This window comes from Paenibacillus sp. DMB5 (genome assembly GCF_001517085.1).
In the GTDB taxonomy this organism is placed as follows: Bacteria; Bacillota; Bacilli; order Paenibacillales; family Paenibacillaceae; genus Paenibacillus_AQ.
This window is the reverse complement of record NZ_LRAC01000163.1, coordinates 115344-173014: the sequence shown is the minus strand read 5'-3', so window position 1 is coordinate 173014 and position 57671 is coordinate 115344. Positions and strand designations below refer to the sequence as shown.

Annotated in this window: 39 protein-coding genes, 1 tRNA gene and 5 pseudogenes (2 of these 45 cut by a window edge); 36 read left to right on the top strand and 9 right to left on the bottom strand. The window is 54.6% G+C overall.

Annotated features, from left to right (window positions below):
• The 14 genes and pseudogenes from AWJ19_RS30525 to AWJ19_RS30460 form a co-directional block, all read left to right on the top strand.
• Positions 1-708, top strand: partial view of a helix-turn-helix domain-containing protein gene (locus AWJ19_RS30525; protein WP_068729162.1) — the 3' portion only. The gene continues 1665 nt to the left of window position 1, outside the view; only the last 708 of its 2373 coding nucleotides appear in the window; its start codon lies off the left edge, out of view; its stop codon occupies positions 706-708.
• Between the two features lie 91 nt (positions 709-799).
• Positions 800-3499 carry a hypothetical protein gene (locus AWJ19_RS30520; protein ID WP_068729160.1) on the top strand — a complete coding sequence of 900 codons (2700 nt, stop codon included), beginning with the start codon at positions 800-802 and terminating at the stop codon, positions 3497-3499.
• Positions 3496-4191, top strand: a complete 696-nt coding sequence (locus tag AWJ19_RS30515) for a DUF1961 family protein (protein WP_068729158.1) — start codon at positions 3496-3498, stop codon at positions 4189-4191. Before AWJ19_RS30520 ends, AWJ19_RS30515 begins: the two co-directional genes overlap by 4 nt.
• Positions 4192-4382: 191 nt before the next feature.
• Complete coding sequence (locus AWJ19_RS30510; RefSeq protein ID WP_068729156.1) at positions 4383-5183, top strand: polysaccharide deacetylase family protein; 801 nt, start codon at positions 4383-4385, stop codon at positions 5181-5183.
• Positions 5184-5312: 129 nt separating this feature from the next.
• Positions 5313-6508 (top strand): annotated as a pseudogene (locus tag AWJ19_RS30505) (hypothetical protein).
• Between the two features lie 255 nt (positions 6509-6763).
• On the top strand, positions 6764-8131 hold the full coding sequence (locus AWJ19_RS30500) for an MATE family efflux transporter (RefSeq protein ID WP_241781945.1): 1368 nt from the start codon (positions 6764-6766) through the stop codon (positions 8129-8131).
• A 192-nt stretch (positions 8132-8323) separates the two neighbouring features.
• Positions 8324-9940, top strand: a complete 1617-nt coding sequence (locus AWJ19_RS30495) for an ABC transporter substrate-binding protein (RefSeq protein ID WP_068729152.1) — start codon at positions 8324-8326, stop codon at positions 9938-9940.
• The gene (locus AWJ19_RS30490) at positions 9937-10926 is read left to right on the top strand and encodes an ABC transporter permease (RefSeq protein ID WP_241781944.1); all 990 of its coding nucleotides are present in this window, start codon (positions 9937-9939) and stop codon (positions 10924-10926) included. Before AWJ19_RS30495 ends, AWJ19_RS30490 begins: the two co-directional genes overlap by 4 nt.
• On the top strand, positions 10923-11789 hold the full coding sequence (locus AWJ19_RS30485) for an ABC transporter permease (protein WP_082708211.1): 867 nt from the start codon (positions 10923-10925) through the stop codon (positions 11787-11789). Before AWJ19_RS30490 ends, AWJ19_RS30485 begins: the two co-directional genes overlap by 4 nt.
• Positions 11789-12559: an ABC transporter ATP-binding protein gene (locus tag AWJ19_RS30480; RefSeq protein ID WP_068729150.1), complete on the top strand. Its 771-nt coding sequence runs from the start codon at positions 11789-11791 to the stop codon at positions 12557-12559. Before AWJ19_RS30485 ends, AWJ19_RS30480 begins: the two co-directional genes overlap by 1 nt.
• Entirely contained in the window at positions 12550-13335 is a 786-nt protein-coding gene (locus tag AWJ19_RS30475; RefSeq protein WP_068729148.1) for an ATP-binding cassette domain-containing protein, read from the top strand. Before AWJ19_RS30480 ends, AWJ19_RS30475 begins: the two co-directional genes overlap by 10 nt.
• Positions 13319-14386 (top strand): aminotransferase class V-fold PLP-dependent enzyme, encoded by a 1068-nt coding sequence (locus AWJ19_RS30470; RefSeq protein ID WP_068729146.1) that lies wholly within the window; start codon positions 13319-13321, stop codon positions 14384-14386. The genes AWJ19_RS30475 and AWJ19_RS30470 overlap by 17 nt, the downstream gene beginning before the upstream one ends.
• Positions 14379-15614 (top strand): amidohydrolase family protein, encoded by a 1236-nt coding sequence (locus tag AWJ19_RS30465; RefSeq protein ID WP_068729144.1) that lies wholly within the window; start codon positions 14379-14381, stop codon positions 15612-15614. Before AWJ19_RS30470 ends, AWJ19_RS30465 begins: the two co-directional genes overlap by 8 nt.
• 868 nt (positions 15615-16482) lie before the next feature.
• Positions 16483-20487, top strand: a complete 4005-nt coding sequence (locus AWJ19_RS30460) for an endo-1,4-beta-xylanase (RefSeq protein ID WP_068729142.1) — start codon at positions 16483-16485, stop codon at positions 20485-20487.
• 75 nt (positions 20488-20562) lie between these two features.
• On the opposite strand, the gene AWJ19_RS30455 is transcribed toward AWJ19_RS30460, so the two are convergent.
• Positions 20563-20636: transfer RNA gene (locus AWJ19_RS30455), tRNA-Pro, on the bottom strand.
• 535 nt (positions 20637-21171) lie between these two features.
• On the opposite strand from AWJ19_RS30455, the gene alaS reads away from it, so the two are divergent.
• The 12 genes and pseudogenes from alaS (at position 21172) to AWJ19_RS30400 (ending at position 33371) form a co-directional block, all read left to right on the top strand.
• Positions 21172-23805 (top strand): alanine--tRNA ligase, encoded by a 2634-nt coding sequence (gene alaS / locus AWJ19_RS30450; protein WP_068729199.1) that lies wholly within the window; start codon positions 21172-21174, stop codon positions 23803-23805.
• Positions 23806-24133: 328 nt separating this feature from the next.
• The gene (locus AWJ19_RS30445; RefSeq protein WP_068729140.1) at positions 24134-24409 is read left to right on the top strand and encodes an IreB family regulatory phosphoprotein; all 276 of its coding nucleotides are present in this window, start codon (positions 24134-24136) and stop codon (positions 24407-24409) included.
• Positions 24409-24825: a Holliday junction resolvase RuvX gene (gene ruvX / locus AWJ19_RS30440; RefSeq protein ID WP_198536677.1), complete on the top strand. Its 417-nt coding sequence runs from the start codon at positions 24409-24411 to the stop codon at positions 24823-24825. Before AWJ19_RS30445 ends, ruvX begins: the two co-directional genes overlap by 1 nt.
• A 13-nt stretch (positions 24826-24838) precedes the next feature.
• Positions 24839-25146, top strand: a pseudogene (locus AWJ19_RS30435) (DUF1292 domain-containing protein).
• Positions 25139-25447 carry a DUF1292 domain-containing protein gene (locus tag AWJ19_RS30430; RefSeq protein WP_068729137.1) on the top strand — a complete coding sequence of 103 codons (309 nt, stop codon included), beginning with the start codon at positions 25139-25141 and terminating at the stop codon, positions 25445-25447. Before AWJ19_RS30435 ends, AWJ19_RS30430 begins: the two are co-directional and overlap by 8 nt.
• Positions 25448-25626: 179 nt before the next feature.
• Positions 25627-26676, top strand: coding sequence for an endolytic transglycosylase MltG (gene mltG, locus AWJ19_RS30425; protein ID WP_241781943.1), 1050 nt, complete (start codon positions 25627-25629; stop codon positions 26674-26676).
• A 57-nt stretch (positions 26677-26733) separates the two neighbouring features.
• Positions 26734-27666, top strand: coding sequence for a peptidase U32 family protein (locus tag AWJ19_RS30420; RefSeq protein ID WP_068729135.1), 933 nt, complete (start codon positions 26734-26736; stop codon positions 27664-27666).
• A 277-nt stretch (positions 27667-27943) separates the two neighbouring features.
• On the top strand, positions 27944-29272 hold the full coding sequence (locus AWJ19_RS30415; protein WP_068729132.1) for a U32 family peptidase: 1329 nt from the start codon (positions 27944-27946) through the stop codon (positions 29270-29272).
• Positions 29273-29525: 253 nt separating this feature from the next.
• Positions 29526-31580: a methyl-accepting chemotaxis protein gene (locus tag AWJ19_RS30410; RefSeq protein ID WP_068729130.1), complete on the top strand. Its 2055-nt coding sequence runs from the start codon at positions 29526-29528 to the stop codon at positions 31578-31580.
• Complete coding sequence (locus tag AWJ19_RS37045; protein WP_241781942.1) at positions 31568-31735, top strand: hypothetical protein; 168 nt, start codon at positions 31568-31570, stop codon at positions 31733-31735. The genes AWJ19_RS30410 and AWJ19_RS37045 overlap by 13 nt, the downstream gene beginning before the upstream one ends.
• 174 nt (positions 31736-31909) lie before the next feature.
• Positions 31910-32974, top strand: coding sequence for a LacI family DNA-binding transcriptional regulator (locus AWJ19_RS30405; protein ID WP_068729128.1), 1065 nt, complete (start codon positions 31910-31912; stop codon positions 32972-32974).
• Positions 32975-33041: 67 nt separating this feature from the next.
• Entirely contained in the window at positions 33042-33371 is a 330-nt protein-coding gene (locus AWJ19_RS30400) for a hypothetical protein (RefSeq protein WP_068729126.1), read from the top strand.
• 104 nt (positions 33372-33475) lie between these two features.
• Here AWJ19_RS30400 and AWJ19_RS30395 read toward each other — a convergent pair.
• The 4 genes and pseudogenes from AWJ19_RS30395 to AWJ19_RS30380 form a co-directional block, all read right to left on the bottom strand.
• Positions 33476-33898 (bottom strand): annotated as a pseudogene (locus AWJ19_RS30395) (VOC family protein).
• A gap of 179 nt (positions 33899-34077) precedes the next feature.
• Positions 34078-35250, bottom strand: coding sequence for a glycosidase (locus AWJ19_RS30390; protein WP_068729124.1), 1173 nt, complete (start codon positions 35248-35250; stop codon positions 34078-34080).
• Entirely contained in the window at positions 35250-36464 is a 1215-nt protein-coding gene (locus AWJ19_RS30385; protein WP_068729122.1) for an AGE family epimerase/isomerase, read from the bottom strand. The genes AWJ19_RS30390 and AWJ19_RS30385 overlap by 1 nt, the downstream gene beginning before the upstream one ends.
• Positions 36465-36474: 10 nt before the next feature.
• Positions 36475-37431 carry a 1,4-beta-xylanase gene (locus tag AWJ19_RS30380; protein WP_068729121.1) on the bottom strand — a complete coding sequence of 319 codons (957 nt, stop codon included), beginning with the start codon at positions 37429-37431 and terminating at the stop codon, positions 36475-36477.
• A 291-nt stretch (positions 37432-37722) separates the two neighbouring features.
• On the opposite strand from AWJ19_RS30380, the gene AWJ19_RS30375 reads away from it, so the two are divergent.
• A complete protein-coding gene (locus AWJ19_RS30375; RefSeq protein WP_198536674.1) occupies positions 37723-39786 on the top strand; it encodes a methyl-accepting chemotaxis protein in 2064 nt (687 codons plus the stop codon).
• A gap of 150 nt (positions 39787-39936) precedes the next feature.
• The gene (locus AWJ19_RS30370; protein ID WP_068729117.1) at positions 39937-41721 is read left to right on the top strand and encodes a penicillin-binding transpeptidase domain-containing protein; all 1785 of its coding nucleotides are present in this window, start codon (positions 39937-39939) and stop codon (positions 41719-41721) included.
• Here the strand turns inward: AWJ19_RS30370 and AWJ19_RS30365 are convergent.
• Positions 41682-42876, bottom strand: a pseudogene (locus AWJ19_RS30365) (AI-2E family transporter). The gene AWJ19_RS30370 and the pseudogene AWJ19_RS30365 sit on opposite strands and share 40 nt — an antisense overlap.
• A 260-nt stretch (positions 42877-43136) precedes the next feature.
• On the opposite strand from AWJ19_RS30365, the gene AWJ19_RS30360 reads away from it, so the two are divergent.
• Positions 43137-44516, top strand: coding sequence for a polysaccharide deacetylase family protein (locus AWJ19_RS30360; RefSeq protein WP_068729115.1), 1380 nt, complete (start codon positions 43137-43139; stop codon positions 44514-44516).
• A 582-nt stretch (positions 44517-45098) separates the two neighbouring features.
• On the opposite strand, the gene ilvD is transcribed toward AWJ19_RS30360, so the two are convergent.
• Positions 45099-46784: a dihydroxy-acid dehydratase gene (ilvD, locus tag AWJ19_RS30355; RefSeq protein ID WP_068729113.1), complete on the bottom strand. Its 1686-nt coding sequence runs from the start codon at positions 46782-46784 to the stop codon at positions 45099-45101.
• 602 nt (positions 46785-47386) lie between these two features.
• On the opposite strand from ilvD, the pseudogene AWJ19_RS30350 reads away from it, so the two are divergent.
• Together AWJ19_RS30350 and AWJ19_RS30345 are read left to right on the top strand one after the other, a co-directional pair.
• Positions 47387-49170 (top strand): annotated as a pseudogene (locus tag AWJ19_RS30350) (sugar-binding domain-containing protein).
• Positions 49171-49250: 80 nt separating this feature from the next.
• Positions 49251-50186 carry an ArsR family transcriptional regulator gene (locus AWJ19_RS30345; protein ID WP_068729111.1) on the top strand — a complete coding sequence of 312 codons (936 nt, stop codon included), beginning with the start codon at positions 49251-49253 and terminating at the stop codon, positions 50184-50186.
• Between the two features lie 96 nt (positions 50187-50282).
• Here the strand turns inward: AWJ19_RS30345 and AWJ19_RS30340 are convergent, their stop codons facing one another.
• A complete protein-coding gene (locus tag AWJ19_RS30340; protein ID WP_068729109.1) occupies positions 50283-51323 on the bottom strand; it encodes a fucose 4-O-acetylase in 1041 nt (346 codons plus the stop codon).
• 199 nt (positions 51324-51522) lie between these two features.
• On the opposite strand from AWJ19_RS30340, the gene AWJ19_RS30335 reads away from it, so the two are divergent.
• From AWJ19_RS30335 to mgrA, 4 genes are all read left to right on the top strand, one after another.
• Positions 51523-52263: an alpha/beta hydrolase gene (locus AWJ19_RS30335; protein ID WP_068729107.1), complete on the top strand. Its 741-nt coding sequence runs from the start codon at positions 51523-51525 to the stop codon at positions 52261-52263.
• A gap of 30 nt (positions 52264-52293) precedes the next feature.
• Positions 52294-53058 carry an HAD-IA family hydrolase gene (locus tag AWJ19_RS30330; RefSeq protein ID WP_068729106.1) on the top strand — a complete coding sequence of 255 codons (765 nt, stop codon included), beginning with the start codon at positions 52294-52296 and terminating at the stop codon, positions 53056-53058.
• A 34-nt stretch (positions 53059-53092) separates the two neighbouring features.
• The gene (locus AWJ19_RS30325; protein WP_068729195.1) at positions 53093-53830 is read left to right on the top strand and encodes an NAD-dependent protein deacylase; all 738 of its coding nucleotides are present in this window, start codon (positions 53093-53095) and stop codon (positions 53828-53830) included.
• A 94-nt stretch (positions 53831-53924) separates the two neighbouring features.
• Positions 53925-54929: an L-glyceraldehyde 3-phosphate reductase gene (gene mgrA, locus AWJ19_RS30320; protein WP_068729104.1), complete on the top strand. Its 1005-nt coding sequence runs from the start codon at positions 53925-53927 to the stop codon at positions 54927-54929.
• Positions 54930-55439: 510 nt separating this feature from the next.
• Here the strand turns inward: mgrA and AWJ19_RS30315 are convergent.
• A complete protein-coding gene (locus AWJ19_RS30315) occupies positions 55440-56297 on the bottom strand; it encodes an AraC family transcriptional regulator (protein WP_068729102.1) in 858 nt (285 codons plus the stop codon).
• 239 nt (positions 56298-56536) lie between these two features.
• Between AWJ19_RS30315 and AWJ19_RS30310 the strand changes: the two genes are divergently transcribed.
• A protein-coding gene (locus AWJ19_RS30310) for a galactokinase (RefSeq protein ID WP_068729100.1) crosses the window boundary here: on the top strand, positions 56537-57671 show its 5' portion. It continues 44 nt past the right edge of the window; only the first 1135 of its 1179 coding nucleotides appear in the window; it begins with the start codon at positions 56537-56539; its stop codon lies off the right edge, out of view.

The following is a 57671-nucleotide window of genomic DNA, read 5'->3' as shown; positions in this document are numbered from 1 at the left end:
GAGCGGGAAGGAGAGGGCGCCCATATGCCGCAGTATTCGTTTACACTGGAACGCGGACTGATTCAGGCGCTGCGCACCGGCGAGGCGGAGGAGGCGGACCGGCTGCTGGAGGAATTCCTCGCCACGCTGTCCGCTGACGGCGCCAAGGTTATTGATGTGCAGCAGGGCATGCTGCATCTGCTCGGTGCAGTACAGCATGCGGTGCTGGAAGCAGGAATTGCGCCGAACCAGCTGTTCAAAGGCAGGAACCTGTATGCCGGCCTGTCACAGATCCATGAGCCGGGCATGATCCTGCCCTGGTTCCGCGATCATGTGGTTTCGCCTTTCCTGAAGGAGCTGTCTGAGCGTTCCGACGCCGGGATCCGGCGGACGATTGACCAGGCTATGCTGTATATTCAGGAGCACTATATGGACAATATCTCGCTGGACAGCTGTGCGGATTATACGGGCACCAGCCCCTTTCTGCTCAGCAAGTCCTTCAAGCGGGTTACCGGACAGAATTTTATTGATTATTTAACCGGGCTCAGAATTGAAAAAGCGAAGGAGCTGCTGCGCGACACGGACCTCAAAATGAACGATGTTGCGCTGCAGGTCGGCTATCAGCAGAGCTATTTTAACCGGATATTCAAAAAACAGGAGGACATCACACCGACACGCTACCGTGAGCTTAGCCGGCATGAAGGGCAGAAGGATGCGGAAACCCGGTAAAGGTTTACATTGGATGCCGCAATGTGCTGAATGCCCGCTTCCAGCATCCCAACCGCCCGCTATGTGATGCTCCGAAAAGGAGATGACAGCTTTGTCTTCAGCCTTGCCGATCCATTTACACTGGCTGAATCAACCCGCATCGGCTGCGGGAGTTACTTGGGGAGTTCCCTGGACCAAAGGAGAGCTGAGCCGCGAAGGGCTCTCTGCACTATATCTTGGCAGCCAAGGCGGTAACTCCCGCCTGCCGCTGCAAAGCCGTCCGGCCGCTTATTGGCCGGACGGCAGCATTAAATGGTCGTTACATTCTGCGGTCTGCCCGGAGGGCAGCGCGGAAGGGTACATGCTGGAGCGGAATTCGGAGCCGGGAGAGGTCCAGTACGCAGCAAAGGTATCTGTTCAAGATACAGAGGATGCCTTCGTTGTGGACACTGGCGCTATTGTATGTACCGTGGAAAAACGCGGTGCGGAGCTGGTCTCGCGGATCATCCGCCGGGGGCCGGCAGAGGATATCAAGGCAGAGCAGGGAAGGCCGGATGGTAATTCCGGATATTCCGGAGATATAAAGGATTCTAATGCAGAGGCAGAGCATCTGGTATGCAGCGGAAGCGAGCTGGTCTGTGTCCGGGAGCAGCGGGATATGCTTAGCGGTGCGCTTACCCTGCGGCAGGAACGGTTCACCGGCGAGACCCGGCAGGCTGAGCTGGAGGAGGCGGGGCCGCTGCGCGCCGTTATCCGGCTGGAGGGAAGACACCGCAGCCGCAGCGGCGCCGGGGAGTGGATTCCCTACACGCTGCGGCTGTATTTCTATGCCGGGCTCGAGACGGTCCGGCTGGTGCATACCTTCCATTATGACGGTAATCCGCACCAGGATTTCATCAAAGGGCTGGGTATCTCATTCAAGGTACCGCTCAGCGGCCCGCTATACAATCGCCATATCCGGTTCACAGGCAATGAAGGCAGCTTCAGCGAGTCGCCCAAGACACTCCATACCCGCAGAACCAAAGGCAAATATGCGGAGCTGTTCGCGGCCCAGCTGGAGGGCCGCAGACTGCAGTTTGACCCGGAGGAGGATGCTTATTTCACCGGGCTGCTGCGGGATTCGGCAGTTTGGGACAGCTTCCGTCTCGTTCAGGACTCTTCCGAGCATTATACAGTTCATAAGCGTACCGGACCGGACTGTGTCTGGATCAAGGGAGCGGAAGGCCGGCGTGCCGGAGGGCTTGGTTATGTCGGTTCAGAGTGCGGCGGGCTGGCCGCCGGAGTGAAAGACTTCTGGCAGAAGCATCCTTCGGGTCTTGAGGTAAGTTGTGCTTCCGGCGATGAGGCCATGCTGACCGTCTGGTTCTGGTCGCCGGAGGTGCCAGCCATGGACCTTCGCCACTATGATACCAAGACGCATGTGGAGTCCTCGTATGAAGGTGCCGAGGAACTGCGGGCTACCCCGTACGGCATTGCCAACACCAGTGAGCTGACCCTGTGGTGCACTTCGGGAACACCGGATCCGGCCGGTCTGCAGCGGATGCAGCTCGAGGCCGGCCAACCACCCCTGCTCGTCTGTGAACCGGAGTATTATCACCGCAGCCGGGCATTCGGGTTATGGAGCCTGCCGGACAGAAGTACACCTGCCAAGGCTTATCTGGAGGAGCGGCTGGACGGAATAATTTCCTTCTACCAGGCGGAGGTGGAGCAGCGCAAATGGTATGGCCTGTGGGATTACGGCGATTTCATGCACAGCTATGATCCCGTGCGCCATGTCTGGAACTATGACCTCGGCGGCTGCGCCTGGCAGAATGCGGAGCTGGTGCCGAATATGTGGCTGTGGGTGAGCTTTCTGCGGACCGGGCGCGCTGACATTTTCCGTATGGCCGAGGCGATGACCCGGCATACGAGCGAGGTGGATGTGTATCATTTCGGGGAGTATGCAGGCCTCGGCTCGCGGCATAATGTCGTGCACTGGGGCTGCGGCTGCAAGGAAGCGCGGATCGCGATGGCCGGCCTGCACCGCTATTACTATTATCTTACCGGCGACGAGCGGATCGGCGACATCATGGACAGTGTGAAGGATGCCGACTATACGACCGTTACGCTGGACCCGATGCGGGCTTATTTTCCCAAGGATGAATTTCCGACGCATGTGCGGGTTGGCCCGGACTGGGCGGCGTTCAGCTCCAACTGGATGACAAGGTGGGAACGGTACGAGGAGACGGCTTACCGCGACAAAATATTGACGGGGATAGACTGCATTAAAGCAGCCAATCTGCGGCTGATTTCCGGCCCAACCTACGGCTATGATCCGAAGACCGGCATCCTCAGCCCGATGGGCGATGATAACTGGGGCCGTCATCTGGCAATCTGCATGGGCGGGCCGCAGGTGTGGTTTGAGCTGGCCCTGATGCTGGAGGACCCGGAGTGGGAGGATATGCTCGCTGAGTTTGGCGTGTTCTACAATCTGCCTCAGGAAGAAAAGGATGCTTATGCAGGAGGAGCGATTACAGGCAAGCTGCGGTTCGAGCATCCTGTGCTGAGTGTCGCCATTGCTGCTTACGGGGCCTGGTATAAGGATGACCGGGCAACGGCTGACCGCTGCTGGAACATCCTGCTTGAGAATCCGTTCGGAGCCGTCAATCTGCAGGAAGAACAGACGGTGGTCACTTACATGGAACAGCTGAACGAAATCGGCTGGATGAATACCAATGAAGCCTCCCAATGGTCGCTCAATACGATCATTGCGCTGGAGCTAATTGCAGAAGCCTTGCCGGAGCGGGAATCTGTGAAGGGGGCGGAAGAATGACAGTACAGCAGCATGCGGCGCTGATCCCGGAGCAGTGGCGGGAGATCTACCGCAATACTCTGGCGGGCCCGGAGCAAACGGCCGGTTTCCGGATGGAGGGGGACGGTGCTGTAAGCTTTCCCATGGGCCGGTTACGGCTGGAGAGCACAAGGGATGCCTCGGAGGGGCAGAAAGCTAATGTTGTATTCTGGTGCCCCGAGGTTTTTCCGGCGGACCTGGCAGTGTCGTGGACATTCCGGCCGCTGCGCGAGCCGGGACTGGCCATACTGTTCTTCGCTGCCTCCGGTGCCGGGGGCAAGGATCTGTTTGACCCGTCGCTGCCGGCGCGGACAGGGGAATATGACCAGTATCATCACGGGGAGATGAATGCTTTTCACATTTCGTATTTCCGGCGGATGTGGGAGGAAGAGCGGTCGTTTCACACCTGTAATCTGCGCAAAAGCTACGGCTTTCATCTCGTCGCGCAGGGGGCTGATCCGCTGCCGGATGTGGCCGATATGACCTCGGCTTACGAGATGCTGGTAGTGAAGCAGGGCGCTGCAGTAACTTTCGCCATCAACGGACTGCCGCTGCTGCGGTGGACTGATGACGGCTCGTCCTATGGTCCGCTGCTGGCCGGCGGCCGCATCGGCTTCCGGCAGATGGCGCCGCTGATTGCAGAGTACAGTGATCTGATTGTGTATGCGCCCTGAAAGGATCGGAAGCGCCGGACGCGGGCGCATAGTAAGAGGCGGATGCGGCCAAATGGCCGGAATGAGAGGCATAAATGCCCTTGAATTGGGTAAATGCGGCCAAATGGCCGGAATGAAGGGCATAAATGCCCTTGAATTGGGCGAAGCGGCCAATAAGATAAACCATCAATATCCAAGGAGGCGTAACAGCAATGCCCGGAGTGTATTACTGCTATCCGCAAGGCCGGCACAAGGCGCTGACCATGAGCTATGATGACGGCAGACGGGCCGATGAGCGGCTGGTCGGTCTGTTTAACAAATATGGGATTAAAGGAACCTTTCACATAAATTCCGGCCTGCTGGGAGAGGGGGACCGGATTACAGCGGAGGAGCTGCCTCAGCTGTATAAAGGTCATGAAGTCAGCGCCCACACGCGGCGGCACCCGACGATGGCCCGCTGTCCGCAGGAGTATATCGTCGAGGAGATTATGGAGGACCGTAAGGCGCTCGAAGCGCTGCTGCATCAGCCGGTCCGCGGGATGTCATACCCGAACGGGTCGTATACCGCCGAGATCAAAAAGCTGCTGCCGCATCTGGGCATTGAGTATGCCCGTACTGTGCAGAGCACCGGCGGCTTCGGCCTCCCGGAGGACTGGCTTGAATGGCCGGCGACATGTCATCACAACCGGGGACTGCTTGCGCACACGGAGAATTTTCTCGGACTGTTTAAACGGCAGTACCTTTATCTGATGTATGTTTGGGGTCACAGCTATGAATTCGACAATGATGATAACTGGGAGCTGATGGAGCAATTCTGCGCCATGGCCGGCGGACGGGATGATATCTGGTACGCAACTAATCTGGAGTTTGTCTATTATATGAAGGCCTGCCGGAATCTCATCTTTTCGGCAAGCCGGGATTTTGTCTACAATCCGAACGCTTTAGCAGTCTGGCTCGATGTTGACGGAAATATAGTAGAGGTGCCCGGGGGGCAGACGGTGGATTTAGGCTGAGCCCAGGACGGGAGACAAGGAGGAGCTACTGTGAATAATACGAATAAAGCGGGCAGTCTGGCAGAAGGCGACCAAGCCTTGCACCGGCTGGCCGGGATCGATATTTCGGCTGCCGGGCCAAGATGCAAAATGCTGCTGGGGGATCTGGACGGGGACGGCAGGGCTGAGCTGCTGCTGGTTCAGCCGGATAACCGTCAGGATGTAAGATATATTCCCCATCAGGTGCAGTGCCTGACCGCTTTTGATCTGGACGGCCGGCTGCTGTGGCAGACGGGGAAGCCGGATGAGGGCGCTGGCAGCCAGGGCTCGGATTATCCGGCCCAAATCTATGATATTGATAGTGACGGTGCGCTTGAGGTGCTGTGCGTCATGGATGATAAGCTGCATATCCTGGAAGGGGCAACGGGAAAAGTAAAGGAAGTCCATGAGCTTCCATCCGCTGAAGCGCATGACTGCATTATTATTGCTAACCTGAGCGGTAACGCGCACCCTTCGACATTATCCTTAAAGACCGCTATCACCGGCTGTGGGCGCTGAACAAAAACCTTCAGCTTCTATGGACTTATGAAGGCAATGTGGGCCATTATCCGTGGGTGTATGATCTGGACGGTGACGGACGCGATGAGGTCATGGCTGGATACGATCTGCTGGATGCTGACGGAAAGCTGAAATGGAGCTGCCGTGATCTGGACGATCATGCAGATTGCCTCTGGGTCGGGGACGTGAACGGCGACGGCCTTCCCGAGCTGGTGGTCGGAGGAAGTGTTACGGTAATGTATGACCGGGACGGACGGGAGCTGTGGCGGTACGAGGGCTCCATTGAATCCCAGCATCTGGCGCTTGGACGCTTCTGTCCTGAGCTGCCGGGATTGCAGATTGCCGGACTTGACCGTATGGTGCGCGAGGATGATGGTAAGGGCCTTAAGGGAAAAGACGCTATGTTCCTGCTGGATCAGAACGGCAAGGAGCTGTGGAAAGAGGAACGTACCACAGACGGCTGGCTGACGATTGTGGATGCGGTCAGCATGTTCTGGAAGAACGCGCCGGATTACATTCTGGCGTACCGGCGCGGTGAGGGCGTGCTGCCGGCGCTTTACGACGGGAAGATGAATAGGGTTGCACAGTTTGCCGAGCAGGGCTATGCCGTGCATGGGGATCTGCTCGGCAGCGGTACCGAGCAGGTCATCATCTATACGGATGAACTGGCGGCAGTCTATGCCGGCGAGCCGCTTCCTCTTGCGGCGGTCCATCCGGGCCGGCCGCTGCCGCAGCCAAAGCGGCTGTACAGCTCCACCCTGTACCCGGGCGGGGAAGTGGAGCTGTAAGGCCGTACTCAAGTGAAAGCACGGCTGCACGCCATGGATTGAGCCTGCCATACAAAAGTACCCAAGCAATAACCTGCGTGGCATACGCCTCGCAGGTTATTGCTTTTTTTACATTGAAGGTGTCTGTGGTAAATACCGGTTATCACCCGGATAACAGACGAAAGTCAGAATTTGTAGTAAACTGGAAGGAATGTATTTCGCGCACTCTAATCCTACAGAAAAGAATGTGATCTATTTATGCAGCTTCAGGCTCGAATGCCAAACAAAAAATGGCTGGAGAAACACCTTTCCGGGGAGGGGATGGATTACCGGCAGATTATCGCCCTTTTTCTCCCAATCCTCATTGATCAGGCTTTCATCATCGGGCTAAATCTCGTAAACACAGCGATGATCAGCTCGTCCGGGATGGCGGCGGTCAGTGCGGTGAATATGGTGGATTCACTGAATATTTTTCTGATCAACGTATTTGTGGCGATTGCAACCGGCGGTACGGTGGTGGTAGCACAGTATAAAGGCAGCGGAAATGACCGTATGGTGTCACAGGCTGCTGCGGGCTCCGTTACTTCGGTGTCGCTGATCGCTGTGGGCATCGGTCTTCTGCTCATGGGCTTCCACTCGCCGATATTGAATCTTCTGTTCGGGTCTGCCTCCGCCGATGTGCTGGACAATGCCCGGATCTATATGATCGGCAGCAGCATCTCCTATCTGGGGATTGCCGTGGTTCAGGCCGTATGCGGTGCGCTGCGGGGCGTGGGCCGGACGCGGGCTTCCCTGATGCTGTCACTGATCATGAACCTGTTGTATGTACTCTTAAACATTATTTTTATAAATCTGCTGGACATGGGTGTGCTGGGCATGACGCTGGCGGTAAATATTGCGCGGTATGCAGGGATGATCTGTGCCCTTGTCTATCTGTTCAAAATGGATACGGCTCTGCGTGTGCGCGCCCGCGACCTGATTCATATTCCGGTGAGCATGCTGCGCAAAATTATGTTCATCGGTGTGCCGTTTGCTGCGGAGCAGATGTTTTTTAACGGCGGCAAGCTGCTGACCCAGATCTTTATTGTCAGTCTGGGTACGTATGCCATTGCAACCAATGCCATTGCCGGCTCATTAGCCATGGTGTTTCAGATACCGGCCAGTGCGCTGTCGCTAACCATTGTGACGGTTGTCGGCCAAAGTATCGGAAGGGGGAATGTCGCCGATGCCAGAAAGTTCATCAAGTCCTTCCTGTGGATTGGTTCCGGCTCTCTGGCTCTGATCGCCCTGATTCTGATGCCGCTGTTCCACCCGCTGGTGTCAATCTTTTCTCCGCCTCCGGAAATTATTGATGATTTATTTATAGTGCTGCTGGTCAATGCCATAGCTCAGGTTCCGCTGTGGGCGGTCAGCTTTATATTGCCGTCGGCACTGCGGGCAGCAGGGGATTCACGGTTCACCTCCATTACCTCGATGCTGACAATGTGGCTGTTCCGGGTTGTTTTTGGCTATGTTCTGGGAATCGTGCTCGGCTTCGGTGTGCTGGGTGTCTGGATCGCGATGAACAGCGAGTGGGCTGTCCGCGGGGCTGTTTTTCTGTGGCGGTTCAGAGGGGAAAAATGGTTTGCGCATAAGCTGATCTAAAGACTGCAAGGAATCGGCCACGCTGAAAATTTGCCGGTTTACTACAATAAAAACGGATTCATTTCCTGTATTGGATATAATAGTTTTACCCGCCCTGGCATTATGTGAATTTTGTTTGACAGGGGGGATAGTATGGGCCATAATACAATCCATACTAAACATATAAGGTTTATAGGAAGGGGAGATTGAGACATGCAATTCACAGCTTCTATCAAAAAAACATTATGGTCAGGAACACTGGCAGTTCTACTAATGGCGGTGATTGCCGGCTGCTCCGGACAGAACAATACAGCTGCTTCCGGCGAGACGGCTCAGCCCAGCGCCAGCCAGGCGGCGGATGCGGGCAACAGCACCAGCGAGCCGGCGGCGGGAGGGACTTTCGTCTATGGACGGCCTGCTGCAGTGACCTCGTTTGATTTGCATAACCAAATTACCTCGAACAATGCGTTTGCGATTGATAAAGTGTTTGAATCCCTGGTTGCTTTCAACAGTGAAGGGGAGATAGTGGACTGGCTGGCTGCCTCTCATACTATCAGTGAGGATGGATTGACCTATACCTTTGTGCTGCGTGACGGGCTGAAGTTCTCTAACGGCAACGCTGTTACAGCCAAGGATGCTGTATTCTCGCTGGAGCGCCACCTGAAGGTCGGCGGTCCGCTGGCGATTGCAGCCAAGGTGGACAGCGTTACTGCGCAGGATGACAAGACACTGGTGATTAAGCTCCAGGAGCCATACACACCGTTCATCTCCGAGCTGTCCAATTTCTCGAACGGGATTATTCCGGCTGATTTCGGCGGAGTCACCGAGGAAGAATTCTTCAAAAAGCCAATCGGCACCGGCCCGTTCGCCGTTGAAGCCTGGGACCCTGCGGGCGATGTGACGTTCGTCAAGAACACGAACTACTGGCAGGAAGGCAAGCCGGCGATTGATAAGCTCGTCTATAAGCTGATCGAGGACGACAGCCAGGCGATCAATCAGCTGAAAGCCGGAGAAGTGAACGCTGTCGAAGCGCTTGCCCTGCAGAATGCTGAAGAGCTGAAAAATGGCGCGGACACCGCTGTAGTAACCAACGGCAGCTGGGTAACAGAGCAGCTGTTCTTTAATACACTCGATGAGCATTTCAAGGATGTGCATGTCCGCCGTGCACTGGCGCTGGCACTGGACCGTGAAGGCCTGACCAAGGCGCTGACCTTTGGTTATGCCAAGACGGCCAATTCCCTGCTGCCGACAACCATTCCTTACAATGCGAATGATACCATTAAATCGCTGAACTATGATGTAGAAGCTGCCAAAGCAGAGCTGGCTAAATCCGCTTTCCCTGACGGTTTCAGCACCAAGCTGCTGATTGCCTCAGGCAACAGCACAAGAGCCCAGGAAGCGCAGATTATCCAGGCGGCAGGCCAGGCAATCGGCATCAAGATTGAGATTGAATCCATTGAGCTGGCTTCCTTCCGTGAACGGTTCTTCGCCTATGATTTCTCTGCAATGCTGAACAGCGGCCAGGCAGATTCTCCGGAAGCGAACTCGATTCTGGCTTTCCAGACCGATCCGGAAGGCTTCAGCAAATCGTACTGGACGCACTATACCAATGATGAAGTAACCAAGCTGCTGTATCAAGGACAAAAAACAGCAGACGGCGATGCCCGGGCAGAGATTTACACGAAGCTTCTGCAGACGCTGGCTGATGAAGTGCCTTACATTCCGCTCTACTACCCTGACATTCTGATCGGTGCCCGTTCTTCGGTAGAGGGGCTCACTGTATTGCCTAACGGCAGCGTGCGCTTTGAAGATGTGCGGATCGGTCAATGATGATGCCGGGGAAGCTGCAAAGTTCTGCAGCAGGTAATCGTACATCCTACAGATGGCTGACGGCGGCTCTAATTAGAGCCGCTGTCGTTATCCTCTGTGTGATGACAGCTGTCTTTTTTCTGATCCGCATTGTTCCCGGTGATCCTGCAAAAATGATTCTGGGTGAATACAGCACGCCGGAAGCTATCGCAGCTATGCATCATACACTCGGACTCGATCTTCCGCTGTGGGAGCAGTTCATCCGGTTCGTGAAGCTGCTGTTCACCTCCGGCGATACCGGCAATTCCATTGTCTCTGGAACCTCAACAAGAGTACTGATTGCCGAGCGGGCTCCGGTAACTATGCTGCTTATAGGGATGGCGTGTGTTATCGCTATAGTGATTGCCCTCCTGCTTGCTACGGTTGCGGCTACGAATAAGGACAAGCTTGCGGATCATCTGATCCGTATTTTTCCTGCGATTACACTGGGTATGCCAATCTTCTGGGTTGGCATCCTTTTCATTATGCTGCTTAGTGTCCGGCTCCGCTGGTTTCCTGTCGGCGGTGTAGGCGAAGGCTGGTCCGGCATGCTGTACAGCCTCACGCTCCCGGCGGTTACAGTGGCTTTTTCACAGATTCCAACCCTTGTCCGCTCGTTAAGGGCGCAAATGCTAGAGGTGCTGGAGTCCGATTTCGTGGTTACCCTGAGGGCTGCACGCATTCCCGGCCGGGTTATTCTGTTCAAGCATGTGCTGCGCAATTCGGCATTGCCGACGCTGATGCTGCTGGGTGTCAACATTTCTTATCTGATCGGCGGTACGCTGGTCGTTGAGCAGGTGTTCGGCATCAAGGGCATAGGCAGCCTGCTGTTTACTTCCATTTCAAACCGGGATTTTCCGGTCATCCAGGGAATTGCGCTGTACTGTGCGGTTTCGGTGGTGATTATCAGCCTGCTGGTTGAGATTCTGGCCAAATGGCTGGATCCCCGGACGAAAGGAACACGATGAAAACGACAACTATATATCCTAAACTGCAGACGGACGGACCCAAGACTACATTGATCCGCCGGATTTTGAATACTCCGTCCCTGCTGGCAGGAGGCATTATGTTCGCTGTGCTGATCCTGCTGGCTGTTTTCATTCCTTACATCAGCCCCTATGACCCGACGGAGCAGAATTTAAGCGCATTTCTGCAGCCGCCATCCGCCGAGCACTGGCTCGGAACCGACCAGCTGGGGCGGGACCTGCTCACAAGACTGATCTACGCTGCCCGGACGGACCTGACCATTATGGTGCTGGCGGAGATTATCCCGTTTTGTACCGGTATTTTTCTGGGGATGGTGGCCGGCTATTATGGAAAATGGGTCGATAACGTCATTACCCTGATCACCGATACGTTTGTTGCCTTTCCTTTTTACCTGATCGTCATCATTGTGGCCTTTGCGAGCGGCGCGGGCCAGCGCGGAATTTATATCACTTTTATTCTCGTCGGCTGGATTGTGTTCGCCCGGGTGGTCCGCGGTCTAAGCGCATCGTTCCGTGAACAGGAATGGATTGCATCGGCCCGGACGCTGGGCTTGTCCGGCCCCCGCATTATTCTGCGGCATCTGCTGCCGAATGTGCTACCGCAGGCAGTGGTCGTGCTGATGACGGATATGGTCGGGCTGCTGGTGGCGATCGTCACACTCGGCTATTTGGGCATCGGTATCGCCCCGCCGACTCCCGACTGGGGTACGATGATTGCGGACGGCCAGTCCTTTATCTCGACCGCCTGGTGGCTCTCGGCCGTTCCGGGCTTCGCCGTGGTATATACGGGGATTGCCTTGTCGCTGGTAGGCGACGGGCTGGCGGATCTATGGAGGAAAAAATAATGGCTACAACACCTGTTTTGGAAATAGAAGCCTTGACGCTGACTGCCAAATCGCAGGAGGTGCTGGTCAAGGATGTCAGCTTCTCGCTTAACCAGGGAGAGAGCCTGGGGCTGGTCGGTGAATCGGGCTCCGGCAAATCGCTTACGCTGCGCGCAGTGCTCGGCCTGCTTCCGCGCGGCGTCGAGCAGACTGGCGGAGTAATCCGGGGCGCGGCGGATAGCGCCATGGTGTTCCAGGACCCCCGGGGAGCGCTGGACCCGCTATGTCCGGTGGTTAAGCAGGTAGCGGAGGTAGTGTACTACAGGCAGCGGCTCAGCCGCAAAGCTTCGCGCGCTGCGGCGCTGGAGCTGCTGCATATGCTCGGGTTGCCCGATTCGCTGCGCAAGGCGGACCGGTATCCCGGCCAGCTCTCGGGCGGGCAGTGCCAGCGGATCGTCATTGCCACGGCTCTGGCCTGCAAGCCGGGCATTCTGCTCTGTGACGAGCCGACCACAGCGCTTGATGTTACAGTGCAGAAGCAGATTATGGAGACAGTGGGCCGGCTGCAGCAGGAGCTGGGGTTTGCGATGATTTTTGTAACCCATAATCTGGCGGTTGCCGCTGCGATGTGCTCCAGGCTGGCCGTTATGAAAAAAGGTGAAATCGTGGAGCACGGCAGTACGCTAAGTGTTCTGCAGGATCCGCAAAATCCGTATACACAGATGCTGATCAACTCGGTGCTGTCTGTGCCCGAGCTTGCGCCTGAAGGGAGCGGTGCTTCATGGACTTGAGCCTGCAGGTTAACGATGTGACGGTACGGTACGGCGGGTTTACTGCGCTGGACAATATCCGGCTTGAGGTGCAGCAGCATACCACTCTTGGGCTTGTCGGAGAATCCGGCTCAGGCAAATCCACGCTCGCGCGGGTGATTGCCGGGCTGATTATCCCGGATCAGGGGCAGCTGCTGCTGGATGCAGAGCCGCTCACCGGGAAACGGACCCGTGAGCAGCGCAAAAAGATCCAGATGATCTTCCAGAATCCCGACGCCTCACTGAATCCGAAGCATTCCATCCGGCAGATTCTGGCTGAAGCGCTGCTGTTCCACAAGATCGTAGGCCGTGCGGAGGTGGAGAAGAGATCCAGGCAGCTGCTTGAGCGTGTGAGCCTCGAGGGAAAAGCGCTGGATAAATATCCGCATGAATTCTCGGGCGGCCAGCGCCAGCGGATCGCCATTGCCCGTGCTTTAAGCGTTGAGCCCAGCCTGCTGATTGCCGATGAGCCGACAAGTGCCCTGGATGTATCCGTTCAGCTAAGTGTGCTGGAGCTGCTGGGCACTCTCAAGTCAGAGCTAAATCTGACGATGCTGTTTATTTCCCATGATCTGGGTGTTATACATGCAGTAAGCGACAAGGTTGCCGTCATGCGGCAGGGAAAGCTGGTTGAGGTCAGCCCGAAGGACAGGTTCTTTAGCCGTCCGGAAGCAGCTTACAGCCGTGAGCTGCTGTCTGCGGTTCCCCAAATGCCGACTATGAACACATCAGGAGGACTACATGAACCAAGAACATAAAGGATATGTGCCGCTGACACGCGCTGAATTCAGCACGTTGACCAGCCAGTTCGCCCGGCTGCTGTCAACGGAGCATCCCCCGGTTATCATTCCGGGTGAGGCCATTCTGGGGATCGAGGCGGTGGCTGCAGGGATTTCTGCACCGGGACGTACATTTATTAATGTGGTAACCGGACCTTACGGCAGCCTGTTCGGCGGGTGGCTGGAGCGCGGCGGAGCAAGAGTAGTGGAAGTAAAGGTTCCGTTCGATGAGGTAGTGCCGGCGGAGCAGGTTGCTGCGGCCATTGAGCGTGTTAAGCCGGATGCAATTTCCTTTGTGCAGGCTGAGGTCGTTACCGGGGGCTCAAATCCGGCAAAAGAAATTCTGCGCATTGCCCGCACCCATAACCTGATTACGGTAACGGACTCCGTCTCCGCTGTCGGCGGGGAAGAGCTCCTGGTAGATGAATGGGGCGTTGACTTCGCCGCTGTCGGAGCGCAAAAGGCGCTGGGCGGACCTAACGGGGTCAGCGCGGTCAGTATCTCGCCGCGCGGCTGGGAATTCATGGAGTCTAATAAATTTGCGCCGCGCAATTCGATCCTGTCTTTGCTGGATCTGAAGCCGTCCCCGGCTGGTACGGAGCCGGTGCGCGTTCCGCCTAATATTCCGGCGCTTGAGGCCAGAGCGCTGATTGAAGCGCTGGCGGCTGTTGAGCAGGAGGGGCTGGATCAGGTCATCCGGCGCCACGAGACAGCAGCGGCCTCGGCCATTGCCGGCATTAAGGCACTTGGGCTTGAGCCTTGGCAGAAGGACAGCTGGCATTATTCCACGCTGACTACAACCGTCCGCATTGGCGGCGACCAGCGGCTTAGAATTGCGCAGCCGGTTGGTATAGTGGCTCCGGGAGACGGGGAGCTTAACGGCCGTCTGCTGCGGATCAATCATTTTGGTATAAATGCGAGCCTCTTCAGTGTGGAAAAAGCGATTGTAACACTGGCTGAGCTGCTCGAACAAGACGCTGCTTCAGCGCTGCAGGCAGTCCGGGCAGCATGGGGGAATGCCCATGCTTAATAAACATCCGGAGGCGCTTGATTACAAAGCAATCCGTATTGCGGGGATCGAAGGCAAGCGTTACGACATTTCCATCAGAGACGGCAGATTCACGTCGGTGAAGGAAACGGTGCCGGAGGAATCGGCGGGGCAGGCCGGATATTCCGGAGAATGGCTCCTGGAAGGAGAATCCGGACAGCCGGAACCGGTGCAGCCTGCAGGGGCAGCTATCCCGCAGGCTGATCTGTGGATCAGCCCCGGTATTATCGACCTGCATACGCACCTGGCCTGGACGGACTTTGACCATGCAGACCAGCTGAAGCGCAGCAGCGGTGAGGTCGAAGCCATGCAGGGCGCGGCGTTTGGGGCTACCCTGCGGACCGGTGTAACGACCGCACGGGATGCGGGCGGGATTACGCCGCAGACGATCCGCCATTTGGTCCGCAGCTACGGGCACCCGCTCAGGGTCGAGACCAGCAGCGAAATGCTGGGTTCGGCAGATGCGCTGGGAACCAAGTTCCTGGAAGGCCGGCTGGCAGAGATTTATGCCACCGGGGCGGGCTGGGTCAAGATTATGGCGACCGGAGGCCTTGGTGCACCTGCAGAGAAAGTGCTGGACCCTGTGTTCTCGGAAGAAGAGTTCAACTTCATTGTCCGCCATGCCCATGCCCATCAGATTAAGGTGCTGGTCCATACCTGGGGCGGGGTGACCATTGACTGGTCGATCCGGGCAGGCGTCGAATCGATCGAGCACGGAATGTTCCTGACCGCAGATCAGGCCGGCCGGCTGGCTGAATCCCATACAGCCTACGTGTCTACCGCTTCAATCTACCGGATTGCCGCAGATCCTTCCGGCGTGCTGGCGCTCCCGCAGGTCATCTGTGACCGTGCCGCACGGGCTGCCGAAGCGCATTCCCGGGCAATCGGCTATGCCAGAAGCGCGGGCGTGCGCTTTGGGTTCGGCACAGACTATGCCACGCCGGCACTGCACGGCTATAATCTGCAGGAACTGGACACGCTGCTGGATTACGGCCTGACCCGCGCGGAAGCGTGGCACTCCGCCACCTCCGGCGCGGCTGAAATTCTCGGACGCGGCCATGATTTAGGCCGGATTGCGGAAGGCTATCTAGCCGATGCTGTAATCTGGAACGCCGATCCGTTCCAGGCCCGGAGTGCCGATGTGCTGCGTGAGAGCATAGTCTCAGTTATAACCGGGGAGACGGAAGCGGAGCTGACCGGGGGGAGATAAGCCGCTTTTGCGGTTTTAGAGTGTGAGGGCCGTATAACCAAGGTTATACGGCTTTTTGCTGTGGCTGGCTGGCGAGCTAGTGAGCTGGCCCGCTACCTTGAGCTGTTAGCTTGTCCGATGAGAGCGGCGGGATCTATGCTGGAGCTTTTTTTCAGGCTGGAGTTTATGTGCGTAGGCTGGTTAGTGTTCTTTATGCTGCTTTGCAGAGGCTGGTTTTTAAAACGGACAGCCTGTGAAGGTCGAATCTAATATGGGTTATATTAAACTTCCGCCGGGATGAGGGTTCCTGAACAGCTAAGTGGATTTTCGCCATCTAATTCTTCCGATTCTCTTGAGTTTTAAGGATTAGTTGGAAAATCGGCACTTAATTTCGCTCAAACTCCACCATTAGGCGTAAAACCGTAAAATTAAGTAGCGTTTTTCCACTTAGATTTCCGAAAGTGGGATCAAGCGGAGAATTAGATGCCATTTTTTCACTTAGCTCGAACCAGGAATCCCTTGTACGCACTGTAGAACCCCTCTTACAGGTTAGAAAATTAAATATGCTGCGGAAGGCTGGGTTGTCTCTCCTATTTCATCCCCAGTCAGGGGATCCAGCCAAGCATGATTGAACAGCAGCGGGAGGGATCTCCCCAATATTCTCTGGATTCACTTCCAATCCCAAAATAAAAATTCTGGACCTTACGGAGCGGTAACTGCCCGTTATTTCAAATGTTATATAAAAAGTCCGGTATCATCTTTAGTTTGGAGAAAGACAGTGATTTTGCGGGTGTGCTACGATTTTGCTTGAGAAAGGGGGCTGTTCGATTCCTTTTTGTAAGCGCTTAATCCAGTTGAATCCAAATTCATAAAAAGAGGAGTGCAGTGCATGAGTAGAACGTTCAAACGAATCTTCTCCACAGTATTAGCGGCAAGCCTGCTGCTGCCGCTTGGCTGGGTTGCTCCGGCAGCTCAGGCATCCCAGGCTGCAGAAGCAGCCCAAACGGAAGTGACAACCGTTTATCATGAAACCTTTGCGGGTGGGGCAGGTAAAGCCGGCCAATCCGGCGGGGCCAGCCTGGCAGCGGTTACCGGTATACCCTTCGACGGCAACGCCGATGGCGCAGCCCTGTATGTAAGCAACAGAGCGAACAACTGGGATGCTGCAGATTTTAAATTCAGCGACCTCGGACTCGTTAACGGGGAGACTTATACAGTGACTGCGCTTGTTTATGTTGACGCTGCTGTGGTCCTGCCTGACGGTGCAAAAGCTGCGCTGCAGACGGTTAACAGCTACGGTAACTATGCCGAAGCAGCTTATGAGGCGGGCAAGGCTGTTACGCTGATCAAAGAATTCACTGTAGACACATCCAAGGATCAGGCGCTGCGCATTAATTCCAACGAGGCCGGCAAAGCGGTTCCGTTCTATATCGGAGACGTTCTGATTACCGGTAAACCAGCCTCCGGCGGCGGGGAGGAGCCCGTAAGAGACCCGGCGCTGCCGTTCAATACGGTTACCTTTGAGGATCAGACAGCAGGCGGTTTCGCCGGCAGGTCGGGAAATGAGACGCTGACGGTGACGGATGAAGCGAACCATACCGCGGACGGCTCCTATGCCCTGAAGGTGGAAGGACGCACATCAACCTGGCACGGGCCAACGCTGCGTGTAGAGAAATATGTGGACAAAGGCAGCGAATATCTGATCTCCGCCTGGGTCAAGCTGATTGATCCGGCCAGTTCGCAGCTTCAGCTGTCTACACAGGTAGGCAACGGCAGCAGCGCTAATTATGTCGCACTCTCCCCCAAGACCATCAATGCTGCTGACGGGTGGGTCAAATTTGAGGGCAGCTACCGCTATAACAGCGTAGGCGGCGAGTACCTGACGATTTACGTGGAGAGCTCGAATAACGCTACAGCATCCTTTTACATTGACGATATCAGCTTTGAACATACGGGCACCGGTCCAATTGCGATCCAAAAGGATCTGGTTCCGCTGAAGGATGCCTACCGGGATGATTTTCTGATTGGGAACGCCATTACGGCCGAGGATCTGGAAGGGGTACGGCTGGAGCTGCTGGAGATGCATCATAACGCGGCTACGGCAGGCAATGCGATGAAGCCGGATGCGCTGCAGAATGTGAAGGGCGAGTTTACCTTTAGCGCAGCGGATGCGATGGTCGATAAGGTGCTGGCGGAAGGCATGCAGATGCACGGCCATGTTCTGGTCTGGCACCAGCAGTCGCCGGTGTGGATGAATACGTCCAAGGATGCGGAGGGCAATACCGTACCTTTGAGCAGGGAAGAAGCGCTTGTAAATCTGCGGACCCACATCCGTACCGTGATGGAGCATTTCGGGGATAAGGTGATCTCCTGGGATGTCGTGAATGAGGCGATGAATGACAACCCGGGGAATCCGGCCGACTGGGAGTCGTCGCTGCGCCAGGCCCCGTGGAAAACCGCAATCGGAGCAGATTACGTCGAGCAGGCTTTTCTGGCGGCGCGGGAAGTGCTGGATGAGCATCCGGAGTGGAACATCAAGCTCTATTACAATGACTACAATGAAGACAACCAGAATAAAGCCCAGGCCATCTATAACATGGTAAAAGCACTAAACGATAAGTATGCGCTTAATCATCCCGGCAAAAAGCTGATCGACGGTATCGGCATGCAGGCGCACTACAACGTTAACACCAATCCTGAGAATGTCAGACTGTCGCTGGAAAAATTCATCTCTCTTGGTGTTGAAGTAAGCGTCACGGAGCTTGATATTCAGGCGGGAAGCAACTATGAGCTGTCAGAAAAGCTGGCCGATGCCCAGGGTTATCTGTACGCCCAGCTTATGAGCCTCTACAAGGAGCATGCGGCGAATATTGCGCGGGTCACCTTCTGGGGGATGGATGACAATACGAGCTGGAGAGCATCATCCAATCCGCTGCTGTTCGACAAGAGCCTGCAGGCCAAGCCGGCATATTATGGCGTTATCGATCCGGTAAAATATATCGCCGGGCATCAGCCGGATACGACGGACGCTAATGTGTCTAATGCTGTTTATGGAACGCCGGTCATTGACGGTACAATAGATGCTCTCTGGACAGGTGTGCCCGAAATGCAAGTTAACCGTTACCAGCTGGCCTGGCAGGGGGCAAGCGGCATAGCCAAAGCAATGTGGGATGACCAGTATCTGTACGTGCTGGTTCAGGTCAGCGATGCGCAGCTGGATAAGGCGAGCGCGAATGTCTGGGAGCAGGATTCGGTTGAGATTTTCGTGGATCAGAATAACGGGAAAACCTCCTTCTACCAGGACGATGACGGGCAGTTCCGGGTCAATTTTGATAACGAAAGCACATTTAATCCCGACAGGATTGCGGCAGGATTCGCCTCTGCAACCAAAGTATCAGGGACCAACTACACGGTTGAAGTAAAAATACCGCTTACCGGCGTTACACCGGCCAACGCCAGGAAGCTCGGCTTCGACGTGCAGATCAATGACGCCAAGGATGGCGCGCGGCAAAGTGTAGCTGCATGGAATGATACCACCGGCAACGGGTATCAGGATACCTCAGTGTACGGCGTGCTTACGCTCACAGGTAAACCGGATGAGCCGGAAGTGACGCCTACTCCGACACCAACGGCAACACCAACACCGGCAGCAACTCCGGCGCCGGTTGCGATTCCCGGCGGCACCAGTAGCAGCCTTGCTACACCGGAGCCTGTCATCGTCGGGAACAGTGATGGTTCAGTGACACTCAAACCGGAGGTTACCGGTACCGGCGGCGGGGTTAAAGCGACTGTTTCTTCTGATAACCTGAAAAAAGCCCTTGCGCAGGCGAGCCCTGCTGCTGACGGCCGGAAACAGGTCATTATTGATGTGCCTAAGCAAGGGGATGCTGCTGCCTATGAATTACAGCTTCCTGCGCAAAGCCTGAAAGGGCAGGAAAGCTACAGGCTGCTGGTGAAGACGGCGGCAGCTGCGCTAGAGATTCCGGGCAATATACTGTCCGGTGCAGCAGCAGACGCTGACCTCATTTCAATCCATATAAAACAGGCTTCCAAGGATGGTTTGGATGCCAAAGCCCGCACGATTATTGGTGCAGGGCCGGTTATTGACCTGAGCCTGACGGCAGGCGGCAAAGCGTTTGCCTTGGGCAGCCCGGATACTCCGGTAAAAGTGTCCATCCCGTACACTCCTGCTGCGGCGCAGCTCGGCAATACCGCAGCCCTGATCGCCGGACAACTGGGCAGCACAGGCAGCCTGACGGCAATTCCGAACAGCCGCTATGACGCGGTCAGCAGATCGCTTGTGTTCCACATTGCCGGGGCCGGCTCTTATGCGCCAGCCTTTAACCCTGTAAGCTTCACTGATATAGAGAAGCTGGCCTGGGCCGAAGAGGGCGTCACCGCCTTGGCTGCCCGCGGCGTCGTGCAGGGAACGGCTGAAGGCAGCTTCTCTCCTGAAGCATCCGTGAAGCGGGCCGACTTCATCACGATGCTCGTGAGAGCGCTTGAGCTGAAGGGCACCGGCACGGCTGCCCCGGGCTTCGGCGATGTTCCAGCCGGAGCATATTATGGCAGTGATCTGGCCATTGCACAGCAGCTTGGCGTCATCACCGGTTACGCGGACGGTACCGTCCGTCCGGACAGTCCGATCACCCGCCAGGAGATGATGGTGATCGCAGCGCGGGCGCTGGCGGCAGCGGGTGCAGCTGCCACAGGCAGTGGCGGTAGCCTGGCTGCATATCCGGATGCCGCGCAAGTCGCCGGATATGCAGCTGACAGCGTATCGCTGCTGGTTGAAGCCGGCATTGTCGCCGGCAAGAACGGCCTGCTGGCCCCGGAAGATACACTGACCCGTGCGGAAGCGGCGGTCATTGTGTACCGGATTTGGGGGCTGTAGGCGCTTAAGCGAGAATAAAATAACAGAAGCCGCAGGTACTGAACCCTGCGGCTTCTGTTATTAACACAACATAAATCGAGACGACAGGATTTGAACCTGCGGCCTCTTGCTCCCGAAGCAAGCGCTCTACCAAGCTGAGCCACGTCTCGACATGAAGTTGAAATGCGTTGTTATACGTATAAAGTCTCTCAATATCCAGAATTATACTCCTGCGTATAGGCGCTGTAAATGATCTGTTTAAGACAGATTTGCGTCAGTTTTAAGGCGATCCAGCAGTCTGCAGCAGACAGCTCCGCCGTCAAACATTGACACAACCCCCGCCGCTGGCTATACTGGAAATGTTAAAATGCAAATCGGATAAAACATTGATGAAATGAAGTACGCCGGAGCATGGCTCCCCCAGAGAACGGGTTCCGTTACGGAGAATCGTAATGGCTGTGAGAACCCGGAAGACAGACCGGCGGAAAGCTGATTTCGGAGTGCGGGGAAATCCCGCCGGGGGCGCCCGTTAACAGCCGCGACAAGGCGATCGTCTGTAGTTGTCCGAGTGTTAATACACTGGTCAAGGCGATAACCAGGGTGGTACCGCGATAATCATCGTCCCTGAATTTATTCAGGGGCGTTTTTGTGTATTCCGGCGTAATTGCCGGATGCAGATTAATACTAAGACGGGGGCTGTACATGATGAAAGCAAGTGAAATCCGTTCCAAATGGCTGCAGTTTTTTGAGAGCAAAGGCCACAAAATCGAGCCAAGCGCATCGCTCGTTCCGCACAACGATCCTTCCCTTTTGTGGATCAACGCCGGTATGGCCCCGCTGAAGGCATACTTTGACGGACGCGAGATTCCTGAGAATCCGCGCCTGACCAACTCGCAGAAATGTATCCGTACCAATGACATCGAGAATGTCGGCAAAACGCGCCGCCACCATACGTTCTTTGAAATGCTCGGAAACTTTTCCATCGGCGATTATTTCAAGGAAGAAGCCATCACCTGGGCCTGGGAGTTCCTGACCGGCAAGGAGTGGATCGGCTTTGACGGCGACCGCATCTCGGTTACCGTATACGCTGAGGATGAAGAAGCATTCAAGCTGTGGAATGAAAAAGTAGGCCTGCCTGCTGAACGCATCATCAAGCTGGGCGACGAGAACTTCTGGGACATCGGCGAAGGCCCGTGCGGCCCTTGCTCGGAGATTTTCTATGACCGCGGCGAAGCTTACGGCAGTGACATGAGTGATCCGGAAATGTATCCGGGCGGTGAAAATGAACGTTGGCTGGAAGTGTGGAACCTCGTATTCTCCCAGTTCAACCACAACAAAGACGGCAGCTACACACCGCTTCCCAACAAGAACATTGATACCGGTGCGGGCTTGGAGCGTCTGGCTTCCATCCTGCAGGATGTAGACTCCAACTTTGACACCGACCTGTTCCAGCCGGTGATCCAGAAGACTGCCGGACTTGCCGGCGTGAAATACAAGGATAACCTGGAGCAGGATATCGCCCTGAAGGTGATTGCCGACCATATCCGTACTGTGACTTTCGCAGTAGGCGACGGCGTGCTTCCGTCCAATGAAGGCCGCGGATACATCATCCGCCGTCTGCTCCGCCGTGCAGTACGTTACGGAAAGAACCTTGGTCTTGACCGTCCGTTCCTCTTTGAGCTGACAGAAACCGTAGGCGAGGTTATGGGCGTGTACTACCCGTCCGTTGTGGAGAACCGCGAATATATCGCCAAAATCATCCGCACGGAAGAGGAGCGTTTCCACGAAACGCTGTCCGACGGCCTGGCTATTCTGGGTGAAATTTCGGCAAAAGCCAAGGCTGACGGCCTGAGCGTCATTGCCGGCGTCGATGCATTCAAGCTGTATGACACTTACGGCTTCCCGTTTGACCTGACAGAGGATTTTGCTTCCGAGCAAGGACTGACCGTGGACCGTGAAGGTTTCGATGCAGCGATGCAGGAGCAGCGCGACCGGGCAAGAGCAGCCCGCCAGGACAATGCCAGCATGAAAATCCAGGGCGGCGCCCTTGCCGATCTGACGGTTAAAAGTGAATTTATTGGATATAATGACACGGTAGCAGAGTCCAAAATCCTCGCTATTGTTGTAGACGGCGAGCTTGTGGATTCTGTCAGCGAAGGCGCCGAGTGCCAGGTGGTGCTGGAAGCGACTCCGTTCTACGCTGAAAGCGGCGGCCAGGTCAGCGATACCGGTCTTCTGACAGGCGGCTCCGTTACTGCCAAGGTTACAGGCCTGTTCAAGGCTCCGCACGGACAGCATGTACATCTGGTGACCGTGGAAGCCGGAGAACTGAAGACCGGCGAGAGCGTGCGTGCGGAAGTTAACCGTGAAATACGTGAAGACATCGTGAAGAACCATACGGCGACTCACCTGCTGCATAAGGCGCTGAAGGAAGTGCTCGGCGGTCATGTTAACCAGGCAGGGTCTCTGGTAGAAGGCGCACGCCTCCGTTTTGACTTCTCGCATTTCGGTGCCATTACACCGGAAGAGCTGAGCGATATTGAACACCGGGTGAATGCGCAGATCTGGCGCGGCCTGGATGTGGTCATTGAGAACAAGCCGATTGATGAAGCCAAAGCTATGGGCGCAATGGCACTCTTCGGCGAAAAATACGGCAACATCGTCCGTGTCGTACAGGTCGGCGATTACAGCCTTGAGCTGTGCGGCGGTATCCATGTCGGCAACACCTCGCAGATCGGAATCTTCAAGCTGGTCAGCGAGAGCGGCATCGGCTCCGGTGTACGCCGGATTGAGGCCGTGACCGGACGTTATGCTTACCAGTTCACCGAGAGCCAGCTTGATCTCCTGAAGCAGGCTGCCGGCTTGCTGAAATCCTCGCTGAATGACGTGCCTAAGCGGATTGAAGCACTGCATGCCCAGGTGCGCGAAGTATCCCGCGAGAACGAATCGCTGCAGTCGAAGCTGAGCGCCACCTTTGCCGCCGAGCTGACCGGCAGCGTGAAGACCGTAGGCGCCGGCACGCAGCTGCTGGCCGTTGCTGTCCAGGCAGGCAACATGGATGCACTGCGCTCCACGGCTGATGAACTGAAGGTAAAGCTGCCGGATGCCATTCTGGTACTCGGCGCTGCGATGGACGACAAGGTGAACTTTGTAGTCTCCGTGCCTCAGGCATTGGTCAAGCAAGGCTTCCACGCCGGCAAGCTGGTTAAGGAAGTTGCCGCAGTGTGCGGCGGCGGAGGCGGCGGACGTCCGGATATGGCGCAGGCCGGCGGCAAGGATGCTTCCAAGCTGTCCGAGGCACTGGCCAAAGCCGAGGAGCTCGTTGCTGCCCAGGCTTAAAGACTGAAGATGGCTGACTGCACAGACAGTTCCTTCATATGAATATGCCCAGCGTACTGAGTGCTTCATATCAGTACCGCTGCTTTATTGATGAGGCTGTGTGGTGCATTTTAGCGAAAATTCGCCTTAGAGGCCGTTCTGCAATAGCTTGAAAACCAAAATTATCTATATTTTTGTAGATAAAATGCCAAAAAAAGCGTTATCTCGGATAGAGGATTTCCAAGGCGGGGCATGAATATGTTATGATGAAGGCAGCAAGTGAGCTGTACAGCAGCAACTATGCGAAACCGCTCTCTGAGGGTGATTTTGCAGAAGGAAGGTGTCACAAATGGACTCCATGGACAAAACGGTTAAATTCAATGTGAAGGGCGACGAAAAGGAAGCTTCTTCCCAGGAAATTCTGCTCGCCGTATACGACGCGCTGGTGGAGAAAGAGTACCATCCGATTAACCAAATCGTAGGGTACTTACTTTCCGGAGATCCGGCTTACATTCCGCGCCACAACAATGCGAGAAGTTTGGTCCGGAGAAAAGAACGTGATGAGCTGATTGAGGAACTGGTCCGTTTCTACCTGGCCAATCACCGGGTGGATCAGCCGAGATGATGAAGAAGCTGGGACTGGATTACGGCGACCGCAGAATCGGAGTCGCCACAAGTGATATTTTCGGGTGGACCGCCCAGGCTCTGGAGACCATTGAACGCCGCGGAAACGGCAACGAGTTTGAACGTATCCGTGAGCTGGTCAAGGAGCATGAGATTGGAGAGATCGTGGTTGGCCTGCCGAAGAATATGAACGGCTCAGTTGGACCCCGCGGTGAAATCTGTATCGAATTTGCCGGTCAGCTGCGGGAGGAACTCGAAATACCCGTACACCTTTGGGATGAGCGTCTGACGACAGTGTCCGCCGAGCGGATGCTGATTGAAGGGGACGTCAGCCGGAAGAAACGCAAGGGGATTGTGGACAAAATGGCCGCAGCCCTGATTTTGCAAAATTTTTTGGATGCTAACAGTAAAAGGTGAGGGGTGCGCTATTATGACAAACGAACAGATTGGCCACGAAGAAGAACCGGAAATTATCTATATTCCCGATGAGGAAGGTAATGAAGAGGAATTTGAGGTCATCATGAAGTTTGAAGTCGACGGTTCGGATGCAAAGTATATGATGGTGGTACCGCTGGATTCCGAGGATGAGGACAGCGATGAGGTCTACGCATTCCGCTACGAGGAGACGGGGACGACCTGCAGCTCTTTATGATTGAGAATGATGAAGAGTGGGCAATCGTTGAAGAGACCTTCAATACACTTGTAGACGAGCTTGACGGGGGAGCAGAGAATGACTGATTTTTCCGCAGAACAAGCGGTCTGGACATCTAAGCTCAAGGAAGCCTATGGAGAAACAGTAGAACTGGAAGATGAGCAGGGCCGGTCTTCCGTTTACAATATTGTCGCCGAGTTTGAGGTCGGTGACCGCGCGTATGCGGTACTGGCCGGTTCGGGCAGGGAAGCGGAGCAGGAGATTCTGCGGATTGTGGTTTCGCCTGACGGTGTGCCGGAGCTGGAGAGTATCGTTGACGATGAAGAGTGGGAAGATGTTTCCGAGCTGTACGATGAGCTGACTTTTCCTGAAGAAGATACAGAATAAAGGCTGTTCACGATAAGCGATATCTATGCTGGGGCAAGGAAGAGGGCGGATTTATTTCCGCGCTCTTTTTGCTTGATAGGGCTGTAAAAATGGGGTTGCATGAAAATCACACAAAAATATATGTTGAATTTAAGATAATACAATTCTATACTATATAGTCGGAAAGTGAGGAGTTCCATTTGAAAGCAGCAATCCGCGCCGTGCTGATTATAGTCCTTGTGTTGGTCTTGGCAGCTGGGGGAGGCGCATGGTATGTCTGGAATGGAATGCAGCCGGTTAAGCCTGCAGGGCCGGCCGTTACGTTTACGATAGAGAAGGGAATGGGCAGCTCGGAAATTGCAGATCTGCTCGAAGAGAACGGTATTATCCGTAACGCTTTATTTTTCAAAGGTTATCTGAAGTGGGTTAAGGAAGGGTCAGGCTTTATGGCGGGTACATATACCGCAAGCCCCGGAGATACCTACGACAGTCTGATTGCCCGCCTGAATGCGGGAGATGTCGTGAAGGAGGAGACGGTGGTCTTCACCATTCCGGAAGGATATACGGCAAAGCAGGTGGCCGGCAAGCTGGCGGAGGCGTGGGGGCAGAAGCCTGAGGTTTTTCTTGAAATTATAGATTCTGGAGCAGGACTTGCTGCAGTTGACAGGCTGGAGATTCCTGCGGGCGGGGGTGTGCTGCACCGTCTTGAAGGATACTTGTTCCCTGAAACCTATGAGCTGCTCAAGGACAGCACGCCCCAGGAAGTTGTTGAGGCGCTGCTGGAGCAGCTGGAGAAGAAGCTGGACAGCATTCCCGACTGGAAAAATCAGCTGGCCGAGCGGAAAATGTCCCTGCATGAGCTGCTGACTGTGGCATCGCTGGTGGAACGTGAGGTTGTCGTCGACGATGAGCGGCCGCTGGTGGCCGGCGTTATTTATAACCGGCTGAATAAGGGCCAGAACCTGGAGATCGATGCTACGGTCCAGTATCTGCTGGACAAGCAAAAGGAACGGCTGCTGTACAAGGACCTGGAGGTTGAGAGCCCGTATAACACGTACAGAAATGCCGGCCTGCCGCCGGGGCCGATTGCAAGTCCCGGTCTGGCGTCGATTCAGGCGGCGCTTGCGCCTGAGGCATCGGAATATTACTTCTACGTGACCAAAAAAGACGGCACCCAGGGCCATCTTTTCGGTAAAACGTACGAGGAACATTTAGCCAATATCAAAAAAAGTGAACAAACTACGCCGTAACCTATTAAAATAGAGATTACTGCGGTTTGATGTACCGCAAGGGCAGGAGGATGCAACATGATGAACAAACCGGAGCTGCTGGTCACAGCGGCATCCCTGGAGGAAGCCCGTGCGCTGCTGAATGCAGGTGCGGACGCGCTGCTCATCGGAGACGACCGTTTCGGGATGCGGCTGGCCGGCCATTTTACGCTGGAGGATACAGCAGCTGTAATAGAACTGGCCCACGGCATGGGCCGCAAAGTATATGCGGGCCTGGGCGGACTGATGTCCAACCGGCTGCTGGATGAGCTTCCGGCATATGTTAAGGCGATCGGCCAGCTAGGCATCGACGGAATCGAATTCGGAGATCCTGCGGTGCTGTACGCCGTGAAGTCCGAAGCGCCGGAGCTGCGGCTGCACTGGAATGCCGAGATGACCTCGACAAATTACTATACGGCCAACTATTGGGGCCGCAAAGGGGCTTCGCGTGTCGTACTGGCCCGTGAGCTGAATATGGATGAAATTACCGAAATGGTGCCGCTGCTTGAGGTGGAAGCCCAGGTGCAGGTACACGGGATGACCAATATTTATCATTCCAAGCGCGGACTGGTAGCCAGCTATATGGCACACCAGGGACGTCCGGTCGAAGATGGTAATCTCGGCAAAGACCGCGGCCTGTTCCTGATTGAAGCAGAACGCCAGGAAGAGAAGTTCCCGATCTACGAGGATATCAACGGAACGCACATTATGAGCTCCGATGATGTCTGCATTCTGGAGGACCTGCATATCCTGCTGGCCGCCGGGGTGCACAGCCTGAAGATCGAAGGCCTGCTCAAGCCGGTTGCCTATAATGTGGCTGTTGTTAAAGCATTCCGCCATGCGGTTGACCTGTATTTCCAGGACCCGCAGGCTTATGAGTTTGATGAGTCGTGGATGGATGGAATCCGTGCGCTGCAGGACCCTGAGCGTGACCTGTCGTTCGGCTTCTTCTACAAAGAACAAGTCTATTAATTAATGTTTTTGGAAATAAAATAAGGCAATGATTCAGCCTCTTAAATAAGGTTTGAACCATTAACTTTCAGGTGTAGCGGCGGAAGGGAAGTTTGGAACTGTAGGAGCGATAGCGCTCGCCTTTATGTTTGGATTTCTACCGCGGCAGCGGATTAAAATCAGGAAATCCAAACATAACAGCGGCCGGAAGTCCAAACATTCCCTGCAGCTGCGTACAACACCGTAAAGCGGGGTTTAAGCTTTTTTAACAGCTGAAGATATGGAGGGGAGAACATCAATGGGTACCATGACCAAGCCCCAGTACAAGGGCAAACGTTACCGTCTGGACAAACCGGAGCTCCTGGCTCCGGCGGGTAACCTGGAAAAATTGAAATTCGCCGTGCACTATGGCGCGGATGCAGTATATATCGGAGGACAGAAATACGGCCTGCGCTCAGGGGCTGACAACTTCAGCTTCGAGGAAATGCGCGAGGGCGTTGAGTTCGCCAAGAAATACGGGGCAAAGGTGTTCGTTGCAACCAACATCTATGCCCACAACGAAGATATCGCCGGGATTGAAGAATATCTCCGCAACCTGCATGAGGCGGGAATCGCTGCTATTATCGTAGCCGATCCGGCTATTGTAGATACAGCACGCCGGCTGGTGCCTGAGCTGGAAGTGCATCTGAGCACCCAGCAGTCCACGCTGAACTGGCAGGCCGTATCCTTCTGGAAGGAAGAAGGTCTGCCGCGTGTCGTACTGGGCCGTGAAACCAGCCTGGAAGAGATTGCCGAGATCAAACAGCATGTCGACATCGAAATCGAAAGCTTCATTCACGGTGCGATGTGCTCCTCGTATTCCGGCCGCTGCGTGCTGTCCAACCATTTTACAGACCGCGACTCCAACCGCGGGGGCTGCTGCCAATCCTGCCGCTGGAAGTATGACCTGTTCGAGGACGGCCGTCCGGAAGGAAACTGGGTATCGGAAGAGGATCAGGCAGAGGCTGCCCCGCCGCAGCATCTTTTGCCGGGAGTGACCCAGCTGCCTCTGCATCAGCCGGAGGACAACCAGTTCACCATGGGCTCCAAGGATCTGTGCATGCTGGAGAGCATTCCTGACCTGATCGAAGTCGGCATTGACAGCTTCAAAATCGAGGGCCGGATGAAGTCGATCCACTATGTTGCCACAGTAGTCAACGCCTACCGCAAGGCGATAGATGCCTATATGGCTGATCCGGACAATTACGTGCTGAATCCGGAATGGCTGGAGGAGCTTCAGAAAGCGGCGAACCGTCCGCTGAACACAGGGTTCTTTTACGATACACCGGACCATGAAGATCATATTTATGAACCTGAGGAAAAAGCGGCGCCGTATGATTTTGCAGGCCTTGTTCTTGAGTATGATGCAGACACCGGCATGGCACTGATCCAGCAGCGCAACCACTTCAAGCCCGGACAGGAAGTGGAGTTCTTCGGGCCGGACATCACCAGCTTCAAGCAGACTGTAGGCGAGCTGTGGGATGAAGAAGGGAACAAGCTTGATGCTGCCCGTCATCCGCTCCAAAAGATCCGTATGAAGGTTGATCATCCGGTTGCTTATTTTGATATGATGCGCAAAAGAAAATAACAGCTTAGGCTTAAATGAAGGATGCCTCGTATGCGGGGTATCCTTTTTTTATATGTAAACAAAATGTGGAAAGAGATTATAAAATATAAAAAAAATTCTCAGGTTATTTCTCGTGAAGCCTAAGCAATTCGTCCTAATTAGCCGATACATATAGTGAACGCTTACATACATCCTCTATTCTAGCTGGCAGGTGATTGTATGGGGAATTCCAGACAGAAGAACAGAGAGAAACCAGAAGGGGAGAAGGGTCAAAGTGAGAGAGAACAAACAAAAACCAGGCAAAGAGCAGAAAGCAAAACCAGGTCTTGCAGGGGATAACAAGGCACCTGGTAAAGGCAAGAGTAAAGTAAAGATGCCGGAACTGAGCTTCAAAGGGGTAATGAACGGCTCACTCCGTCAAGTAAAAAGGGTAAATCCGGTAAAATCAGTAGGCGTCAAGCTGTTTTTGATTTTTCTGTCAGCGATTGTAGTTGTAGTACTCCTTCTCGGTCTATTGTCTTATAACAAAGCCAAGACGACGATTAAAGATAATGTGTCAGAGGCGAACAGGCAGACTATTCTGCAGACCTCGGACAAGCTGGATATTATGCTCAACCAGTACGAGAATCTTGCGCTTCAATTATACTTTGATACCAAAATGCAAACCGATTTGACCGCACTGGTGTCCGCTGAGTCTAATTATGATAAATTCGTCGCCACGGATTCAATCAGCAAGAAGCTGTCCAGCCAGACGACAACGGACTCCAATATTGTGGCGATTTCACTGATTCCGACTGAACCGGAAGAAAGTGTTATCTCAAGCGGCAATTCCAGTCTGAAGATGGACGGAATCAGAGATCAGGACTGGTTCAAGACAGTGGTCGAACGGACTAAAGAATATACCGCTTACTATACAAAAGATGGCGAGTCGCTGCAGAATTACTGGTTCTCAACGGCAGTGCAAGGAAACGGCGGCAAGAATGTCGCTATGGTAAGATCACTGAAAACAATGGGATCCGGCTCAGGCTTTGTCATGATGCTGGAGCTGAAAAACACACTGCTTGAGGATGCCTTCAAAAGTGTGTCGCTGGGCGACGGATCGCGAATTCAGCTGGTTGATCCGGAAGGGATTGTAGTTGCATCTTCCGTTCCGGCTGATGACGGTGCGGCTTCGGAATTCAGCTTCATTAAGGACAGCAAGGATGCGACGAACAGCCGGGAGGCCAAGGACGGGGACGGCCAAGATGTGCTGGCTGTATTCGGAACACTGACCAAGGCGGACTGGAAGCTGAGCGGAGTCATTCCGACAGGCGAACTGGTAAAAGCCGCAGAGCCGATTCTGTTTACTACCTATATGGCCGCGCTTGTAGCAGCTCTGCTTGCTGTAGTGCTGGGCTTCTGGATGGTGCGGATGATCGCCCAGCCTCTAGCCCGTCTCAAGGATCTGATGGTCGAAGGGGCCAAAGGCGATCTCAGTGTCCGTACCGAATATGCATCCAAGGATGAAATCGGCCAGTTGTCCTCATCGTTTAATGTGATGATGGAACGGATTACCGAACTGGTGGCCCAGACCACGGATACAGCACGTGAGGTACTGGAGACTGCCGGCGAGCTTGGCGATGCCTCACGCAAAACGGCTGTTTCGGCCAAGGAAATTGCTGCAGCTACGGAAGAGATAGCCGGAGGTGCCGGCAGCCTTGCACTGGAAGCTGAGCGCGGGAATGAGCTGACCGATCTGATCGGTACACAGATGCAGAGTGTCATTGCAGCAAATGCGGCGATGGACGAGGCTGCGCACACAGTCGGTGAAGCCAGCGGACATGGAGCAAAGCAGCTAGGGGAGCTGCTGGAGAAGACCGGTCTGATCGGCGAGAAGACAGGTGCCCTGGTTACCCGTGTCAACAATCTCAAGGATACGGTATACTCGGTCGTTAAAGTGCTGGACGTGATGAAGAATATAACCCAGCAGACTAATATACTGTCCCTGAACGCAACCATTGAAGCGGCAAGAGCCGGTGAAGCGGGCCGCGGATTTATGGTGGTTGCAGGTGAAGTCCGGCAGCTGGCCGACCAATCCAAGCAGTCCATTGCCCTTGTGGCCGGCATCATTGATAATATCGTTACTGAAATGAACGGAACGGTGGAGGAGCTGTCCGAAGTGGAGCCGCTCTTCAAAGAGCAGATGACCTCAGTCAAAAGCACCAGTGATATTTTTGTATCCGTGCAGGCGCAGATGGAGGATTTCATTGCCAGTCTCGAGTCCGTTACCAGTGCGATCGCAGTCTCAGCCATTCGCAGGGTGTGCTGTCTGACGCAATGGGCAACGTAAGTGCAGTAGCACAGCAATCCTCGGCTACTTCAGAGGAAGTGGCGTCATTAAGCAGCGAGCAGCAGAATGTGAGCGATCAGCTCGTATCCCTGTCCGGCAAGCTTGAGGTGGCCTCGAATCAGCTGAAGGACAAGCTGTCCTTGTTCACTATTTAAAATTGGCCGGCAGTCTGTTGGTCTTCATATTGTAGAGTCAGGCCGGTTCTTCCTCAGCGGAGAGCCGGCCTGTTCATTTGTGAGGGGCTTTTTCTTGTGTATCCCGAAAAGGACAAGTATAATTATTTTGTTAGGTAAATGTTATGATAACGGAATTTATTTGGAGGAATATAAGTGGCTAAAAAGATAACGATGCAAAAAATCGCCGACCATCTCGGGGTTTCTAAATTTGTCGTTTCCAAGTCCCTGTCCGGCAAAGAGGGCGTCAATGAAACGACCCGGGAACGGGTGATTCAGGCTGCTTCACAGCTTGGTTATTTTACGCAAAAGAACGCCTATATGCAAAATGCAAAACGCTCGACCCAAACGTCTGCCGGTGACCGCAATAAACAGTCGGTCCTGGTGCTGATGCCCAATATCCGTTCGCAGACACAGGATTCGCTGTACTGGGGTAAAATTGTTGACGGGATCGCCCTCGCTTTGGATGAGCAGGGTCTTGGAATGGTAATTGTCTCCGAGCACCGTGCAGACAACTTTGTGAATATCCTGAATCCCGGCGGCCTGCTTGGTCTGGTCGGTGTAGGCACGATCTCAACCTCGCTGCTGCTGGAGGTGCACCGGATCGGTCTGCCCATGGTACTTATTGACCATGAGGATCCGCTCATTCCAAGCGATACCGTATTTGCGAACAATATGGATTCCATGTCCAGGCTGACCAATCATCTGCTCGGAATCGGCCATACGCACCAGCATTTTATCGGTCCGATCCGTTATTCACGCAGCTTCAGGGACCGCTGGATCGGGTTCCGCAGTTCGCTGGAGGAGGGCGGGCTACAGCCCCAGTCCGGTGACGACGAGCTGCTGCTGCAGGAAGGGATGGACGCGATCATCCTGCACGAAGAATTCAAGCAGTGGCTGCTGAAGCGTAAAAAAGCAAATCAGCTGCCAACCGCGCTGCTGTGCGGCAATGATTTTATTGCGCTCACTGTCTGCAATGTGCTCCGGGAGGAGGGCTTGTCCGTGCCGGAGGATATTTCTGTGACCGGCTTTGACAATATTGATGATGCCGCCAGAGGCATTCCGCCGCTCACCACGGTCCATGTGCCCAAAGAAGCGATGGGCCGCGCTGCCGTAGAGAAGCTGCTGAGCCGGATCAACAGCCCTTCTTCGCCGCTGGAGAAGATTCTGATCGCTGCCGACATCGTCCACCGGGATTCGGTGGCCGGGCCGCGCAGCTGAGCTAGGGTTGGACTGAAGCCAAGTACGGTGTCCACTAATAAAAAATCGAAACTGGAGTGAACTACTCATGAGTTATGATGTACATATTACCCGGGCGGAACGCTGGACGGAGAGCGGCAGTAACCCGATTTCACTGGAAGAGGCGAAAGCCTATTTTGCCGGTCAGGAGGACTTTGAGTACAGCAGCGGTCTTTCGGTGCAAGGTCCGTTTGGAACGCTGGCGATTGGCGGAGACTTTTTTAACTGGCTGGCGGAAGAGGACGAACAAATCCCCTTTAAACATACAGATGGACGGTTTACAGTAGCGGGTGCGGATGATTTTGTAATTGAGAAAATGATCGAGGTTGCTGCCGGATTAGGCGCTAAAGTACAGGGGGATGAGGGGGAGGTTTATTAGTTTCGGCAAAGGTTAATCTATGCCGCCGGGCAGCTGCTAATTAACCTGCAGACGCAGCCTGCCCGGGGCAGCCGATCAGTTTTTTTTTCCGGGCCAGGCCATACTTACTCTGGCATCTCCCAGGCATGATTCCAGGCGACCTCCCATAAATGGCCGTCAGGGTCCTGAAAATAGCCCGCATACCCGCCATAGAAGGTGTCATGGGCAGGTACGGTTATAGCTGCGCCAGCCTACCGCACCTCTGCCATAAGCTGATCCACTTCTTCACGGCTGCCTACATTGTGGGCCAGTGAAAATTCCGTCGGACTGGCTGGAGTCTGCGGAAGCCGGCTGTCGTGGGCTAGATCCCTGCGCTTCCAGATGGCCAGCCTGAGGCCGCCCTCCAGCTCAAAAAAAGCAACTGCACCGTGCTCGAACTCCGTTCCGATAATTCCCTCAGTCGGTAGCCCCAGCCCGTCCCGATAAAACTTGAGCGACCGCTCCAGATCGTCTGCTCCCAGTGTGATAACTGAAATCCGCGGTTTCATCTTCTATTCCTCCTCCCTTGTTGCGCAAAAAAAGCTTTGCTCTCATTGTACCCTGTTAATAAAACAGGAAAACATCCCGCGCTGATCGGATATCCGTTTTCAAGTGATAACAAAAGGCGGGTGCGGCAGGAACAATCAAGTTCTCCCGGCACCCGCCTCTTTGCTGTATGGCGGATAAGTTATAACTGCAAATTACGGTCGATCAATGCGATACGCTGCTGAACGCAGGCATAGGAGCGCAGCGGATCTTCCGGTGTGTTCAGTACATAGTCGAGCATCTGGTCGACTGTAGTGGTTGCGACATGCACGCGGGTGTCGGAGGAGGCGTAGTAGATATAGATCTCCCCGTTGTCACGGGCGATTACGCCGTTGCAGAACACTACGTTAGAGACATCCCCTACGCGTTCTTCCCCGTCCGGTGCGATGAAGTGGCCTCCCGGAGCATGGGTGACCTTGTTCGGCTCATTTAGGTCAGACAGGAAGACATAGAGCACATAGCGCAGGCCGGCAGCAGTATTGCGCACGCCGTGGGCGATATGAAGCCAGCCGCGCGGGGTTTTGATTGGAGCCGGGCCCTGGCCGTTCTTCACTTCCTTGACCGTATGATAATAACGCTGGTCGATGATTGTCTCGCTACCGATTACCGCGTTCTCTATGGTGTCAGACAGGCCCCAGCCGATGCCGCCGCCGGAACCGGCGTCGATGAAGCCATCCTGAGGACGGGTGTAGAAGGCATACTTGCCGTCTACAAACTCGGGATGCAGCACGACATTGCGCTGCTGGGCAGAGCCGGTTTTCAGGTCGGCCAGGCGCTCCCAGCTCTTCAGGTCTCTGGTGCGGGCGATGCCGCACTGTGCCACTGCGCTGGACAGGTCGCCATGCGGGGCATCCGGGTCCTTGCGCTCGGTGCAGAACAGGCCATAGATCCAGCCGTCCTCATGCTTGGTAAGGCGCATATCATAGACGTTGACGTCAGGCTCTTCCGTCTCAGGCAGGACAACCGGATGATCCCAGAACCGGAAGCCGTCCACTCCGCTGTCACTCTCGGCGACGGCGAAGAACGACTTGCGGTCGTTACCTTCAACACGGGCAATAATGTAGAATTTGCCGTCCAGCTCGATTGCCCCGGGATTAAACACGCCGTTTACGCCAATCCGTTCGGCGAAGTAGGGGTTAGTCTCTGGATTGAAATCATAACGCCAGATCAGCGGAGCATGCTCTGCAGTCAGCAGCGGGTAGCGGTAGCGGTCGTAAATCCCGTTGCCGTAAGGCAGCTTTTCATTGGTACGGGTGATCAGCGCCTCATAGCGCTGTGTCAGCTGTGCTTTGCGTTCTTCGAATAATGCTGTCATTAATGAGTCTCCTTTACAGCAGCCTGCAGCCTTCCGATCATCTCAAAGCAGGCTCTGCCGTTATGATAAGGGCACTTCCAGGCACTAACCTTGGGAGCATGGGCGAGGGGCTGCAGATGCTCATCTACCGCCCAGTACCATTCACCAAGCTCGTGGTCAACAATGTGACGGTCGATGAACGTCCATACCGCTGCAGAAGCATCCAGGAAACGGGTATCCTGTGTAAGCTGATAAGCATTATAGAAGCCTACCATTGCTTCCGCCTGTGGCCACCAGTCTTTTTCTTCGTTTAGAAGGCCGTTCTTGTCAGCCTCGTTCCAGATGCCGCCGTCCTTGTCAATGCCTTCGGCCAGCACAGCTTCAGCCATAGTAACGGCAACCTTGCGAACACGCTCCAGCAGCGCTTCATCGCCCAGCACCTCTGCAGCCTCTACCAGCAGCCAGCTGCCCTCAATATCGTGGCCGTAGGAGGTAATGTCTGATTTTACATGCCACTCTTCATCCATGAACAAGTGGAAGTGCTGGTCCTGATCATCAATAATGTGGACAAGCATCGTATCGATCAGCTCGGCCAGCTTCACCCGCAGCTCCTCGGACTTCCACACCCGGTAGAGGCCGGTATAGCCTTCAAGGACATGGAGGTGGGTATTCATTGATTTCTTCTCATTCATATCCTTGTCGCTGAGCGACAGTTCATCTGTAACCTCCCATTCGCGGGAGAGGGCTTCAATATATCCTTTATAAAGAGAATCATAGCTGTACTTCTCCAAAACCCGGAATATCTCTACAGCGTGATTCAGTGCTTCCTCATTGCCGGTGGCATGATGGAATTCAGCCAAAGCATAGATGGCAAAAGCCTGGCCATATACCTGCTTCTTGGACTGGGAAGGAGCACCCGAAGCGTCCACCATCCAGTACAGCCCGCCGTATTCCTTATCCAGGAAATGCTCCAGCAGGTAATGGTAGGCCCGTTCGGCCATACCCAGGTATTCAGCCGACCCATAGGTCCGGTAAGCTGTCGCAAAGGTCCAGAGAATCCGCGCATTAAGCACCAGGCTCTTCTCGGCTCCGGGAATAACCTTCATTTGATTGTCGATCTCGCCGACGAACCCGCCGTGCTCCTCATCCAGCGTATGCTTCATCCAGAAGCCGAGGATATTGTTCTGCAGCTCATTCTCAAGTGCGCCAAGCCAAGTTTCAGTTGTTATTGTCATGTTGTAACGTTCACTCCTCACTATTTATTTTGGATGTAAAATATTCCTTGATAACCGGTGCAGCCGCCTTGCCGTACATGCAGTAATCATCATTCTCTGCCGCTTCCTCCAGCGGGTAGAGCTCAGCCGGCCAGTCCCAGAGCATAAATCCCTGAACCCAGCCGCGTTTTTCGCTTGCACCGAACATCGCCCGGTAGAACCGGAGCTGCTCCTCCTGATCGGGCCCGCCCGGCAGGGACCAGTCATTGGGGATGGCTGCGCTTCCGCTGCGGCTAGGACAGCCGGCTTCCATGAAGAAGAAAGGCTTGCCGTACGCTTTTACCACCGCTTCAATTCTGTCCAGCTGCTCTTCCCAGTCTGTTTCAGGATAATAACCGCTGGAGGAGATTACATCGAGCGCATCCCACCAGGTCACATTGTCCTCCTGATACTTGTCGCAATTGTAGGTCAGTACACCGGTGTATACCTTGCGGACTTCCGCAATCAGTGTGCGCCATTCGGCTGCACGCCGGTCCGTCTGCACCATTTCACAGCCGATACAGAACATTTCACAGCCGGTTTCCTCGGCAATCGCAGCATAATGCAGGATAAAGGCGGTATAAGAGCGGAACCAGTCTGACCACTTGGGCTCACAGGGAACATCCTTGTCGAAGAAATTGATATGAGCCCGCCATGTCCCGTCAGAGCAGTTGACAATCGGTTTCAGACAGACCTTTAAGCCAAGTGACTTGGCCTTACGGATTGCCCATAGCACTTCATCATCAGTCACCGTCGGCGCGTCCTGGTAAGGGATAGCAGTGGACTGGGCAGTAGCCTGAAAAGCGCTGAAGGCTATAGCCGTCCAGCTGGCTCCCGTAACCGATTTCATAAGTTCCATTGAGGCCCCGGCAGCCTCTGTTGCCCACGTTCCCCGTTTGCCCATGAAACCCCAGGTAACGCCTCCGACATATTCATTAAGCCGTGACATTTGCAACCCCCGCTTTGCTAATTTTATGATCATGGAAAGATAACGGATTTAATTTTGTTATTGTTAGTTAGTTAAAATTAAATAACAAAATCAATACAATTTAGTTATAACCCTTTTCGGAGGTGATTTCAAGAGGGGAAACTGATGAAACGGGGTGGGGATTCCGATCATTTCAAGAATCTTCGACACCATTCGCCTGATAGAACAAAATCACAGCAACTGTAAGCTTAATCGTTTATGATTAAATGCGGTTATGTGCAAATGATAATAAAGATTCGGCGGTGGTTTTTTGTGAGTAAATCAAGAGCAGGCAGCAGTGGATTGGCCCGGCTGCTTCCATCCAGATCGCTGGGAACGCGGCTATTCCTGGTGTTTTTCATCACCACTATGGGAATAGTGCTGGCACTTGGCTATACCTCGTACTCTGTAGCTAAACATACGATTGAAACTAATGCTCTGGCAGCTAACGAACAGACCGTTCAGCAGACGGCTGAGAAGCTGGATGTTATTCTGCTGCGTTTTGAGGACAGGCTGGGTGAGCTGTTTTACAACGAGACGATTGTGCAGGCTGTCCAGTCTGGAACGTCGTCATCCGACAATGGGACGCGGGAGGCAGCGGCTGCACGGATCCAGGCAGTTCTGGACCAGTGGCTCAATGCAGCCGGTAATATGCAGGCTGTATATCTTGTTCCGCTGGATGAGAGCCTGCCGGTTCTGGCTTCCGGAGCGGCTGATAACACATTTATTGAAGGAATACGGGGCAACGACTGGTTCAGCCAGCTGCAAAAGCAGCCCCAGAGTGTATGGATTACACAGGCTGTGAAGCAAGGGGAGAATGCGGGGGTCTTTCACTTTGCCAAATCGGTTAGCAGTAACTCCGGGAACGCAGGTTATATTGCAGTTTGTGATATCAAGACTGCCGATATCGAGAACCAGCTAAGCAAGGTTAGCCTGGGTGCGGATTCCTACATTCAGCTGCTGACAAGCAAAGATGAGCTCATTGCTACCTCACAGCATCAGGAGGCGGATTCTTATCTGCGCCTGGGCGGAACACTGTTCAATGGCCTGAGTCAGGCATCAGGCTCGCTGCCGACCAAGGATGAGCAGGGCAAATCCATTCTGGCGGTGTACGGCACACTGGCAAGCTCGGGATGGAGGGTTCTGGGCGTAGTCCCCGCGGACAATCTGACTAAGGAAGCCGGGCGTATCCTGAATACCACATATATTGCTGTTGCAGCCGCCGGCGTTATTGCCGTTTTAATCGGCTTCTGGATGATGCGGATGGTTTCGGGACCGCTGAACCGGCTGAAAACGCTGATGTTCCAGGGAGCGGAGGGAGACCTCAGGGTACGCACCCAAGTAACGTCACGGGACGAAATCGGCCAGCTCTCCGGCTCCTTTAATATGATGATGGAACGGATTAATGAGCTTGTAGTACATACGAATGAAACCGCCCGTGAAGTGCTTGAGACGGCAGACGCTCTGGGCGAAGCGTCACGCAAGACGGCGATGGCGGCCCGGGATATCGCTTCCGCAACGGAGGAGATTGCCGGCGGAGCCGGCAGTCTGGCGCTTGAAGCCGACCGGGGTAATGAAATGACGGAGCGGATATCCGGCCAGACAGCCCTGGTTATCTCTGCAGCACAGGAAATGAGCAGCACGGCACACAGTGTCGGGCAATCGAGCCAGGAGGGAGTTGCCAGGCTGCAGGAACTCCTGGACAGAACAGGTAGCACCGGCAGAATGACCGGTACCCTGGTGGAGAAGGTGAACGAGCTGCAGGAGACGGCATCCTCGGTCATCAAAGTGCTGGATGTCATGCAGAATATCACGCAGCAGACGAATATTCTGTCGCTGAATGCCACTATCGAAGCAGCGCGTGCAGGCGAGGCGGGCAGCGGCTTCATGGTGGTGGCCGATGAAATCCGCCAGCTTGCCGACCAGTCCAAGCGCTCGATTGCCCTGGTCGCGGAAACTACCGACACGATTATTAAGGATATCAATGAGACGGTGAACGCCTTGTCTCAAGTAGCCCCGCTCTTTACGGAACAGATGGCCTCGGTCCGGGATACAAGTGAAATTTTTGTATCGGTACAGGAGCGGATGAACCAGTTCATAGCGAGCCTGGATTCCGTCTCGGATTCCATCGCCGGATTAAGCCAGTCTCAAAGAGGTTTGTCAGAGACGATCGGGAACGTCAGCTCGTTTGCCGAGGAATCCTCTGCGGCCTCCGAAGAGGTTGCCTCTCTCAGTGGTGAACAGCAGAATGTGAGTGATTATCTGGTTGAGCTTTCAGGTAAGCTGGAGAATGCTTCTCTCCGGCTCAAGGAGCGGCTGTCCAGGTTCAACGTATAGAATGACTATTATTAGCCGTACTGTCCATTGGGATGGTACGGATTTTTTATTTCGCTGATGCAGGGTTATGTAATTTATCCGGAAGGTGGGCATAATAGGTGCAGAAGTCCTGACCGGATTAGGTACAGGCGGCAAGCGGGAGGAATAACCTTGCATAAATACATCAAAAAGCGTATTGTCTGGAGCCTGCTTATTTTGTCGGCTCTTGTTGGAGTTCTGATAATCAGGCTGGCCTGGGTGCAGCTTGTGCTGAAGGACAGGAACGTGCCGGGCGCCGCATATACCATGGCCCAAATGGCCGAAATTCAAAGTGAGCGGGAGATGGTGCTTGACAGCGGGAGAGGGCGGCTCTATGACCGGAGCGGCAAGCCGCTTGCCGGCGAGACGGTATGGACGGCGGCATTTTTTCCGCAAGAGGAGCGGAAGGGAGCGGCAGACGGACCGAAGCTGCAGCGGCTTGCCACTGTGCTGGGAGTGACGTACGGCGAGCTGGAGAGCCGGATCAGCGGCCTGAAAGAGCCGCTGCTCTGGCCTTCGGCCGGAAGCCGGAAGCCTTTGGCGCTGACCCAGGATCAGGCGGAGCAGGTAGAACAGCTTGAGCTCGGCTACGTTCGCGCGCTGCCGTTTGCCCGCAGATATGACGGAGCTGCATCTGGACGCCAGTGGCTGGGGTATCTGTCTGAGATGTCACCTGCGGCCGCTAAGCAGTCTCCGACCGGACTGCGGGTTCCGCTGGCCGGAACGGCCGGGCTTGAGAAGACGCTGGAGCCGCTGCTGCAGGGAGTCGGTCATACGGAAGTCTTTGCACAGGTGGATGCCCGCGGCAACCGGCTTCCCGGCAGCGAACTGAAAGTTAGGACACCTGGGAATCCGTATTATCCGCTCTCTGTATATACCACTATAGATAAAGAGCTCCAGGAAGGGATAGAAAAGCTGGCTGTGGAAGCCGGGATGAAGGAAGGGGCGGTGGTTGTGCTGGACTCCAGATCAGGGGACATTGAAGCTATGGTTTCACTGCCCCTATATGACCCGGACCATATCTCGCCCGAAGGGGGCGAATGGAACAACCGGGCACTGCAGGCGGCTATCCCCGGTTCGGTCTTCAAGATTGTTACAGCCGCCGCAGCCCTCGAAGCCGGCTTGACCTCGCCGGAGGAACGCTTCTTCTGCTCCGGCGAATTCGGCAGGTATCACCTGTCCTGCCCGCACGGCAAACAACACGGCTCCCTCACGCTGGCGCAAGGGTTCGCCGTGTCCTGCAATACCGTATTCGCTACGCTGGCCGAGCGGCTCAGCGGCGCTCAGCTCCAGGCCTCAGCGCTTGCGCTCGGCCTGGGCAGGGACATCGGCTGGCAGGCTGCGGACACGCTGGGCCAGCCGTTGCTCCGGCCGCTGGCTGGCGAGCAGCCGGGCCGGATCTTCAGCACCCTGGTACCGGACGACGCCGGGGCCAGGGTGCAGACCGCCATTGGCCAGCGGGATGTAACCATGACGCCGCTGCAGGCGGCGAATCTGGTAGTGACGCTGCTGCATGGCGGGGAAGTGCGGGCGCCGCGCATTCTGCAGCGCGTCGCGTTCCGGAACGGGCAGACGCTGCAGGAGCTGCCCGCCCATCTGGCGCCGGCTTCCGCAGGCGCCATCTCCCGCGGGACCTCACAGGCACTGCTGTCATGGATGCGCCTGGTCGTTACGGAGGGAACCGGCAAACGGCTGCGCAGCACGCAGTGGCCGGTCGCCGGCAAATCCGGAACGGCCCAGACGATGGTGAAGGGTGTGCCGCGCAACAACCAGTGGTTTATCGGCTACGGGCCGGCAGACCATCCCCGGTATGCTGTCTCCGTTGCTGTTGAGAACGTGGACCCCGAGAGTGAACATACCGCTACCCGGCTGTTCGGTCAGATTTTTGATTTGCTGTCCGCCTCTTCCGGAGCCTGAGGCTCAGCGGCGGAATCACCGGACACCGTGCCGCCGGCAGTGGACGGACCGGATGCGGCGAACGGGGATACAATAAACTCTTCCTGCGGGAGATAGATCCAGCGCTGCAGATAGCCCTGCTGGATCAGCTCCTTGATCAGAATGAGCAGAATCGGCGACAGAATCAGTCCGGCGACACCGAAGGCCGACATAGAGAAGATTACAAAGGACAGCATCAGGAAAGCGGAGGAGACCCCGATGGAATTACCGGTAATTTTGGGCTCCAGCAGCTGTCTTACAATCAGTACAACGGCGAGCAGCACGATCAGTCCGATGGCTAGGGAAGTGTTGCCGACAATGAACAGGTAGATGATCCAGGGAATCAGGATGGTGGATACACCCAGCAGCGGCAGCACGTCGAATACGGCGCAGATCAGCGCCATTGTCAGCACATTGCCGGTTCCAAGAATGAGCAGCCGGCCAGTACAATAACGAAGGTGATGCCGATCAGGATCAGCTGAGCCTTGAGATAAGAACCAATGGCCTTAAAAACATTCCCCTGGACAAAAGCGTAAGCAGTCTTGAACGTCTTGGGCATTTTGTCATGGGCAATTTTGCGCCAGTCCTTGATCTCCATGCTGAGGAAAAAGGCAAGAATAATTGCAATGCCGAAATTACCCATAAAGGAAGAGAAGGAACCAAGCGCTCCGATCATATATTTAAGGAAAACAACCAGCCAGTCAGACAGGACATTGGTGGCATCTGTGAAATAGCCGTTGATTTTATCGGTCAGATCGGCCGGCAGTGCATCAATCTGCTGTTGTAGATATGTAGTGGCTTCGGTGAAATGCAGCTGGATGATTGCGTGTACCTCGGCAGGCTATCCTGGAAGTGCAGCGCCTGGGTGGCGATAAGCAAGCCGGCACCAAACAGGATACCGAGCAGAATGACCAGAAACAGCAGCACCGAGATGGCTGAGGCAAAGGGCTTGCCCATGCCTTTGCGGTTAAGGAAGCGGGCCAGCGGCTCAATCAACAGGAAAACAAAAAACGACAGAAATACAGGCGCGGCGAGCTGGTACAGCTTGCTGAACGCGAGCATAACGAGATACACCGTCAGCACGACCAGCCCGATGTCAAAGAACGTTCGCCAATATTTTTTGTACAGCGGCAGCATAGATTAACACGACTCCTTTTCCATTACACGGATTTAGCTGATTTTACGTTGCTCCATAACATTGGTTTCTTTTTAGAGATAATGACAAATTTATCTTCCATTCATTGTACACGATTTTAATAAAAATGCGTCTTTTTCTTTATGACCTGTGTTAAAATAGGGGGTAACGTTTTTTTTCGGAACTGTCCGATAGGTGTCACCCTACTTGGCCGTACCCGTAAGACGAGCCAAAGTCAACTCTGGAAAAGCGGGGAATATACATGCAGACTTTGCTGCTCTGGTTATTTTACATTTCTACCTTCTATGCTTTCATTCCCGGGATGATCAGCAGAATTTTCGGTTACCGCGTCTTCCGCAAAGGAATCGGGCGCAGTGAATTTGCCCTGACCTTTGATGACGGGCCGGACCCGCACTATACACCGCTGCTGCTGGATCTTTTGAAACGGTATGATGCCAAGGCAACCTTCTTTGTCGTCGGCTCACACGCCGAGCAGAATCCGGAGATTATAAAGCGTATCCATGATGAGGGTCATCTCATCGGAATCCATAATTATGTGCACAAAACAAACTGGCTGATGCGGCCTGCAACCGTCAAGCAGCAGATCAAGCGCACAGATGACATTATTTACAGTATTACAGGTGTACGCAGCACGTACTACCGGCCGCCGTGGGGCATCGTCAACCTGTTCGATTTCTCCAAGCGCCGCCAGGTGCAGATCGTATTATGGTCGGCAATGTTCGGCGACTGGAAGGAGAAGCTTGGCGCAGAACGCCTGGCTGGCAAGCTGCTTAACAAGCTGGGTCCCGGAGAGGTGATGCTTCTGCATGATTGCGGAACGACCCTCGGTGCCGATCCGAAAGCGCCGGAGCATATGCTGGTTGCCCTCGAACGGATGCTGGATGAGGCCCGCCGCCGGGGCCTGCGGAGCATCCGGATCGACGAGATGATCCGGCAGGTGCAGACCTCCCCGGTCACACAGCTCTCCTACGGCAAACGGCTGGTCGTCGGCCTGTGGCTGATCTGGGAGCAGTGCTTCCAGTTCCTGTTCCGGATCAAGACGATTGCACCCGCTGACCCGTTCCTGCATTACCGGCTGCGCAAGTATCAGGGGGAACCTGTGCTGATGGATAACGGCGAACGCCTGACCAAGGGCGATCCGATCATCGAGCTGCACATCGACAACAGACAGCTCTTTGAGCTCGGCGTGCACTCCCGGTCCTCTGCGCAGCTGGCCATCCGGATGATCCGCCGCATGGAAAAGGATCTGCCGGTGCTGGCAGAGCGGATTGCTGCAGATGTAGATCTCGCAGAGGCCAAGGCGCTGTACGGGGTGAGCATGCTCAACCGCGGGCCGGAGAAGTTCGGCTTTATGGTGCTGGATCTGCCGGACGGCTGGTTTGCCCGTTCGACCAAGTTTTATCTGAGCATTCTGCTCAGCGTCATTCATCCGGCAGGCGGTGCACGGCTCAAGGAACGCAGTGAGGTGCTGGTGCCGAAGATGATGCTGATGCCGGTATCGGAGCTGCTGGGCAGGATGAACCACCAGCGGCCGCAGAAGCAGGTTAAGGCGCGTGAACGGGTAAGGGAAGAGGAACTTGCCCTGGAGGCAGAGCTTCCGGGAGCGACGGTTGTACATTAAGCTGCTCAGCGGGTAGATTCGTTGATTTGTCAGCTAAGTGAGTATAATCTGGTCAGCGATCGTTGGCTTTATTAGCATTAAGCAGTAACCAGGCTATTATTATCGTTATAACCTTTTGCAAGAAAAGACAAGACAAGACAGGGCAGGGGCTATTGAAGCCCCTGTCTTTTTTGTTTCTGTTACGCGACCTGCCGGTCGTTCTCTTATTTTCGTCTAATACTGAATATAGTTTGGCGGATTACCCGCCTACTTGTAAGCTTAGCTGCACTTTATACACTTAAAACGGTCTTATCCGGATGCGTTGGCCTTATAAATGTACTATGTGCAGCTATTTCAGCCAGAATCGCTCCAAAGCGGCTTTATACGGTGTTTTAGTTGCACAGAATACAGCTATATGGCCATTTCCGGCAAAAACAGGCCTTTTATCTGTACAAATTGCAGTTATTCGTTTGGCGGAGACGCTGCCTGCAAATGCAGGTGTCGTTCATTTCGTCCAAGGGAGCCCAGGACGCGAGTGCAGCAGAGGCCGGGACACAAAAAAGCCCCGGACGTCTCACACGTCCGGGGCCTGAATATAAACAATTAAATCTTCAGCACGCCGCCCTTGCTTGCATTGGTAACGAGCGCGGAATAGCGGGCCAGATAGCCTTTCTTGACCTTAGGTTCAAAGCCCTTCCAGCCGGAGCGGCGGGTCGCGAGGGTTTCTTCATCAACCAGCAGCTCGATCTTTCGGTTGATCAGATCCAGCTCGATGATGTCGCCGTCTTCAACGAACGCGATAGGTCCGCCTTCAGCAGCTTCCGGCGAGATATGGCCGATGCTGATGCCGCGGGATGCGCCGGAGAAACGTCCGTCGGTGATGAGGCCGACTTTGGCGCCGAGGCCCATGCCGACGATCTGGGAGGTAGGGGCAAGCATTTCCGGCATACCCGGTCCGCCCTTCGGACCTTCGTAACGGATAACTACGACATGGCCTTCTTTAACCTTGCCGTTAGCGATGCCTTCCAGCGCCGTTTCCTGAGAGTCGAAGCAGATCGCCGGTCCTTTGTGGTAGCCGCCTACAGATGCGTCAACCGCACCGACCTTGATGATCGAGCCTTCCGGTGCCAGGTTGCCGTAAAGTACCGCGAGACCGCCTACTTCGGAGTATGGATTATCCAGCTTATGAATGACACTGGTATCCAGAATTTCGTGACCGCGGACATTCTCGGCAATGGTTTTGCCGGTAACGGTCATGCAGTCGCCGAAGAGAGCGCCCGGCTTCTTGAGCAGCTCGTTCAGCACGGCGCTTACGCCGCCTGCACGGTCAACGTCCTCGATGAAGATGTCGGAAGCAGGAGCCAGCTTGGCCAGATAAGGTACGCGGTTAGCCACTTCATTGATACGCTCCAGCGGATAATCGATTTCAGCTTCCTGAGCCAGGGCCAGTGTGTGAAGCACTGTGTTTGTCGAGCCGCCCATTGCCATATCAAGAGCAAAGGCGTTATCCAGCGATTCCTTGGTTACAATATCACGCGGCTTCAGATCCAGCTTGATCAGCTCCATCAGCTGGGTTGCTGATTTGCGTACGAAATCTCTGCGTTCTTCAGCAACAGCCAGGATTGTGCCGTTACCCGGAAGGGCTAGACCCATAGCTTCTGCGAGACAGTTCATGGAGTTCGCGGTGAACATGCCGGAACAGGAACCGCAGGTCGGACAGCCGTATTGTTCAAGCTCCAGAAGCTCAGCGTCGTTAATTTTGCCGACCTGATGCGCGCCTACGCCTTCGAATACGGAGGTCAGGGAGAGCTTATTGCCCTTGCTGTCTACGCCGGCTTTCATTGGTCCGCCGCTGACAAAGATGGTCGGGATGTTGACGCGCAGGGCGCCCATCATCATGCCGGGGGTAATTTTATCACAGTTGGGAATGCAGACCATACCATCGAACCAGTGCGCGGAAACAACGGTTTCCAGTGCATCAGCGATGATCTCACGGCTTGGCAGTGAATAGCGCATACCGATATGGCCCATGGCGATTCCGTCGTCTACGCCGATCGTATTGAATTCAAAAGGAACGCCGCCGGCTTCGCGGATCGCTTCCTTGACGATTTTGCCGAATTCCTGCAGATGAACATGACCAGGTACAATATCAATGTAGGAGTTGCAGACCGCGATGAACGGTTTGCCGAAATCCTCCTCTTTAACTCCGGCTGCACGCAGGAGACTGCGGTGCGGAGCACGGTCGAAGCCTTTTTTAATCATGTCTGAACGCATTTTCTTGGCTGCCATATTAACATTCCCTCCCGAAATTTGTTGAACGGATATAGTGTCGCATTAACGCATTGCAATCCCGAAAGCTGCGTGTCTGCGGATTATAGAAATAACGGGGTCCAGCTTCATCTTGCAGAAGGAGGGCGGAGCCGTTTCTATAAAAAATAATGCCGTATTAACAGGGCCAGACTGTCCTGCTTCAGCAGGCAGCGTGCCATTGTTATTAGTGAGTCTATCATAAAAGGCCTGTTTTTTCTACCGGACAATGTGAAGTTTGTCGGCTTGGGAGAATCAGGTCATTTTCTGGAGCTGCAGCTGTCTTTTATCAGGCTGTAAGCGGTCTGTGAGTATCGGACATTTTTGAAAAGAAAGAGTGGAGCATGGCCTTTATTATTTATTACAATAATATTGTAATAAAATAAATTTTGCAGGTGTGAGCTACAAGCTATACCTATCCGGATATCTCTTGAAAAATCAGCACCTGAAAGCGTTGACAGTCATTGGAAACGTCCTTATAATCTGAATTGAATTACGCGTATTGTGTTTTAACGTTTGCTAAAAGAAGAGTATATTACAGAAAATTAGTAACAAAACATACAAGGGCAGGAGTGAAGCTCATTTTGGCGACAGAATCCGTAAGTACATGTATCCCCCGTCCGGAATATCCAAGACCCCAGTTTGTCCGCAAGGATTGGTTAAGCCTCAATGGACAATGGGATTTCAGCTTTGATGATGAACGGGCAGGTGAGACGGAACGCTGGTATCTGGGGGACACGGATGCTTTCTCTTCCAGGACGATTCAGGTGCCGTTTGCATTTCAGAGCAGGCTGAGCGGGATTGGCGACCCTTCTTTTCACGATGTGGTGTGGTACCGTAGAACGTTTGACATTCCTGCAGACTGGAGCGGCAGAAGGGTTGTGCTGCATTTCGGGGCTGTTGATTATCTGGCCAAGGTTTGGGTGAACGGGCAGCTTGTAGCTATGCATGAAGGGGGGCATACCCCTTTTCAGACTGATATTACGGCAGCGCTGGCTGAAGGCGGCAACAGAATTGTGGTGCGGGCGGAGGATTTCAGCCGTGATGTCACCCTGCCAAGGGGGAAGCAGTATTGGCTGGAGAACTCTGCTTCCATCTTTTACACCCGTACAACCGGAATCTGGCAAAGTGTATGGCTTGAGCCGGTATCTGAAGTTCATTTGTCCAAAACAATGTTCACCCCTGATATTGACCGCAACGAAGTCCGGATCCATACGTTTTTTAAAGGGTATGAGGCGTCAGACAAGCTTAAACTCCGTATCAGGATAAGTTTTGAACAGGAGCAGATTGCTGAGGATGAATATACAATTAACGGGGCTGAACACCAGCGGAGCATCGGACTGGGCGACTTTACCGATCACGGGCTTGGGCGGCTGTGGAGTCCGGAGCATCCGAATCTATATGATATCCGGCTTCAGCTTGTCCGCGGTGAAATTGTTATAGATGAAGCGGATGCCTATTTCGGGATGCGCAAAATATCTGTTGAGGACGGGCAGCTATGCCTGAACAACCGGCCGTATTATCAGCGGCTTGTCCTCGACCAGGGCTATTTTCCTGGAGGGATTCTGACCGCTCCCACTGACGGTGATTTGCGGCGCGATGTCGAGCTGGCTAAGGAGATGGGTTTTAACGGTGTCCGCAAGCACCAGAAGACGGAGGACCCGCGTTTTCTGTACTGGTGCGACAGGCTCGGCATGCTGGTATGGAGTGAGGCGGCGAATGCTTATGAATTCTCCGAAGCCTATGTCCGGCGGTTTACGCAGGAATGGCTGGAGATTATGGAGCGTGACTATAACCATCCTTGCATTGTGACGTGGGTTCCGCTTAATGAGAGCTGGGGGATTCCCAATGTGCAGGTTGATGGGCGCCAGCAGCAGCACGGGCTGGCCATGTATCATCTGACCAAATCCCTCGATGGAACAAGACCGGTGGTGTATAATGACGGCTGGGAACATATGACGACAGACCTGGTTACCATCCACGACTATGAGAGCTGCCGGGAAGTTTTGGAACGGAGATATGCCTCGGTAGAATCGGCCGTTAGTGCCATGCCGGCGAACCGCAGGATTTTTGTGGGAGGCGCTTCTTACCAGGGCAGCCGCTGCTTGTGTCAGAGTTCGGGGGCATTGCCTTTAAAAAAAGCGAGCAGGAGGGCTGGGGCTACTCCGGAGCAGAGAACGAAGCGGATTTCCTGAGCCGGCTGCAGGCGGTTGTCGGGCCCATGTTCAACTCACCGGTGATTCAGGGCTATTGCTATACTCAGCTGACGGATGTCGAGCAGGAAATCAATGGGCTGCTGACCTATGACCGAAAGCCGAAAGCGCCGCTGGCCGCTCTCCGGGCGATTATGATGAATGAACCGCTGTAGCTTGTTGCAGCATGTTAATGAAGCAGCTTGATGATGGAGTGAGTGTAACTATTTATTTATCTGGAAAAGAGGTGAGCCTTGTGCTGGAGCTCAGCTTTGAGGACCCGGACCGGCTGGTTGCGGTAACCCATGCTTTATCAACGCGTTCAAGGGTGGAGATGCTCCGGCTGCTTGCTGCAGAGGATCTGAATATCATTGAAATTGCCGCCAGGCTGAAGCTTCCCGTATCGACGGTAGCGAGCCACGTTAAAGTGCTGGAGGCCGCGGGACTGATCCGTACAGCAGCTGTTCCTGCATCCCGCGGAGCAATGAAGCTGTGCAGCAGCAATTACAGTAATATTAAGATTAATCTGAATGAAAACCGGGGGCTGGAGAACAAACAGACCTACGTCTATGAGGTGGACATGCCGGTTGGTCATTACAGCGATTGTGAGGTAGAGCCTACCTGCGGAATGGCAAGTTCAGAGGGGCTTATTATAAAGGAGGATGAACCGGCTGGCTTTTATCATCCCAAGCATGTCAATGCCCAGATTATCTGGCTGCGCAAGGGATATCTTGAATATCTGCTGCCGGTAGATCTGCCGGACGAAGCTGAGGTTGAGGCGCTTGAGCTGTCAATGGAGATGTGCTCTGAGGCCCCCAATTATGATCAGAACTGGCCGTCGGACATTTCCGTTATGGTAAATGGTGTGGAAATCGGCTTGTGGACAAGTCCCGGCGATTTCGGCGACCGGCGCGGGCGGCTGAACCCGCAGTGGTGGCCTGACGGGTCCACACAATACGGTTATCTTAAAACATGGCGTGTGGATCATGATCAGACAACGCTTGATCTGGAGCGGGTATCGGAGGTGCGCCTCGGAGAACTGAACATTAACGGCAGCCCCAAAATGCGGCTGCGGATCGGCATTCAGCCGGAGGCCGTTCATCAGGGCGGGCTTAACCTGTTCGGCCGCGGATTTGGCGATTACGGGCAAAATATCATTATGAAAATCAGTTATACTCTGCATGCTGAGTAAACAGCCTTTAGACATATAAACGCCCGGCTCCTGATGCGGATAACCGCTCAAGGGGCCGGGCGTTTATATTGAGGGCGGCGAAAGGCTGCCCCTTGTTTATGGGGTACGCCGCAGCGCTGCACGCTGCAGGGTGATCATCCAGTCCACCGGCGGTTCAACCAGCGGATGCAGCCACCGTTTGACAGCCGGCTGGGCCAGCAGCACGGTGCAGAGAACGGCTGCGAGCAGCAGCAGAAGGGCTCCGGCGGTATTGCCGAGATAGCCGTAAATTCCGGAGACCGCGGCCAGCCGCACAATGAAGCCGTGCAGCAGGAAGACATACAGGGTGCGGCGGCCCCAGTCGGTCATCCGGCTCACACCATAGGGCACGAGCCCGAGAAAAGCAAGGGATGCGGCAATCTGCACCGTGTACACCGCCAGCCGGTATACACCTGCATACCATTCGGCAGCGCCAAGCTGCATGTAGGTCATATTGCCGTACAGCCAGCCGAGCGGAAGCTCGGGACTTGCTACAGCCAGAACGGCCAGGAACAGCACCGAGGCGGCAGCAGCGGCTGTCTTGAAATATTTGCGGTATAGCCTGGTGAAGGCGCCGAAAGAGAAATGATAGCCGATTACGAAGTAAGGCAGATAGACAAAGGTGCGGCTGATGCTGAACCAGACCCCATCAACCTGCAGATAGCCGACGGCCACGCCGGCCGTTACAGCAAAAGCAATTTGTGCAGGTGCGGACCATTTGCCCATACCGAGCATCAGCAGACGCCAGCAGGCATGGCTGGCCAGAAACCACAGGAGGAGATAGGGTGCGAATACGGAGTGATGAATGCCGTCTACCTGAAAAAGAGAAACATCGAGTGCTGAATACAGGGTCTGAAAAATCAGGTATTGCATCCCGATCTGCAGGAGTACCTTGCGGCCCGCGCCTCCGGTAAGGCTTTTTCTGGCAAAATACCCGGTTACCAGCACGAACAACGGCATATGAAAGCTGAAAATCCACATATATAGCCCGTGCATTCCGCTCATTCTGCTGATTAACGGCTCAATGGCATTACCGGCAAATACTGTGACGATAAGCATGAAGCGCAGGTTAAGAAAAAATGTTTCTCCGCGCGCCTCCAGCGTATTCTCCCTCTCCATGGTTTAACCCCCAAAAGTTGCACAATGCAAAAGTTTTTAATTTAATTTTAAAATACATGTTTTTGGAGCTGATTATTGTGAATTCAATCACAATGGGAAGCGTTATCAGGGGCGGTATTTGTGGCGATATGTTGAAGGTTGTTTGATTTCTTTGATTCCTCTATAATTTTTTGTATGCAGTACTCGGGAGTGAATCTATATGAAGAAAATAATAAACAGACGCAGGGCTCTCCTATCGCTTGCAGTCCTTCTGGTAGTTGCCGGATTGCTGCTGTGGAATTACCTGACACCGTATGAGCCGGAGCAGAATGCCGAAACTGCAATGCTCTCAGCCGCTGGAGTGACAGTGGAACAGAATGACGGCTGGATCTCTTTTGAGCCGGCGGTCGCAAGCGGCACTGCCGTTATTCTTTATCCGGGTGCGCTTGTGGAAGCGGAAGCGTACGCGCCTCTGGCCAAAAGAATTGCCACCGCAGGTCATCCGTTCTACATAGCCAAGATGCCTTTCAATCTGGCCATTATTAAGGGGGATGCGGCAGAGGAGATTATCAGCGGGCATCCGGAGCAGTCTTTCGTGATTGGCGGCCACTCGTTGGGCGGTGTTATGGCATCTCGCTATGCGGCAGAGCATGCGGATCAGCTCGAGGGGGTCTTTTACCTCGCCTCGTACCCTGATGAGAAGGGCGGCCTGAAGGACACGACACTGTCTGTCCTGTCCGTGCTTGGTACGGCAGATACGGTGGTCGACCGGGAAAAATACAGTGAAGGCCGCAGCTACCTGCCAGGCAATACCGTTTATCTGTCAATTGAGGGCGGAAATCACGCCCAGTTTGGAAGCTATGGCCCGCAGAAGGGGGACGGGGAGCCTTCCATCACGGAAGAGGAGCAGCAGACCCGCACGGCGCGGGCGATGCTGGACTGGCTGGGCAACCTGCGCTGATCCATATAAGAAACGGAGAGGAGGCGGGTGATGCCGCAGCTGCATATTAATCATCTGGCTGTACCCTGCCAGTGCATATTATTTGATAAGGACGGCACCCTGCTGGACCTGCTCGCGACATGGGGAGCCTGGGCTGAGCTGGTATTGCAGGAGCTGGACGACCAGATGGCCCTTATAGGGGGCAGCCGCCTGCCGGATCTGTCCCGTGTACTCGGGACCCGCCACGGCGCTGACGGCAAACTGACCGGCTATGACCCGGCCGGGCCGCTGGCGATGGCGACTGCCGAAGAGACAACGGGCATACTGGCCTGGCATCTCTACGGGGCCGGCGTTCCTTGGAATGAAGCGCTAGCCCGTGTGAACGTCATCGTCAAAGAGGCGATGAACGAGCTGCGGGCCCGCCGTACCGCTGTACCTTTGCCGGGGCTTCTGACGTTCCTACAGCAGTGTGCAGCCGCATCGCTGAAGCTGGGAGTTGTTACCTCGGACGGAGCCCGCTCAACCGGCGAGCAGCTGGAGTGGATGGGTATCGCAGGGTTTTTTCAGACGGTGGTTACCAGAGACCGTGTAACTCACGGCAAGCCGGCGCCCGAAATGGCAGAGACGGCCTGCCGTGAACTGGGTGTTCTGCCTGAGAACACCGTAATTATCGGAGACAGCAACGCGGATATGCAGCTTGGCAAAGGAGCCGGCCTGCGCCTGTCCGTCGGAATCTCGCCGGATGGCGCCGCAGGCCATCTGCTGGATGCAGATGCTATTATTACAGGCTACCATCAGCTTCGTATTACGGGTTAAATTCTGTTTTGGAGAAAGGATGCGTGTGCAGCGTATGGATCGAGTGCAGACACTGGTTTCCTGGATTAAGAACAGCGGAAATATTGTATTCTTCGGCGGGGCCGGAACCTCTACGGAAAGCGGTATTCCCGATTTCCGCTCTGCGGCCGGGCTGTATCAGAATGAGCATAACTCCCCTTATCCGCCTGAGGTTATGCTCAGCCGCCGGTTTTTTATGTCCTCTCCGGACATTTTTTTTGATTTTTACCGCAGCAAAATGCTTCACCCGGAGGCTGTCCCGAACGGCGCCCATCTGCTGCTTGCCGAGCTTGAAGGCCAGGGCAAGCTGAAGGCGGTCATTACGCAGAATATTGACGGCCTGCATCAGAAAGCTGGGAGCCGTGCCGTATTCGAGCTTCACGGTTCGGTTCACCGTAACCACTGTATGGGCTGCGGCCGCTTCTATCCTTTAGAGGCCGTTATAGGCTCTGATGAGAGGGTGCCGCGCTGTGAAGCTTGCGGCGGCATCATCAAGCCGGATGTGGTGCTGTATGAAGAAGAGCTGGATCATGATGTGCTGATCGGATCTGTTGCAGCAATCGCTGCTGCCGACCTGCTGATTATCGGCGGCACTTCGCTCACTGTACAGCCGGCAGCGAGCCTCGTCACCTATTTTCACGGGCGGCATACCGTTCTGCTAAACGGGGAGCCTACTCCTTATGACCACCGGGCAGACCTGATTATTACCGATCGGATCGGGGAGGTTATGGGAAGGGTAATGGAGCAGCTGTGAACCGCCATTCCGTGAGTGGCAGATTATAACGTCACCGCCAGGTTTAAATTAGGGTAGATAACCAATAGAGGTTAGCGAGAGGCAGGGATCAGCAATGGTATATGTGGCTAGCGATGAACGGTATGAAGCAATGCATTACAACCGCTCGGGCAGGTCAGGCCTTAAGCTGCCGGCAATATCGCTGGGGCTGTGGCATAACTTTGGAGGAATCAATACCTATGAGAACGGCCGGGAGATGATTACCCGCTCGTTTGATCTCGGCATTACCCATTTTGACCTGGCGAACAATTATGGTCCGCCCCCGGGCTCGGCAGAGGAGCTGTTCGGCAAAGTGCTGAGCCGTGATCTTTCCGCTTACCGCGATGAAATGATCATTTCCACCAAGGCGGGATATTATATGTGGCCAGGGCCGTATGGTGACTGGGGCTCACGGAAATACATGCTCGCCAGTCTGGATCAGAGCCTGAAGCGGCTCGGGCTCGACTATGTTGATATTTTTTACTCCCACCGCCCGGACCCGGAGACGCCGCTAGAAGAAACAATGGGGGCGCTGGACTATGCCGTCCGCTCGGGTAAGGCGCTTTACATCGGATTATCCAACTATACGGCGGAGCAGACGCTTGCGGCGATCCGTATTCTGAAGGAGCTGGGTACGCCGCTTCTGATACACCAGCCGCGCTATTCCATGCTGGACCGCTGGATTGAAGGAGGGCTGCAGCAGGTGCTTGAAGACAATGGAGTCGGCACGATTGCCTTCACTCCTCTGGCGCAGGGCCTGCTGACGAGTAAATACCTTAACGGCATCCCCGGGGATTCACGGGCAGCCGGTCCGTCTAAGGCGCTGGATGAGAGCGGAATTACGCCCGAGGTGCAGCGCAAGATCCGCGCCCTTAACCAGCTGGCTGTTACACGCGGCCAGAGCCTGGCACAGCTTGCACTCCAGTGGACCCTTCGGGAGGGCAGGGTGACCTCGGCACTGATCGGGGCCAGCCGGATCAGCCAGATTGAAGAGAACATCGCCTGCCTGTCCCATCCGGCATTCTCGCAGGAGGAGCTGGACCGGATCGACACGATCCTGAAGACTGAGAGTGAGGGTTGAGGTATTGTCTGGAAAAAGCGGGAATTCAGCTGGTTTTTAAGATCCTGTTGGAAGCTGGTACTCTTGTCCCGGATAACTAGGTGGCTTTTCGCCACCTAATTCCGCCGTTATTCAGCTTTTCTAATGATTAGTTGGAAAATCGCAACTTATTTTAGGCCGAACAACTCGTTTAGAGCGAAAAGTGTATCATTAAGTAGCATTTTTCCAACTAGATTTTCGCAAAGCTGGTTAACCCTGAAATAGTTGCCGATTTTCGCTTAGCTTGATTAATGAGCGCCAACCTGCTTAACTCTGCAGGCGGTATTTGAAAATGCGGCAGGTGCAGAGGTATTCCATACAGTCATATACAGTTATTTTTATAGTGCGTTTTAGGTATAGTAGAACAACAGCCCGTTTCCTGGAAGGAGACGGGCTGTTGTTCTACATAAAGATAAGGCTGACAGACAAGCATAAGGACCGTAGCGTGAACTACGACCCGTTCAGGGGCGTACCCGGCGGGAAATGGCGCGGCTACTTCTCCCCGTGTCTGGCAGTGGCCAGACGGTAGGCAGTCGGGGATTGTGCGCAGAACCGCTTGAACTGGCGGGAGAAATAGAGCGCATCGGTCAATCCTACCGAAGCGGCTACCTGCTCGACGGACAGCTCGGGGCGTTCGCGCAGCAGCTGGCGCGATTTCTCAATGCGCAGCTTGAGCAGGTAAGTGACCGGCGAGAGGCCGGTCTCCTGCTTGAAAATCCTTGACAGGTAAGCCCGGTTGTACCCCAGGCTGCCGCACATCTGCTCAATGGATACCGGGTGGGCATATTGGGAAGCCATATAGTGGATCATCTGCTTCACGGTGCGCTTGACCTGGGATTCTGCCCCCGGCAGCCGTGATGCGGAGAGGTGCCGTTCGGCTGCTTCTCCGATGACAAGGTACAGGTAGCCGAGGGAAGTAAGATGGGCGCTTTCTTTATTGGCATAAAAAGCCTGCATCATCCCGGCAAGTGCCGAGGGGAATACGGTTCCTTCTGCGGTCTGAAGCACCGGCTGCTGTGGCGCAAAGCCTGCCTGAAGCACAAGGGCATCGGCATCAGCCCCGGTAAAAGCCGCCCAGCGGTACCGCCAGGGCTGCTGCCGGTCCGAGACATAGCTGACGAGCTGACCGGGATGGATCAGGAAGCAGTCGCCCGGCCCCAGCGAATATTTACGGTGCTCGGTAGTGAACTGTCCGTAGCCGGATTCAATGAAGTGAAGCAGATAATAATCGTAGATTTTGGGTCCGGCCTGATGGACGGGCAGGGTCTGGCTCTCGCCGGCAAACAGCACATGCAGATTCTGCTTATCGTAATATACGGGGTTTGATCCTACGGAATAGGTATGTTCCACGCTGACAGATCCTTTCCTTGAGTTAACGCTGTCAATGCCCTGCACGCAGGGAGGCGGCTTCAGAACCTGAAGCCCGGCCTGATCAAAGTATAACGCGCAAAGTCACATTTATCCATACATTACACACATGATTGCATTATCAGGGCAAGTCTGATTTTATTATAATGTAACCATAAAGGACGCAAGTAAAAGAACCTAAGACCAAAGAGTGAAACCAGCGAAAGGATGGAGTGGCATTAATGAGCATACAGGAACTTAACAGCAAATTTATCGAGCAATACGGGGAGAGCACGGAGGAGGCGCGTGTATTCTACGCCCCGGGCCGTGTGAATCTGATCGGCGAGCATCTGGACTACAACGGCGGTTATGTGTTCCCGGCAGCACTGGATTTCGGAACAACCCTGATCGTGCGTCCGCGCAGCGACAGCAAGGTGCAGTTCGCTTCCACGAACTTCCCTTACACAGCTTCCATTGACTACAATGAAATCGGCAAAGCCAAAACCGGCGAATGGGTCGACTACCCTGTCGGCGTTCTGGTTGAGCTGGCCAAAAAGGATCTTCCGCTCTCCGGCGGCTACGACCTGCTGTTCCACGGCGAAATCCCGAACGGCTCCGGCCTTTCATCCTCCGCTTCCATCGAAGTAGTTACAGGCTATGCCTTCCTGTCCCTGCTGGGCGGAGATACCGATACGGTTGAAATTGCCCTCCTGTCCCAGCGTGCCGAGAACCAGTACGTCGGCGTCAACTCGGGGATTATGGACCAGTTCGCAGTAGCTAACGGCAAGCGTGATCATGCGATCCTCCTGATGTGTGACACACTGGAATACAGCCTGGTTCCATTTGCAACCGGGGCCTACAAGCTGGTAATCGGCAATACGAACAAAAAGAGAGGCCTTGTAGACTCCAAATATAACGAGCGCCGCAGCCAATGTGAAGAAGCGCTGGCGATCCTGAAGCAGGAAGTGCCTTCCCTGTCTTATCTGGCAGAGATGAAGCCGGAGCAGTTCGAGCTTCATCAGCACAAAATCGCTGATGAGACTGTACGGCGCCGGGCCCGCCACGTTGTGGAAGAAAACCAGCGTGTGCTTGACTCTGTAGAAGTGCTGAAGAACAACGATCTGAAGCAGTTCGGGCTGTTCATGAACGACTCCCACGTGTCGCTTCGCGACCTGTACGAAGTGAGCTGCGATGAGCTGGATGTAATGGTAGAAGAAGCACAGCGCATTCCAGGCACACTGGGCTCCCGGATGACCGGTGCGGGCTTTGGCGGATGTACAGTATCACTGGTTCATGAAGATGATGTAGAACGCTTCATCCGTGAGGTAGGCGAAGCTTACAAAGCAAGAACCGGCCTGACCGGCGAGTTTTATGTAT

Coding starts and splice junctions, on each gene's coding strand:
- AWJ19_RS30515 (WP_068729158.1), top strand. CDS start 3,496: ATGACAGTACAGCAGCATGCGGCGCTGATCCCGGAGCAGTGGCGGGAG.
- AWJ19_RS30510 (WP_068729156.1), top strand. CDS start 4,383: ATGCCCGGAGTGTATTACTGCTATCCGCAAGGCCGGCACAAGGCGCTG.
- AWJ19_RS30500 (WP_241781945.1), top strand. CDS start 6,764: ATGCCAAACAAAAAATGGCTGGAGAAACACCTTTCCGGGGAGGGGATG.
- AWJ19_RS30495 (WP_068729152.1), top strand. CDS start 8,324: ATGCAATTCACAGCTTCTATCAAAAAAACATTATGGTCAGGAACACTG.
- AWJ19_RS30490 (WP_241781944.1), top strand. CDS start 9,937: ATGATGATGCCGGGGAAGCTGCAAAGTTCTGCAGCAGGTAATCGTACA.
- AWJ19_RS30485 (WP_082708211.1), top strand. CDS start 10,923: ATGAAAACGACAACTATATATCCTAAACTGCAGACGGACGGACCCAAG.
- AWJ19_RS30480 (WP_068729150.1), top strand. CDS start 11,789: ATGGCTACAACACCTGTTTTGGAAATAGAAGCCTTGACGCTGACTGCC.
- AWJ19_RS30475 (WP_068729148.1), top strand. CDS start 12,550: ATGGACTTGAGCCTGCAGGTTAACGATGTGACGGTACGGTACGGCGGG.
- AWJ19_RS30470 (WP_068729146.1), top strand. CDS start 13,319: ATGAACCAAGAACATAAAGGATATGTGCCGCTGACACGCGCTGAATTC.
- AWJ19_RS30465 (WP_068729144.1), top strand. CDS start 14,379: ATGCTTAATAAACATCCGGAGGCGCTTGATTACAAAGCAATCCGTATT.
- AWJ19_RS30460 (WP_068729142.1), top strand. CDS start 16,483: ATGAGTAGAACGTTCAAACGAATCTTCTCCACAGTATTAGCGGCAAGC.
- alaS (WP_068729199.1), top strand. CDS start 21,172: ATGAAAGCAAGTGAAATCCGTTCCAAATGGCTGCAGTTTTTTGAGAGC.
- AWJ19_RS30445 (WP_068729140.1), top strand. CDS start 24,134: ATGGACTCCATGGACAAAACGGTTAAATTCAATGTGAAGGGCGACGAA.
- ruvX (WP_198536677.1), top strand. CDS start 24,409: ATGAAGAAGCTGGGACTGGATTACGGCGACCGCAGAATCGGAGTCGCC.
- AWJ19_RS30430 (WP_068729137.1), top strand. CDS start 25,139: ATGACTGATTTTTCCGCAGAACAAGCGGTCTGGACATCTAAGCTCAAG.
- AWJ19_RS30420 (WP_068729135.1), top strand. CDS start 26,734: ATGATGAACAAACCGGAGCTGCTGGTCACAGCGGCATCCCTGGAGGAA.
- AWJ19_RS30415 (WP_068729132.1), top strand. CDS start 27,944: ATGGGTACCATGACCAAGCCCCAGTACAAGGGCAAACGTTACCGTCTG.
- AWJ19_RS37045 (WP_241781942.1), top strand. CDS start 31,568: ATGGGCAACGTAAGTGCAGTAGCACAGCAATCCTCGGCTACTTCAGAG.
- AWJ19_RS30400 (WP_068729126.1), top strand. CDS start 33,042: ATGAGTTATGATGTACATATTACCCGGGCGGAACGCTGGACGGAGAGC.
- AWJ19_RS30390 (WP_068729124.1), bottom strand. CDS start 35,250: ATGACAGCATTATTCGAAGAACGCAAAGCACAGCTGACACAGCGCTAT.
- AWJ19_RS30385 (WP_068729122.1), bottom strand. CDS start 36,464: ATGACAATAACAACTGAAACTTGGCTTGGCGCACTTGAGAATGAGCTG.
- AWJ19_RS30380 (WP_068729121.1), bottom strand. CDS start 37,431: ATGTCACGGCTTAATGAATATGTCGGAGGCGTTACCTGGGGTTTCATG.
- AWJ19_RS30360 (WP_068729115.1), top strand. CDS start 43,137: ATGCAGACTTTGCTGCTCTGGTTATTTTACATTTCTACCTTCTATGCT.
- ilvD (WP_068729113.1), bottom strand. CDS start 46,784: ATGGCAGCCAAGAAAATGCGTTCAGACATGATTAAAAAAGGCTTCGAC.
- AWJ19_RS30340 (WP_068729109.1), bottom strand. CDS start 51,323: ATGGAGAGGGAGAATACGCTGGAGGCGCGCGGAGAAACATTTTTTCTT.
- AWJ19_RS30335 (WP_068729107.1), top strand. CDS start 51,523: ATGAAGAAAATAATAAACAGACGCAGGGCTCTCCTATCGCTTGCAGTC.
- AWJ19_RS30330 (WP_068729106.1), top strand. CDS start 52,294: ATGCCGCAGCTGCATATTAATCATCTGGCTGTACCCTGCCAGTGCATA.
- AWJ19_RS30325 (WP_068729195.1), top strand. CDS start 53,093: ATGGATCGAGTGCAGACACTGGTTTCCTGGATTAAGAACAGCGGAAAT.
- mgrA (WP_068729104.1), top strand. CDS start 53,925: ATGGTATATGTGGCTAGCGATGAACGGTATGAAGCAATGCATTACAAC.